This is a genomic window from Humibacter sp. (assembly GCF_051954055.1).
Lineage (GTDB): Bacteria > Actinomycetota > Actinomycetes > Actinomycetales > Microbacteriaceae > Humibacter.
On the sequence record NZ_JBQCIE010000099.1, the window covers coordinates 1 to 44,809 of the forward strand.

43 protein-coding genes, 1 tRNA gene and 1 pseudogene are annotated in these 44,809 nt (G+C 67.6%); 31 read left to right on the plus strand and 14 right to left on the minus strand.

Translation table 11 applies throughout. From position 1 onward, the window contains the following. From ACTHNC_RS12135 to der, 3 genes and pseudogenes are all read left to right on the plus strand, one after another. A pseudogene (locus ACTHNC_RS12135) lies at positions 1–182 on the plus strand (prephenate dehydrogenase); the annotation flags it as partial. Then, positions 179–943 carry a (d)CMP kinase gene (cmk, locus tag ACTHNC_RS12140; RefSeq protein WP_440294863.1) on the plus strand — a complete coding sequence of 255 codons (765 nt, stop codon included), beginning with the start codon at positions 179–181 and terminating at the stop codon, positions 941–943. The pseudogene ACTHNC_RS12135 and the gene cmk, both read left to right, overlap by 4 nt. Further along, entirely contained in the window at positions 936–2,477 is a 1,542-nt protein-coding gene (gene der / locus ACTHNC_RS12145) for a ribosome biogenesis GTPase Der (RefSeq protein ID WP_440294864.1), read from the plus strand. Before cmk ends, der begins: the two co-directional genes overlap by 8 nt. An 89-nt stretch (positions 2,478–2,566) precedes the next feature. Here der and ACTHNC_RS12150 read toward each other — a convergent pair whose 3' ends face one another. From ACTHNC_RS12150 to ACTHNC_RS12165, 4 genes are read right to left on the minus strand one after another with little or no spacing between them, the layout of a single operon-like run. Then, positions 2,567–3,160: a dihydrofolate reductase family protein gene (locus ACTHNC_RS12150; protein WP_440294865.1), complete on the minus strand. Its 594-nt coding sequence runs from the start codon at positions 3,158–3,160 to the stop codon at positions 2,567–2,569. Between the two features lie 2 nt (positions 3,161–3,162). Further along, the gene (locus tag ACTHNC_RS12155; protein WP_440294866.1) at positions 3,163–4,545 is read right to left on the minus strand and encodes a DUF2252 domain-containing protein; all 1,383 of its coding nucleotides are present in this window, start codon (positions 4,543–4,545) and stop codon (positions 3,163–3,165) included. Further along, positions 4,542–5,000: a pyrimidine dimer DNA glycosylase/endonuclease V gene (locus ACTHNC_RS12160; RefSeq protein ID WP_440294867.1), complete on the minus strand. Its 459-nt coding sequence runs from the start codon at positions 4,998–5,000 to the stop codon at positions 4,542–4,544. The genes ACTHNC_RS12155 and ACTHNC_RS12160 overlap by 4 nt, the downstream gene beginning before the upstream one ends. Positions 5,001–5,032: 32 nt before the next feature. After that, positions 5,033–5,641, minus strand: a complete 609-nt coding sequence (locus ACTHNC_RS12165) for a GNAT family N-acetyltransferase (RefSeq protein WP_440294868.1) — start codon at positions 5,639–5,641, stop codon at positions 5,033–5,035. A 301-nt stretch (positions 5,642–5,942) separates the two neighbouring features. On the opposite strand from ACTHNC_RS12165, the gene ACTHNC_RS12170 reads away from it, so the two are divergent. Both ACTHNC_RS12170 and ACTHNC_RS12175 read left to right on the plus strand, forming a co-directional pair. Next, positions 5,943–6,019: transfer RNA gene (locus ACTHNC_RS12170), tRNA-Pro, on the plus strand. A 64-nt stretch (positions 6,020–6,083) separates the two neighbouring features. Further along, the gene (locus ACTHNC_RS12175; protein ID WP_440294869.1) at positions 6,084–7,178 is read left to right on the plus strand and encodes a Gfo/Idh/MocA family protein; all 1,095 of its coding nucleotides are present in this window, start codon (positions 6,084–6,086) and stop codon (positions 7,176–7,178) included. On the opposite strand, the gene ACTHNC_RS12180 is transcribed toward ACTHNC_RS12175, so the two are convergent. After that, on the minus strand, positions 7,175–7,741 hold the full coding sequence (locus ACTHNC_RS12180; protein WP_440294870.1) for a TetR/AcrR family transcriptional regulator: 567 nt from the start codon (positions 7,739–7,741) through the stop codon (positions 7,175–7,177). The two genes, ACTHNC_RS12175 and ACTHNC_RS12180, sit on opposite strands and share 4 nt — an antisense overlap. Before the next feature lie 56 nt (positions 7,742–7,797). Between ACTHNC_RS12180 and ACTHNC_RS12185 the strand changes: the two genes are divergently transcribed. Further along, positions 7,798–8,280 carry a GNAT family N-acetyltransferase gene (locus tag ACTHNC_RS12185; protein WP_440294871.1) on the plus strand — a complete coding sequence of 161 codons (483 nt, stop codon included), beginning with the start codon at positions 7,798–7,800 and terminating at the stop codon, positions 8,278–8,280. A 1-nt stretch (position 8,281) separates the two neighbouring features. Here the strand turns inward: ACTHNC_RS12185 and ACTHNC_RS12190 are convergent, their stop codons facing one another. Beyond that, a complete protein-coding gene (locus tag ACTHNC_RS12190; RefSeq protein ID WP_440294872.1) occupies positions 8,282–8,746 on the minus strand; it encodes a phage tail protein in 465 nt (154 codons plus the stop codon). A gap of 168 nt (positions 8,747–8,914) precedes the next feature. Here ACTHNC_RS12190 and ACTHNC_RS12195 point away from each other — a divergent pair, with 168 nt between their 5' ends. Genes ACTHNC_RS12195 through ACTHNC_RS12225 form a run of 7 tightly spaced genes read left to right on the plus strand, consistent with a single transcriptional unit; the run spans position 8,915 to position 15,694 of the window. Then, positions 8,915–10,078 carry an ABC transporter substrate-binding protein gene (locus tag ACTHNC_RS12195; RefSeq protein WP_440294873.1) on the plus strand — a complete coding sequence of 388 codons (1,164 nt, stop codon included), beginning with the start codon at positions 8,915–8,917 and terminating at the stop codon, positions 10,076–10,078. Between the two features lie 20 nt (positions 10,079–10,098). Then, positions 10,099–11,901, plus strand: coding sequence for an ABC transporter permease (locus ACTHNC_RS12200; RefSeq protein WP_440294874.1), 1,803 nt, complete (start codon positions 10,099–10,101; stop codon positions 11,899–11,901). Then, positions 11,898–12,779, plus strand: coding sequence for an ABC transporter ATP-binding protein (locus ACTHNC_RS12205; RefSeq protein WP_440294875.1), 882 nt, complete (start codon positions 11,898–11,900; stop codon positions 12,777–12,779). Before ACTHNC_RS12200 ends, ACTHNC_RS12205 begins: the two co-directional genes overlap by 4 nt. Continuing rightward, on the plus strand, positions 12,776–13,504 hold the full coding sequence (locus ACTHNC_RS12210; protein WP_440294876.1) for an ABC transporter ATP-binding protein: 729 nt from the start codon (positions 12,776–12,778) through the stop codon (positions 13,502–13,504). The genes ACTHNC_RS12205 and ACTHNC_RS12210 overlap by 4 nt, the downstream gene beginning before the upstream one ends. Further along, a complete protein-coding gene (locus tag ACTHNC_RS12215) occupies positions 13,501–14,496 on the plus strand; it encodes a putative FMN-dependent luciferase-like monooxygenase (protein ID WP_440294877.1) in 996 nt (331 codons plus the stop codon). Before ACTHNC_RS12210 ends, ACTHNC_RS12215 begins: the two co-directional genes overlap by 4 nt. A gap of 8 nt (positions 14,497–14,504) precedes the next feature. After that, positions 14,505–15,089 (plus strand): CMD domain protein, encoded by a 585-nt coding sequence (locus ACTHNC_RS12220; protein WP_440294878.1) that lies wholly within the window; start codon positions 14,505–14,507, stop codon positions 15,087–15,089. Further along, complete coding sequence (locus ACTHNC_RS12225; protein ID WP_440294879.1) at positions 15,089–15,694, plus strand: alkylhydroperoxidase domain protein; 606 nt, start codon at positions 15,089–15,091, stop codon at positions 15,692–15,694. The genes ACTHNC_RS12220 and ACTHNC_RS12225 overlap by 1 nt, the downstream gene beginning before the upstream one ends. A gap of 34 nt (positions 15,695–15,728) precedes the next feature. Here the strand turns inward: ACTHNC_RS12225 and pntB are convergent, their stop codons facing one another. Then, positions 15,729–17,108: a Re/Si-specific NAD(P)(+) transhydrogenase subunit beta gene (pntB, locus tag ACTHNC_RS12230; RefSeq protein WP_440294904.1), complete on the minus strand. Its 1,380-nt coding sequence runs from the start codon at positions 17,106–17,108 to the stop codon at positions 15,729–15,731. 56 nt (positions 17,109–17,164) lie between these two features. Continuing rightward, entirely contained in the window at positions 17,165–18,736 is a 1,572-nt protein-coding gene (locus ACTHNC_RS12235) for a Re/Si-specific NAD(P)(+) transhydrogenase subunit alpha (protein ID WP_440294880.1), read from the minus strand. 214 nt (positions 18,737–18,950) lie between these two features. On the opposite strand from ACTHNC_RS12235, the gene ACTHNC_RS12240 reads away from it, so the two are divergent. Both ACTHNC_RS12240 and ACTHNC_RS12245 read left to right on the plus strand, forming a co-directional pair. Continuing rightward, positions 18,951–20,309: a DUF222 domain-containing protein gene (locus ACTHNC_RS12240; protein ID WP_440294881.1), complete on the plus strand. Its 1,359-nt coding sequence runs from the start codon at positions 18,951–18,953 to the stop codon at positions 20,307–20,309. Between the two features lie 209 nt (positions 20,310–20,518). Beyond that, a complete protein-coding gene (locus ACTHNC_RS12245; protein ID WP_440294882.1) occupies positions 20,519–21,859 on the plus strand; it encodes an alpha/beta hydrolase in 1,341 nt (446 codons plus the stop codon). Positions 21,860–21,934: 75 nt separating this feature from the next. Here the strand turns inward: ACTHNC_RS12245 and ACTHNC_RS12250 are convergent, their stop codons facing one another. Beyond that, the gene (locus ACTHNC_RS12250; RefSeq protein WP_440294883.1) at positions 21,935–22,285 is read right to left on the minus strand and encodes a DUF2200 domain-containing protein; all 351 of its coding nucleotides are present in this window, start codon (positions 22,283–22,285) and stop codon (positions 21,935–21,937) included. Positions 22,286–22,340: 55 nt separating this feature from the next. Between ACTHNC_RS12250 and ACTHNC_RS12255 the strand changes: the two genes are divergently transcribed. The 11 genes from ACTHNC_RS12255 to ACTHNC_RS12305 all read left to right on the plus strand — a co-directional run bounded on the left by ACTHNC_RS12255 (position 22,341) and on the right by ACTHNC_RS12305 (position 33,400). After that, positions 22,341–23,093, plus strand: a complete 753-nt coding sequence (locus ACTHNC_RS12255) for an IclR family transcriptional regulator (RefSeq protein WP_440294884.1) — start codon at positions 22,341–22,343, stop codon at positions 23,091–23,093. Positions 23,094–23,185: 92 nt separating this feature from the next. Further along, entirely contained in the window at positions 23,186–24,358 is a 1,173-nt protein-coding gene (locus ACTHNC_RS12260) for a 4-hydroxybenzoate 3-monooxygenase (RefSeq protein ID WP_440294885.1), read from the plus strand. Positions 24,359–24,381: 23 nt separating this feature from the next. Further along, the gene (gene pcaH / locus ACTHNC_RS12265; RefSeq protein ID WP_440294886.1) at positions 24,382–25,143 is read left to right on the plus strand and encodes a protocatechuate 3,4-dioxygenase subunit beta; all 762 of its coding nucleotides are present in this window, start codon (positions 24,382–24,384) and stop codon (positions 25,141–25,143) included. After that, on the plus strand, positions 25,136–25,696 hold the full coding sequence (pcaG, locus tag ACTHNC_RS12270) for a protocatechuate 3,4-dioxygenase subunit alpha (RefSeq protein WP_440294887.1): 561 nt from the start codon (positions 25,136–25,138) through the stop codon (positions 25,694–25,696). The genes pcaH and pcaG overlap by 8 nt, the downstream gene beginning before the upstream one ends. Beyond that, positions 25,689–26,855, plus strand: a complete 1,167-nt coding sequence (locus ACTHNC_RS12275; RefSeq protein WP_440294888.1) for a lyase family protein — start codon at positions 25,689–25,691, stop codon at positions 26,853–26,855. The genes pcaG and ACTHNC_RS12275 overlap by 8 nt, the downstream gene beginning before the upstream one ends. After that, positions 26,852–28,120, plus strand: coding sequence for a bifunctional 3-oxoadipate enol-lactonase/4-carboxymuconolactone decarboxylase PcaDC (gene pcaDC / locus ACTHNC_RS12280; RefSeq protein WP_440294889.1), 1,269 nt, complete (start codon positions 26,852–26,854; stop codon positions 28,118–28,120). The genes ACTHNC_RS12275 and pcaDC overlap by 4 nt, the downstream gene beginning before the upstream one ends. Continuing rightward, on the plus strand, positions 28,113–28,922 hold the full coding sequence (locus ACTHNC_RS12285; RefSeq protein WP_440294890.1) for a CoA transferase subunit A: 810 nt from the start codon (positions 28,113–28,115) through the stop codon (positions 28,920–28,922). The genes pcaDC and ACTHNC_RS12285 overlap by 8 nt, the downstream gene beginning before the upstream one ends. A 1-nt stretch (position 28,923) precedes the next feature. After that, positions 28,924–29,574: a CoA transferase subunit B gene (locus tag ACTHNC_RS12290; protein WP_440294891.1), complete on the plus strand. Its 651-nt coding sequence runs from the start codon at positions 28,924–28,926 to the stop codon at positions 29,572–29,574. After that, on the plus strand, positions 29,567–30,781 hold the full coding sequence (locus ACTHNC_RS12295) for an acetyl-CoA C-acetyltransferase (RefSeq protein WP_440294892.1): 1,215 nt from the start codon (positions 29,567–29,569) through the stop codon (positions 30,779–30,781). Before ACTHNC_RS12290 ends, ACTHNC_RS12295 begins: the two co-directional genes overlap by 8 nt. A 4-nt stretch (positions 30,782–30,785) precedes the next feature. Next, positions 30,786–31,898 (plus strand): NAD(P)/FAD-dependent oxidoreductase, encoded by a 1,113-nt coding sequence (locus ACTHNC_RS12300; RefSeq protein WP_440294893.1) that lies wholly within the window; start codon positions 30,786–30,788, stop codon positions 31,896–31,898. A gap of 74 nt (positions 31,899–31,972) precedes the next feature. Then, complete coding sequence (locus ACTHNC_RS12305) at positions 31,973–33,400, plus strand: MFS transporter (RefSeq protein ID WP_440294894.1); 1,428 nt, start codon at positions 31,973–31,975, stop codon at positions 33,398–33,400. Positions 33,401–33,411: 11 nt separating this feature from the next. On the opposite strand, the gene ACTHNC_RS12310 is transcribed toward ACTHNC_RS12305, so the two are convergent. Then, positions 33,412–34,596 carry a YncE family protein gene (locus tag ACTHNC_RS12310; RefSeq protein WP_440294895.1) on the minus strand — a complete coding sequence of 395 codons (1,185 nt, stop codon included), beginning with the start codon at positions 34,594–34,596 and terminating at the stop codon, positions 33,412–33,414. Between the two features lie 180 nt (positions 34,597–34,776). Between ACTHNC_RS12310 and ACTHNC_RS12315 the strand changes: the two genes are divergently transcribed. Genes ACTHNC_RS12315 through ACTHNC_RS12325 form a run of 3 tightly spaced genes read left to right on the plus strand, consistent with a single transcriptional unit; the run spans position 34,777 to position 38,635 of the window. After that, positions 34,777–36,255, plus strand: coding sequence for a C-glycoside deglycosidase beta subunit domain-containing protein (locus tag ACTHNC_RS12315; RefSeq protein WP_440294905.1), 1,479 nt, complete (start codon positions 34,777–34,779; stop codon positions 36,253–36,255). Then, positions 36,252–37,160 (plus strand): alpha/beta hydrolase, encoded by a 909-nt coding sequence (locus tag ACTHNC_RS12320; RefSeq protein ID WP_440294896.1) that lies wholly within the window; start codon positions 36,252–36,254, stop codon positions 37,158–37,160. Before ACTHNC_RS12315 ends, ACTHNC_RS12320 begins: the two co-directional genes overlap by 4 nt. Beyond that, complete coding sequence (locus tag ACTHNC_RS12325) at positions 37,157–38,635, plus strand: apiosidase-like domain-containing protein (protein ID WP_440294897.1); 1,479 nt, start codon at positions 37,157–37,159, stop codon at positions 38,633–38,635. Before ACTHNC_RS12320 ends, ACTHNC_RS12325 begins: the two co-directional genes overlap by 4 nt. A 173-nt stretch (positions 38,636–38,808) precedes the next feature. Here ACTHNC_RS12325 and ACTHNC_RS12330 read toward each other — a convergent pair whose 3' ends face one another. From ACTHNC_RS12330 to ACTHNC_RS12340, 3 genes are read right to left on the minus strand one after another with little or no spacing between them, the layout of a single operon-like run. Further along, positions 38,809–40,386 (minus strand): carboxylesterase/lipase family protein, encoded by a 1,578-nt coding sequence (locus ACTHNC_RS12330; protein ID WP_440294898.1) that lies wholly within the window; start codon positions 40,384–40,386, stop codon positions 38,809–38,811. Next, positions 40,352–40,720 carry an AtuA-related protein gene (locus ACTHNC_RS12335; RefSeq protein ID WP_440294899.1) on the minus strand — a complete coding sequence of 123 codons (369 nt, stop codon included), beginning with the start codon at positions 40,718–40,720 and terminating at the stop codon, positions 40,352–40,354. Before ACTHNC_RS12335 ends, ACTHNC_RS12330 begins: the two co-directional genes overlap by 35 nt. Continuing rightward, a complete protein-coding gene (locus ACTHNC_RS12340) occupies positions 40,717–42,135 on the minus strand; it encodes an acyclic terpene utilization AtuA family protein (RefSeq protein ID WP_440294900.1) in 1,419 nt (472 codons plus the stop codon). Before ACTHNC_RS12340 ends, ACTHNC_RS12335 begins: the two co-directional genes overlap by 4 nt. A gap of 12 nt (positions 42,136–42,147) precedes the next feature. Here ACTHNC_RS12340 and ACTHNC_RS12345 point away from each other — a divergent pair, with 12 nt between their 5' ends. Next, positions 42,148–43,050 carry a LysR family transcriptional regulator gene (locus ACTHNC_RS12345; protein ID WP_440294901.1) on the plus strand — a complete coding sequence of 301 codons (903 nt, stop codon included), beginning with the start codon at positions 42,148–42,150 and terminating at the stop codon, positions 43,048–43,050. A gap of 115 nt (positions 43,051–43,165) precedes the next feature. Next, complete coding sequence (locus tag ACTHNC_RS12350; RefSeq protein ID WP_440294902.1) at positions 43,166–44,461, plus strand: ABC transporter substrate-binding protein; 1,296 nt, start codon at positions 43,166–43,168, stop codon at positions 44,459–44,461. Here ACTHNC_RS12350 and ACTHNC_RS12355 read toward each other — a convergent pair. Then, a partial coding sequence (locus ACTHNC_RS12355) for a hypothetical protein (RefSeq protein ID WP_440294903.1) occupies positions 44,422–44,809 on the minus strand: 388 nt, incomplete at its 5' end. The two genes, ACTHNC_RS12350 and ACTHNC_RS12355, sit on opposite strands and share 40 nt — an antisense overlap.

Consider the following 44,809-nt stretch of genomic DNA (forward strand, 5'->3'; position numbering starts at 1 on the left):
GGCCCGGCGAGCTCGGCCGGCTGTTCACGGAGCTCGGCGAGATCGGCGTCAACATCGAAGACCTGCGACTCGAGCACTCCCCGGGCGCGCAGATCGGCTTGGCCGAGATCGCGGTGCTGCCCGAGGTGAAGACCCGCGCGATCGAAGACCTGTCGGCACGCGGATGGAGGACCGCCGGATGAGCGAGCGCACTCCCATCGTCGTCGCCGTTGACGGGCCTGCGGGCAGCGGAAAGTCCAGCGTGAGCAAGGCCGCGGCAGCACGACTCGGCTTCGCCTTCCTCGACACCGGCGCCGCGTACCGCGCGCTGACCTGGTTCGCGATGCGCCGCGGCATCGACGTGGCGGAGGCGGATGCCGTGGTGGGCGCCATCGCCGACTTCGACTATCGCATCGACACCGAGCCCGGCCGCCTGCGCGTCTTCGTCGGCGAGACCGACGTCACCAAGGACATCCGCGACCCGGAGGTGTCGGCGCGGGTGAGTGCTGTGGCGCGCATCCCGGACGTGCGGCTTCGGCTGAACGAGCTGTTTCGCAGACTCTTGGCGAGCACCGATCGCGAGGGAATCGTGGCGGAGGGTCGCGACATCACGACCGTGGTGGCGCCGGACGCACCCGTCCGCATCCTGCTGACGGCTGCGCCGGAGGTGCGTGCAGCACGTCGCGCCGGGGAGCTCGACGGGCACGCCGCCGCGGATGTCGCCGCGCAGCTGCACGCCCGCGACCACGCCGACCTTCAGGTGGTCGACTTCATGACCGCCGCCGAGGGTGTGACCACGGTGGACTCCACCGACCTGAACTTCGATGAGACCGTCGACGCCGTGATCGACGTGATCCAGGCCGCGCGCCCCGCTGGGCCCCCATTGCCGGTTCCGGCGCGCCGTCTACGGCGTGATGGCCGTGCGATAGGGACCGACCCGTCCCGAGGAGGAACGGATGTCTGACTCCCGCCCCGCCGACAGCAACCGGCACGAACACGCCGGCGACGACTTCGAAGCCGGCCCGGACGACCTCGCCGAGCGACTGGCGAACGTCGACGACGACCTGGCACACCAGCGCGCCAACGCGCTGCGCGCAGGACTCGAGGACTACGAGCTCGACGACGCCGACCTCGATGTGCTGGATGCCGTCACCGAGAACCCTGACGAGATCCACTACCTGCCGGCGCTGCCCGTCGTGGCCATCGTCGGCCGGCCGAACGTGGGCAAGTCGGCGCTGGTGAACCGCATCCTCGGCCGCCGCGAAGCCGTCGTCGAAGACGTTCCGGGCGTGACACGCGACCGCGTCTCGTACCAGGCGGAATGGAACGACCGCCGGTTCAGCGTGGTCGACACCGGAGGCTGGGAACCGGATGCCAAGGGCATCGACGCGTCCGTCGCCGCGCAGGCCGAGGTCGCGATCGACCTCGCCGACGTGGCGATGTTCGTCGTCGACGCGAACGTGGGCGCGACATCCACCGACGAGCACGTCGTGCGCCTGCTGCGCAAGTCGAAGAAGCCCGTGTTCCTCGTCGCGAACAAGGTGGATGACGCCCGGCAGGAACCGCAGGCGACCGAGCTGTGGTCGCTGGGACTGGGGGAGCCGCATCCAGTCAGCGCCCTGCACGGCAGGGGAGTGGCCGACCTTCTCGACGAGGTGCTTCAGGTGCTGCCGACGGAGTCCGCCTTCGCCCAGCGCGAGATCGGTGGACCGCGTCGCGTGGCGATCGTTGGACGGCCCAACGTGGGCAAGTCCAGCCTGCTGAACAAGGCGGCGGGGGAGGAACGTGTCGTCGTCAACGACCTCGCCGGCACCACCCGCGACCCCGTGGACGAGCAGATCGAGCTCGGCGGACGCGTGTGGCGCTTCGTCGACACCGCGGGCATCCGTCGGCGCGTCCATCTACAGCAGGGCGCGGACTTCTACGCGTCGTTGCGCACGAGCACCGCGCTGGAGAAGGCGGAGGTCGCCGTCGTCGTGCTCGACGTGAGCGAGCCGATCAGCGAGCAGGATGTTCGCATCATCGACCTCGTGCTGGAGAGCGGTCGCGCGCTGGTGCTGGCGTACAACAAGTGGGACCTGCTCGACGACGACCGGCGCCGGTACCTGGAGCGCGAGATCGAGCAGGACCTCGCGCACGTGTCGTGGGCGCCGCGCGTCAACATCTCGGCGCGGACCGGACGGCACCTGGAGCGGCTCGTCCCGGCGCTCGAGACGGCGCTCGAGTCGTGGGACACGCGCATCCCGACCGGCAAGTTCAACGCGTTCCTGGCCGAGCTGACCGCGGCGCATCCGCACCCGGTGCGCGGAGGCAAGCAGCCGCGCATCCTGTTCGGAACGCAGGCGTCGAGCCGTCCGCCGACGTTCGTGCTGTTCACGACCGGATTCCTGGACTCCGGCTACCGCAGGTACATTCAGCGCCGCCTGCGCGAGCTCTACGGCTTCGAGGGCACCCCCATCGTGCTCAACATGCGCGTGCGGGAAAAGCGGCGGCGGTGACCCTTCGCGAGACTACGCGTACGCGCTGAGACTAGCCGCGACGCACGTAGTGTCGGCGCATACGCGTAGTCTCACGAAAGATGCTCCGCTCAGTTCGCGCCGCGCACGGCGTAGCGGTGCAGCGTGACGCCCTGGTCGTAGGTCTGCTGCTCGAGCAGGTCGAGGTCGACCCGCGGGTGCGGGTCGTTGAACAGGGGTCGGCCGGAGCCGAGGATGGTCGGATGCGTGAACAGCATCAGCTCGTCGAGCAGTCCGGCACGCAGGAGCTGGGTCGCGAGCGTCGCGCCCCCGACGCCGATGTCGCCCTCGGCGCTCTGCCGCAGTGCCGCGAGCTGGTCGATCGCGTCATCCCCGCCGACGATGCGGGTGTTGTGGGATGCCGTCGTGCGGGTGCGCGACACCAGTACCTTCGGCATCGAGGTCCAGATCTCGCCGTACTCGCGAAGGAAGGCGGGAAGCGACTCGTTGGTGCGGGCATCCGGCCAGAACGGGTCCATCATCTCGTAGACGACGCGTCCCTCGACGAACATCGACATCGACTGCGCGCGCCGATTGAACTCGCGATGAAGCGGCTCGCCGATCCGCACCCAATCCGGTCCGTCGAGGTTGGAGTGGTCGTCCGGCCCTCGCTCGATGTACAGGTCGAGCGAGACGTTCATCCAGTACACGAATCTTGCGGTCATGTTCAGATCTCCCCCTTCTTCACTGCCTTGCGCAGAGTCTGGTAGTCCTCGACCGCCTGATCGGCGTACGCGGATGCCCACTCCGCGACCGCGGAATCGAACGGCGTGCCGCCCCCGAGGTATCCCGCGATGAACGGAGCCGCGGGGGACTGGGCGTGGGCGCGGGCGAGAACCGTGCCGCAGGCATCCACGTAGTCGGTGAACGGGCGGAAGTCGAGGGTCTCGGTGTCGATGGAGACGTTCTGGTCGCGGAACTGACGGATGTAGAACGCGCGGCCGTCGTACTTGACCCACCCGAGGAACGGGTCGCTGACGGCCTGCAGCACGTGCTGGTTGGCGACGACCCGGTGACCGTGTTCATCGGGATCGACCCGGTCGCCGTAGACCGGCGCCCTTCCCGCCGTGGCGCCGCCGAACTCGACGGCGACGGATTCGACCGCTTCCTTCACCTGCAGCACGAGCGACTCGCCCGCCGGCCCGGAGAGCACGATGATGTAGCAGCGGGTGCCGACGCTGCCGACGCCGACGACGCGGCGCACGGCATCCGTCGGAACGTACTGCGACAGCAGCACCGCGATGTCGGACGGCACCGTGGCGAGGTACCGCTTGACGATGCCCAGGATGCGTTTCTCGGTGGTCTCCGGCACGTGCGACAACACGGGCGGGTTCTCAACGATCATCGTGGAGCCGTCGTCGGCGCGCTTCGTGATCTTGCGCACCACACGTGCCGAGGTGCGACGGGATGCCGCCTCGATGGCGTGATCGAGCACCTTCTGCGAACTCGAGTGGCGCTGGCCCCTGTGCACGTCCGCTCGGATGTAGTAGCGCTCCAGCACACTCAGCTGGGTGATCTGTCGCATCGCGATGCGGTAGCTCGCTGCAGCCTCGAGCGCGGCAGTCTGCACCTTGGACTCCTTGAATCCGCGCTGCCTGGCGGCGACGACGACGCTGGTGACGAACCGCTTGACGTCCCACTCCCAGGGTCCGTACGCGGATTCGTCGAAGTCGTTGAGGTCGAACACGAGAGAGCGCTCGGGGGATGCGTAGATGCCGAAGTTCGCCAGGTGCGCGTCGCCGCAGATCGTGACGTCGACGCCCGTGCGGGGCGCATCGCGCAGGTCGGCGGCCTGGATTGCGGCCGAGCCGCGGTAGAACGCGAACGGGCTGGCGGTCATCCGCTCCAGCCGCAACGGGATCAGCTCGGGTACGCGGTGCTCCTGCTGAGTACGAAGGATGCCGATCGGGTCGCGGTTCTTGGCCGGCTTGTACTCGGCGTGCCCCGAGCGCGGAAGCTTGCCGCGTGCCGCCTTGCCTGCGTCGAACAGCTCCGCCGCGCTGTGGATCGCTTCGTGCTCGAACCGAAGGCGTCCCTCGTCTGCGCTCATGCTTGCTCCTCGTGGTCGGATTGGGTTGCCGGTTCGACGCGTTCCCAGGGCTCGATGCCGCCCACGACGACGTCGAAGAGCGGGTTCGGGTGGATGCTCCGCTCGGCGAGCAACGCGTTGACGCGTTCCGGTGCGCGCAGCTTGAACTTCGCGGCGAGACGACGGCGCTCGTACTCGAGCTGCCCGGAGGTGATGGTCAGGCGGATACCCGGCTCGGGCACCGCCACGATGCGTGAGCGATTGAAGCGGTAGGTGCGGGCATCCGCTTCGTCGGCGAGGACGCCGAGATACGCGCCGATGGCCGTCGGATGCTCGCGAAATCGATCGAGCTGCGGATGATGTCGGTAGCCGCGCGTCTTGCCGATCAGCACCTTCTGGGCGAGCAGTGATTCGCGCCAGCACGCGACGAGGCCGACTGCGTCGAGGTACCGCGGGTGCAGGCTCCACAGGCGCATGGATCCAGCCTAGGGCCGGAGCGGGCTTCGAGTCAGAGCTGCAGGTTGACGACCGCGCGACCGGGCTGCGGTCTTGAGACGATCTCGAACCCCGCCGCGACGAACCCGGAGAGGACGCCGTGGAACAGTTCGGCCGACGAAGCCTTGCGCTCGGCGGTGTCGACCGGATACGCCTCGACGACTCGCGCACCGGACGCCCGGGCGTGCTCGATCGCCGCCGCGAGCAGAGCGGATGCCACGCCTCGCCTGCGAAACCCGACCCGCACGACGAAGCACGTGATCGACCACACGCTCGGGTCGTCGTGCTGCTGCTCCGCGCGGCCGGTGGCGACGATTCGGCTGGTGCGTAGGCGCGGGTAGGCGGGACGCGGTTCCACCGCGACCCACCCCGCGGGGTCGTCGCCGAGGTAGGCGATCAAGCCAGGACCCGGGTCGTGGCGCACCTGCTCGCAGAGCGCTGACTCGAGTGTCGGGACATCCGTCTCGCGCCACTGTGCGTTGGAGAGCTTGAAGAACTGGCACCAGCACGTCGCCGGATCGCCGCGAGTGCCGAACACAGTGCGCACGTCGTTCCATGGCACGTCGCCGACCGGTACCACCCGGATGTCTGCGGTCGCTTCCTCGAGCACCTTCGCCACCATGCGGCCAAGCTACCGTGCGCGGCCGACGTTCCGAGGTCGTTTGAGCGTTGAGGCTCGCCCGAGTTCGGATCACCGTCCGAGATGGACGTTATCCGCGTCGGAGACGGCAACGGCGGACAGGAACGTCTCGGTGAGGCGAAACTTCCTGTCCGGCGTTGTCGTCATCCCGTGATTCAACGACCACCTGGGACAGGAGTTCGGGGGCGGGCTGGTGTTGCGTCCGACCTTGGGAAGGTCGTTGCTTGGTGCGGGCGTCGCTTCCGCACCCGGTAAACTGTCCAAGGCCGTCCGCGGGCGGTTACGGGCTGTGGCGCAGTTTGGTAGCGCACTTGACTGGGGGTCAAGGGGTCGCAGGTTCAAATCCTGTCAGCCCGACCATGTGAGGTCTCGGAACATCGGGGTCGCGAAGCGCTGATCGGTGCCGATCCGCTATGCATGAAGCATGACGACGAACCCGGATGACACCCCAGCAACGTTCGCGATCGTGGGCGGCGGGTTCCGCGCCGAAGCGTTCCTGCGGGTGGCCGCGGCGCTGCCCGAGCGGTTCCGCGTCACCGCTGTCGTCGCTCGGCGTCCCGAGGCTCGAGAGGCGCTTCGTGATCGGTGGTCGGTCGACACGCTCGACACCGTCGACGAGCTTCGCCGCGACAAGCCGGAGTTCGTGGTGGCCGCGGTCAGCGCCGGGGCATCCACCGAGATCGTCCAAGCGCTGACGGGCGAAGGCCACGCCGTTCTCACGGAGACGCCGGTCGCGCCCGACATCCCGTCCTGCCTCGCGCTGCTCGACGCCGTACGCCGAGGCGCTCGCATCCAGGTGGCGGAGCAATACCACCTGGAGCCGCTGATCTCGGCGCAGCTGGAGCTGGTTCGGCGGGGGACTCTCGGGGAGGTGTCCGAGGCATCCGTCTCGATCGCGCACGACTATCACGGGATGAGCGTGCTCCGGCGGTTGCTCGGTGTCGGGTTCCAGAACGCGCGCATCACCGCGAGAAGGTTCACCGAACGGCTGCAGGACGGGCCGAGCCGTCAGGGCGACCCCGTCGAGGATCGAGTCGTCGACGGTGTTCGTACGTCCGCGTGGCTCGAGTTCGAGGGCGGTATGCAGGGTACATACGAGTTCCACGATCAGCAGTACCGGTCGTGGATCCGCACCCCATCTGTGCTCGCCCGCGGCGCCCGCGGCGAACTGAGAGACGAGACCGTGCGACACCTGGCGGACGCCTTCACACCGGTGACGAGTCGAATCGAACGGGTCGAGGCGGGCGGCGCGGGCAATCACGAGGGCGACTTTCTGCGGTCGTACTCCTTCGAAGGAGACATCCTCTACGAGAACCCGTTCCGGCCCGCGCGGCTGGCGGATGACGAGCTCTCGATCGCCGCGCTCCTCGAGCGGATGTCTGCCTACACTCGCGGCGGACCCGACGTGTACAGCGTGGCCGAGGCGTGCCAGGACCAGTACCTGCAACTCGAGATGCGGCGCGCGATCGAGACGGCTTCCACAGTCACCACGAGGACCCAGGAATGGGCTCGCCCTTAGCTGAGCAGGCGACGAAGCCCGAGCTGGAACGCGGCATCCACTCGGTCGCGTTCCCCGGTGGCCAGCAGGTCGAGCATGCTTCCGCGAAGCAGTGCGAGCACGGCGGTCGCGCGTTCAGGACCCGGGTCGGAAGCCGCATCCGCTGCCTCGAGCATCTCGAGCCAATCGCGCACCGTCTCGGCCGCGAAGCCGGCCAACGGGCCGTCCTGCGTGATCAATGAGCGCCCGTACGCCTCCACCCACAGGTTGAGCAGACGTGTGTGCTCCGGTGCGGCGAGCCAGTCCCATACGTTGCCGGCGACCGTTGCGAGATCGGCATCGGCCGTGGCCTGCCGCACCTCGTCGAGCATCACGAGCTCGTCCGCCCGCGCCTCGGCGAGGATGGCGCGCACCAGCCCGTCCTTGCTGCCGAACAGGAACATCAGCACGCCCGCGCTCGTGCCGATCGTGTCGGCGAGCGGTCGTAGCGAGAGGTCGGCCAGACCGTGCTCGGAGACGTACTCGTACGCGCGGCGAGCGAGTTCGCGACGCCGTGGTGACGCATCCGTTCTGTCTTCGGCCACGCGGCGATAGTATCGCAACTGGAACAACTGTTTCAGTGACTTCAGTGGAGGACGACATGGACGTCACAGTGCGCATCGCGGACCAGCCCGGCGACCTCGGGTGGATCGTCATGGCCAACGCCGAGGTGTACGCGCAGCAGTTCGGATGGAGCACCGACTACGAGACGCTCGTGGCGCGGATCGTCGCCGACTTCGCCGAAGGGTCGGCTTCCGAACGACAGCAGGCCTGGATCGCCGAGCTCGACGGCCGCCGCATCGGCTGCGTGATGTGCGTTGACGCGGGGGAGGACGTCGCCCGCCTCCGCCTTCTTCTCGTGACACCGGACGGGCGCGGCCACGGAGCAGGCAGCGCGCTCGTGGATGCCTGCCTCGACTTCGCACGCCGCTCCGGCTACCGCACGATGGTGCTCTGGACCAACTCCGTGCTCGAGTCCGCGCGGCACATCTACCAGCGCGCCGGCTTCGAGCTCATCGCCGAGAACCCGCACCACAGCTTCGGCGTCGACCTCGTCGGACAGGACTGGGAGCTCGTCCTGTAGCTCAGTACTCGCCCTTGATCACGAAGAACGACCCGCGGATGACCCCGGCGAGTCGTGACTTCTGGCGCGCGAATTTGAACTTCGCAGCAAGCTCCTCTGGCACCTCCATGCCTTCGGACAGCTTGAATCCGACGGCACGCTTGCCGCCATCCTCGAGCGTGTACATCACGTTGATGGACAGCCCGGACTCGTAGAAGACGTACGCGATGCGGATGCCCTCCACCTGGAATTCGGTGACCTCGAGCGGGCGCGATGCGATCACGATGTCGCGCTCCTCAGCGAGGATTCGACTCACCCACTCGAGTATCTCGGGCGCCTCCTCGACGGGCACGACGGTGAAGTCGTGGTCGTACTTGTTCTTGAAGTAGCGCGCGTCGTTCGCGCGGAGACCCGCGAGCGCGTCCGCTACCGGCGAGGACTCGAGCCCGACGGTGGACACGTTCACGAAGTCGACGGTGTAGCCCACGAGACCTCCAAGCGGTGACGGTACGCGAGCAACCGTATCCGATCGATCTCCATTCCTTTCGTGACGCCGTGTTGCGTTCGGTTCCCCTCTGTTACCGGGCAGTCCGGGAGCGAAGACCCTCGCCCATAGTGTGGCGCTACCCCTACCCGACACGAAGAGGAAGTCCCCATGAAGAAGCTCCTTCAACGCGCAGCCGTCGTCTCCGTCGCCGGGTTCATGGCGCTCGGCCTCGCCGCGTGCAGCGGTGCGGCGGATGCGTCGTCCACGAGTGGCTCCGGCAAGAAGAGCACCGTCTACTTCGGCGTCTCAGCCGCAGAGACGGGTCAGTACGCGCAGTACGGGCAGCAGTTCAAGGAGGCGTTCGATCTCGCCGTCGAGCAGGCGAACGCGAAGGGCGGCATCAACGGTCACCCGGTAGCGCTCAAGTACGAGGACTCGCAGTCCGACCCCAAGCAGTCCGTGCCGGTCGCGCAGAAGTTCGTGGGCGACAGCAGCGTGGTGCTGGTGTTCGGCGACTACTCGTCGGCGGCATCCATTCCCGCCTCGCCGATCTACACGGCCGGAAAGCTGCTGCAGTACGGCTTCAACAACTCGAACCCGGACTTCACCGCGAAGGGGTCCGAGTACCAGTGGTCCACCTCGATCACGACGAGCGACACGTACAAGTGGACGGCCGACTACATCAAGAAGCGCGGTATCAAGTCGGTCGGCGTGACGTACCTGAACACCGCCGACTGGGGCATCCCCGCCTTCCAGGCGTTCAAGTCCGAGGCCGACAAGATCGGGCTGAAGATCACCGACGCCGAGGCCGTTCTCGACACCGCTGACGATTACAAGCCGTCGCTCATCAAGGCGGTGAAGAGCAACCCGCAGGCCTTCGTGCACGTCGGATACGGGCCGGATGCTTCCAAGATCGTCACGCAGCTGCGTGCGATCGGCTACAAGGGCACGTTCTTCGGTGGCCAGGACGAGGAGTCCTTCGACGGCACGCCGGACGCCACGGGCGCCATCAACGGGGCCCAGTTCGTGGAGACCAGCACGGATCCCGCCGTCAAGAGCTTCGTGGCGGCGTTCAAGAAGAAGTACCCGAACGAGACGGATGTGACGAGCTTCGAGGCCGGCGCGTACGACGCGCTCAACGTGGCGGTGGCCGCGGCCAAGAAGGGCGGCATCACGCGGGAGGGCATCCTCAAGGGCTTCAAAGAGGTGAAGGATGTTCCGAGCGTTGTCTACGGGAAGATCACGTTCGACCCGACCACGCGTCGTGTGCAGTCGCCGCAGCTCACGCCCACAGTTCTCAAGGGCGGCAAATGGGTCGTCTACAACGGCTGAGCCGTTAGACCCGCGCACCCATGCTTGACACACTGATCGCCGGCCTGCTCCGAGGAAACGTCTACGCCCTCGGAGCGGTCGGCATCTCCCTCGTCTTCGGCGTCATGAACGTCGTCAACTTCGCCCAGTTCTCGTTCTTCGGGCTGGGAGCCATGCTCACCTGGTTCTTCGTCGCCCGCCTCGGGCTGTCGTTCTGGCTGGCGCTCCCGCTCGTGCTGGTCGTGTGCGCGGCGCTCGGGCTGATCATCAACGCCGCGGTCGTGCGTCCGCTGGCGAAGTTCCTGCCGCTGGCGGCGATGCTCTCGACGTACGCGGTGTCGCTCATCCTCGACAACACGTCGCAGGCCGCGTTCGGCGCGAACTCGCGCGTGTTCCCGCAGGTGCTGCAGACATCCAACCTGCACGTCGGCAACATGCGGTTCGGCACCGCCGACGTGGTGATGCTCGGCATCACGGCCGGCGTCATGATCGTGATGTCGCTGTTCCTCAAGTACGGCAAGGTCGGCAGGGCCATCCGTGCGACCGCGCAGGACCAGGAGGCGGCGCTGCAGATGGGCATTCCCGTCGCCCTGGTGCAGAACCTCTCGTTCGTGATCGCCTCCGCTCTCGGCGGACTCGCCGGCATCTTCATCGCGCTCTACGTCGGAGTCGCGGATCCGACGTCCGGGCTGGAAACCGGCATGACGGCGTTCGTCGCCGCGACCCTCGGCGGCCTCGGATCACTCGTCGGCGCCGTGATCGGCGGCTTCGTGCTGGGCATCCTCGAGTCGTTCGGCATCTACTTCTTCGGTGGCAGCGCCGACCAGATCATCGTGTTCGTCATTCTGATCGCGGTGCTGATCATCCGGCCAGGCGGGCTTCTCGGCAAGGTGCCGCTGATCTCCAGCGAACCGCTGACCGGCACATTCCTCGGCAAGGGCAGGCCGTTCACGATCCCGCGCTGGGTGTGGCCCGCTGCGCTTGCCGTGGCGGCGGTGGTCGTTCCGCTGGTCGGGAACGACTACGTGCTCAGCACAGGCACCCAGGTGCTGGTCTACGCGATCATCGCCTCCGGTTTCACGATCACCGCAGGGCAGGCCGGCGTGATGGCGCTCGGTCAGGCGGGACCGATCGCGATCGGCGCCTACACGTCGGCGTTGATCACGCTCTACCTGCACGTGTCGTTCTGGGTGGCGCTGCCGCTGGCGGGTCTCGCCGCCGCGATCATCGCATCGATCCTCGCCTCGCCCATCTGGGGCGTGAAAGGGCACTACATCTCGATCGCAACGCTCGGCATCGGCATCGTGATCGTTGCGGTCATCCAGCTGATCGTGCCGCTCGGCGTACAAGGCATCCCGTGGCCGAAGATCGGCGACACGGTGCTGTTCACGGCGCAGGACTTCTACTTCATCGACCTCGGCGTGCTCGTGCTGACGCTGCTGGTGATGTGGCGCATCCGTCGCTCGCACCTCGGGCGGGTCATCTCGTCGGTCGGAGCGGACGAGGTCGCGGCGCTGGCCTCCGGCGTGCGGGTGCGCGACTACAAGGCGCTGGCGTTCGCGGTCTCCGCGTTCTTCGCCGGGATCGGCGGCTCGCTGCTGGCGCACCAGTACACGTACATCGACACGTCGATCTTCTCGATGCTGATGTCGCTCGTCGTGGTCACGATCGTGATCCTCGGCGGCGTGAACCTGCCATACGGCGCGGTGATCGGCTCACTCATCCTGATCGGCGGACTCGAGGCGCTGCGCTTCACGGATGAGCTGCGCATCGTCGTGTACGGGCTGGTGCTGATCCTCGTCGTGAGGTTTCGGCCCGGTGGAATCCTGGTGAGGAACTCGTGAGCGCCGAAAGAGTGAGCACAGCGGTGGATGCTCTGCTGCAGGTGGTCGACCTGGAGCGACACTTCGACGGGTTGAAGGCGGTCGACGGCGTCTCGTTCACGGTCGCGCCGCACGAGGTGGTGTCGATCATCGGTCCGAACGGGTCGGGCAAGACCACCACGCTCAACCTCGTGACGGGGACGATTCCGGCGAACGGGGGCACGATCATCCTGGATGGCCGCGACATCGGTCACGCGGACACCGCGCGGATCGCGGAAGACGGCATCGGGCGCACGTTCCAGAACGGCCGGGTGTTCGCGACGCTGTCGGTCGCGGACAACATCGAGGTGGGCATCCACTCGACGCTGATCGCGAGCCGTCCGTTCCGGAGGCTCTCGCACGTGTTCCTGCTGCGGTGGATCCCGCTGCTGGCCGAGCTGTTCATCGCGATCGTGGGAACACCGGCGTCGCGCAGGGAGCGCAAGGCGATCGAGAAGACGATCGAGGAGGAGATCCAGCGGTTCCAGGCCCGGCTGGGGACGCGCCGAAACGATCCGGCATACACGCTCAGCTACGCCAACCGGCGCCGCACCGAGATCGCGCGTGCCCTGGCGCTGAAGCCGAAGCTGCTCGTGCTCGACGAGCCGACCGCCGGCATGAACCAGTCGGAGACAGCGGAGGTGCTGGAGCAGTTGCTGGAGCTGAAGGCATCCGGTCAGGCCATCCTGCTCGTGGAGCACAAGCTCGACCTCGTGATGACCGTCTCCGACCGCATCATCGTGATGGATGGCGGCCGCATCATCGCACAGGGGCGTCCGGAGGAGGTGCGCAGCGATCCGGCGGTGATCGAGGCCTACCTCGGACGGCGGCGCGGACTCGGCGGGGAGGTGCTGGCATGACCGCTCTGCTCGAACTCGACGACGTGCACGTCTACTACGGCCCGTTCCACGCGTTGCGCGGCAACACGATCACGGTGGGGGAGGGCGAGATCGTCTCGCTGCTCGGCGGCAACGCGAGCGGCAAGTCCACGACGATGAAGACGATTCTCGGGCTCACACCGGTGAAGAAGGGATCCGTGCACTTCGCCGGGCGCGACATCACGCGTTCCTCCACCAGGCAGCGCATCAAGGCGGGAATCGCCTCGGTTCCCGAGGCACGGCGCGTCTTCCCGCAGCTCACCGTGGACGAGAACCTCCTCACCGGCGCCTACACGCGATCCGACAGGGCGGGAGTGGCCGAGGACCTCGAACGGATGCGCGAGCACTTCCCGCGCCTCGCCGAACGTCGCAGACAGGAGGCCGGCACCCTCTCCGGCGGCGAACAGCAGATGCTCGCGTTCGCTCGCGCCCTGATGAGCAGGCCAAGGCTGATCTGCATGGACGAGCCCACCATGGGGCTCTCGCCCAAGCTTGTCGACCAGGTGCTCGACGAGATCGCCCGCATCAACCGGGAACTCGGCGTGGCCGTTCTCTTCGTCGAGCAGCAGGCGGAGCTGGCGCTCTCGATCGCCTCGCGCGGCTACGTTCTGGCCACCGGTGCCATCGTGCTGGAGGGCGAGGCGCGCGATCTGCTCGATGACCCGCAGATCCAAGAGGCCTACCTCGGAAAGGGACGACAGTCATGACCACAAGCCGACTCGGCTACTTCACCCGGCTTCTCGACGACGTGGAACCGCTGGAGCGCTACCGCAACGCTCTGGCGCAGATCGTGCGCGCCGAAGAGCTCGGGTTCGACACGGCGTGGGTGGCTCAACACCACTTCCACCGCGACGAAGGCGGGCTCCCGTCGCCGTTCGTGCTGCTCGCGCAAGCCGCGGCGCAGACCTCCCGCATCGTGCTCGCGACCGGCATCGTGACGCTTCCGCTGGAGGCGCCGCTGCGCGTGGCGGAGGATGCCGCGGTGCTGTGGCTGCTCTCGGACGGCCGGTTCGAACTGGGCATCGGTTCCGGCGGCACGGCGTCGTCGTTCCCGCCGTTCGGGCACGCTCCCGAGGACCGTCCGGCGATCTACGCCGACCACAAGCAGACACTGCTGCGCGCGGTGTCCGGGGAGGTGCTGACCAGCGACGGCGGTGCTCTGTACCCGCCGGCGCCGCAGCTCGCCGACGCGCTGTGGGAAGCGACGTTCTCCGCGGGCGGCGCTGAACGGATCGGTGGGGCCGGGCACGGGCTCATGCTGTCGCGCACCCAGCCGCGGCGGGAGTACACGGGCCGCGGGTCGGCATCCGACCAGGTCGAGATCGTGGATCGCTACGTCGCAGCACTGCCAGGCGGTGTCGCGCCGCGCGTGATGGCATCCCGCTCGGTGCTCGTCGTCGACAGCGAGGAGGATGCCCGTCGCTGGCGCGCCGAGGGCATCGCTCGCTCGCTGCCCGCACTGCGGGCTCAGGGCGTCGCCATCCCGGAGGCGGACGACGCCGAGCTCGCCGCCTACCTCGACCTGCACATCGGGACGCCGGAGCAGGTTCTGGCAACGCTGAAGGACGACCCGATCCTTCCGCGCGCGACCGACATCGTCGTGCAGGCGCATCCGGTCGATCCGCCGCACGAGGTGGTGCTGCGCTCGCTCGAGCTCATCGCCGAGCAGGTCGCACCGGAACTCGGCTGGGAACACTAGGAGGAAGCATGGCCACCGACGTCATCGACGAGCTCGTCGGCATCCGCGAGGGCGACGAGCTCTTCGACCTGCGCCTGCAGCGGCCGGACGCGAAGCGAAACGCCCAGGCGAGCTACGACGCCCTGTTCGCCTCTGACGAGCTCGAACACGTCTCGCAGCTCGAACGACTCGCGATCGCCTACTGGGCGGTGGCGCTCGCGCAGAGCGACACGGCCTCGCACTACCGCGAGCTGCTCGCTGCCGTCTCGCCGGAGACGCTCGCCGCCATCGATGCAGCCTTGCCTGACGCGATCACCACCGGTCCGTACGGCGACTACCCGGACGGACCGCTCACCGCGGAGAACGTCGCCGGGCCGCACTGGGAGCCCTCGTCCGAGCTGGCGGCTGCGCTCGGCCCGCGGCTCGCGGCCGCGCTGGCGCACACCCACCTGCTCACGTATCGGCCGCGCGACGCATCCGCCGACGCACTCCAGTCGCTGCTGGATGCCGGCTGGTCGACCGCCGGCATCGTGACTCTCTCGCAGCTGGTGTCGTTCCTGAACTTCCAGCTCCGCGTCGTCGCGGGCCTCACCGTCTTGAAGGGAGAGCTGTGATGCCCGAGCAGGTCACCCGTCACTCGTTCGAACGCCCCAACGTGTTCACGCAGGCTCAGCTCGGGTGGGAGGCATGGCTCGAGCCGCTGCCCATCGACGACCTCACCGAGCGTCACTACGCCGGCCTCGTCGACAAGGGACGCGCGAACAGCCCGTACTTCCGTCTGCTCGTGCGCGATCCGGACATCCTCGGCGCCCGCACCCGCACCGACAACGACATCTTCTACAACGAGAAGGGCGGGCTCACCCGCGCCCAGCGCGAGCTCTCCGCCGCGGCGGCGTCGCGCACGAACGGATGCCTGTTCTGCGCATCCGTGCACTCCCGGTTCGCGTCACAGAAGTCGAAGCGGCCCGACGACGTGCAGCGGCTGCTGGATGACGGCACCTCCGCGCAGCAGGACGACCCGCAGTGGCGCGCCACGATCGACGCATCCGTTGCGCTCACCAGGACGCCGAGCGAGTTCACCGCCGAGAACGTGCGGCAGCTGCGCGACGCCGGGCTGGACGATCTCGCGATAGCGGACGTCATCCACGGCGCGGCGTTCTTCAACTGGGCGAACCGGCTCATGCTGTCGCTCGGGGAGCCGACGCCGCCGGCCGAGTGAAGCGGGCGCAGCGCGGCCGACGCACTGAGGCCTCTCACCTCGCCTGGCGTTCGGATGCCTCGGACTGGCTGGTCAGAACCTTGAGGATGTCTTCGACCCGCTCCTTCGCGTCCCCGAACAGCATCTGCGCGTTGTCCCGATAGAACAGCGGGTTGTCGACGCCGGCGTATCCGGCGGCCATCGATCGCTTGAACACGATGACGTTCTCCGCCTCCCAGACCCGCAGAACGGGCATCCCCGCGATCGGGCTGCCCGGGTCTTCAGCGGCCGCAGGGTTCACGGTGTCGTTCGCGCCGATCACCAGCACGACCGAGGTCGACGCGAAGTCGTCGTTGATCTCATCCATCTCGAGCACGATGTCGTACGGCACCCGCGCCTCGGCCAGCAGAACGTTCATGTGGCCTGGCAGGCGCCCGGCGACCGGGTGGATGCCGAACCGCACGTCGATACCTTGCTCGCGCAGGCGGCGGGCGAGTTCGGCGACCGGGTACTGCGCCTGGGCGACGGCCATGCCGTACCCGGGCGTGATGATCACGCTCGACGCGCCTTCGAGCATCGCCGCTGCACCTGCGGCGTCGATCTCGCGGTGCTCGCCGCCGGCGGCATCCGCCTTCGAGGGCGCCTCGATCCCGAAACCACCGGCGATGACCGAGAGGAACGACCGGTTCATCGCCTTGCACATGATGTAGGAGAGGTAGGCGCCGGAGGATCCGACGAGCGCGCCGGTGACGATGAGCAGATCGTTGTTCAGCAGGAAGCCGGCCGCGGCCGCCGCCCACCCGGAATAGCTGTTCAGCATCGAGATGACGACCGGCATGTCGCCGCCGCCGATCGAGGCGACCAGGTGCCAGCCCAGCGCGAGGGCGAGCGCCGTCACCACGATCAGGAGCCACAGCTGCGGCGCGGCGATGTACCAGATCGTGAGACCGACGAAGACGACGAGGGCGCCGATGTTCAGGGCGTTCTTGCCGGGCAGCATGAGCGGCTTCGACGAGATACGGGCAGAGAGCTTGAGGAACGCGACGACCGATCCGGTCAGGGTGACGCCGCCGATGAAGACCCCGATGAACACCTCGCCGTGGTGCACGCCGAGCAGATCCGCGGGGATGCCCGTGGTGTCAATTGCGCCGTTCCAGCCGACGAGCACCGCCGCGGCACCGACGAAGCTGTGGAACAGCGCGATGAGCTGGGGCATCCCCGTCATCTCCACGGTCCGCGCTCGCCAGAGGCCGATGAGCGCGCCGATGATGATCGCGATGACGAGAAGCGTGACGCCGAGCGGTAGGGACGACGAGCCCCACGCGTGAGTGAGCACGACGATGACGGTAGCCACGAGGGCGATCGTCATGCCGATGATCCCGTACACGACGCCCCGACGTGACGTCTGGTGCTTGCTGAGCCCGGCGAGGCTCATGATGAAGAGAAGCGCGGCGACGATGTACGCCGCGTCGGCGACGGCGGTGGCGACGCTCACCGGTCGTTCGCCTTCGTGAACATGGCGAGCATGCGGCGCGTGACGGCGAACCCGCCGAACACGTTGATGGATGCCACGAGCACGGCGACCGCGGCGATCACCTGAACGACGGGGGAGGGGGCCATGATCTGCACCATCGCGCCCACGATGATGATGCCGGAGATGGCGTTCGTGACGCTCATCAGCGGAGTGTGCAGCGCGTGCGCGACGTGCCCGATGACGTAGAAGCCGACGACCACGGCGAGCACCAGCACGAGGAAGTGCTGCGGCAGGGGCGGTGGTGCGAACGCGCAGACCGCGAAGAGAGCGGCGATTCCCAGCGCGATGAGTCCCGTCACCGCGCCCGGCGACATCCGCCGCTTGGGCTCCGGCTTTTCTGTCTCGGTCTTGGGCGCAGCGCTTGGAGCCGCCGCTACCGACACGGGCGGGGGCGGCCAGGTGATCGAGCCGTGACGCACGACGGTGACCGCGCGCTGGACGACATCGTCGAAGTCGATGACGAGCCGGCCGTCCTTGCCAGGCGTGAGGAGCTTCACCAGGTTGAGCAGGTTGGTGCCGTACAACTGGGATGCCTGGGTGGGCAGCCGCCCGGCGAGATCGGTGTAGCCGAGGACGATCACGCCGCCAGGCGTCACGATCCGTTCGCCGGGAACCGAACCCTCGACGTTCCCGCCCTGCGCCGCAGCCATGTCGACGATGACGCTGCCCGGCTTCATACCGGCGACATCCTCAGCGGTGATGAGCCGGGGCGCGGGGCGACCGGGGATGAGCGCGGTGGTGATGATGACATCCACGTCCGCGGCCTGCTCCGAGTAGATCTCGGCGGCGCGACGGTCGTATGCCTCGCTGGTCGCCTTGGCGTACCCGTCGGCCGATTGTTCGACTGCCACGTCGACGGGCAGATACTCGCCGCCGATGGAGCGCACCTGATCGGCGACCTCGGGCCGCGGGTCGGTCGCCCGCACGATGGCGCCCAGGCTGGATGCCGCGCCGATCGCCGCGAGACCCGCGACCCCGGCTCCCGCCACGAGCACCTTCGCCGGCGGCACCTTGCCGGCCGCGGTCACCTGCCCGGTGAAGAAGCGGCCGAACTCGTGCGCAGCCTCGACCACCGCCCGATAGCCGGCGATGTTGGCCATCGAGCTGAGCACATCCATCGACTGCGCACGGGAGATGCGGGGGACGGCATCCATCGCGATGGCGGTGAGGTCGCGGACGGCGAGCGACTCGAGCAGTTCGGGCCGGAGCGAGGGGCTCAGCATGCCGACGATGGTGGCGCCGTCCTTCAACCGGGCGATGTCGTCGGGGCTCGGCGGGTTGATCCGCAGCACGACGTCGCAGTTCCAGGCGTCGGCACGGTCCACGATGGTGGCGCCGGAGTTGACGTACGCGGCATTGGGAAAGGATGCCCGTGCTCCCGCTCCGCTCTCGACGACGACCGTGTAGCCGAGGGCGGCGAGTCTCGCCACGGTGTCGGGGGTCGCGGCGACGCGCGTCTCGCCGTCGGGTTCTCTGACGATTCCCATGCGGAGTGGGCCGATGCTCCGCTCCGATGCGGTGCTTTCCATGATTTGACCATAGGGGAACTTCCCCTGGCGGCCTCGGAGGGCCGAGCACAGGCTCCGGGTGCCGCGGCTTGCGAGAACGTCGCGGCAGCTGTGCTCGTCTTTTCCCGCGCGTCTTGTCCTCCCCAGTGACGACTTCATCGGGTTATCAACAGGGCTGGTCAGGGCTGGTTTCCGTGTCCGGGGAATGTCGGTGGTATGGCCTAGCTTCGAAGGTATGAACGACGTGGATCTGGCACCCGCAGTGCAGGGTGATGCTGCGTTCTGGGCGGAGTTGGCGGATGCGTCGTTGTTCGACGAGTCCGCGGAACTGGCGTTCCTGGACCGGCCGGCCCGCTCCGCGACGGACGGGTTGGTGTCGTGGGCGCGGACGGACTCGGGTGCGGCGTTGATGCGGTCCGTCATTGACGACGCGGTCTCCTCGCAGACGATGGTGAACCTGGAAGCAGCACGGCAACTGTTCGCCATCGGTCGGGCGTTCGAGTACGCCCGCACGGACCCGAGTATCTATGTTCCGGTGGGGGCGACCGAGCGGGATCCGCGGGCGGAGGAGGTGGACTTCGCGGTGCGGGCGGTCGCGTTCGACCTGGCGCAGTGGTTGCACCTGAGTGAGAACACGGTCCGGTCCATGGCCTGGCAGGCCGAGGTGCTGAACACGTCGTTGCCGCGGTTGAAGGAGTTGTTCGTCTCGGGTCGGATCAGCCCGCAGCACGTGCGTGCCGCGGTGGAGTCCTGTACTGGGCTGCCGGATGCTGCCGCGTATGCGATGTTTGACGAGCGGATGGCGGGGATCGTCGAGAAGCTGAACCCTGGTGTGTTTGCCCGTCGGTGTCGCCTGTTGCGGGAACGGTTGTGTGCCGACACTCTGCCGGAGCGGCATGAGGACGCCCACACGAAACGACGGGTGGTGGTGGAGGCGGCCGCGGATGCGATGGCCTGGTTGAACCTCCACGCCTCCGTAATGGATGTGGCGCAGATCGAGGTCGCGTTGACCGCGGAAGCGAGACGCCTGCGCACCCTGCCGGGCGAGACCCGCACTCTGGATCAGGTGCGTGCCGACCTGGCGGTGCAGTGGCTGAAAGGCGACACCACGGGTGCCGGTACACACCGTCGTGGTGGTGCGGGGGTGCGCCCGTTCGTGCTGATCGACGACGCCGGCCGGTTCGCTGAACTCCTCGGCTACGGGCCGATCCCCCCGAAGCAGGCGGCGGCCGCGTTACGCGACGCACCCGCGTTTCGGAAAGTCCTCGCCAGCCCGATCCGTCCGGCGGTGTTGAACCTGGACACCACCCGGTACCGTCCCACCCCGGATCAGAAGACCTGGTTGACGGTGAAGTTCGGGCTGGATGAGGCCGCGGCCCCGTTTCTGCCGGTGGGGATCGTCACCGGGGCCGAAGTGGATCACGTGATCGAGCGCCAGCACGGCGGACCCACGAACGTGGACAACCTGGCACCGTTCAAACCCCGGCTGCACCGGATGAAGACCGTGACCAGAATCCGACTGGACCCGAAACCCGACGGCGGCATCCGCGTGAGAACACCCACCGGATACGACAGCGACCCACCACCCTTCTAACCGAAGCCATTGCTCAGACGGCTGAAACGCGGGGGATCTTGTCCACCGGGTTGCGCTTGGCCAGTTCTGAGAGCGCGCAGCGGGTCAGTGCTGGTGTCGAGTCGGGAGGCGTGGGTAACGTGAACCGCGTGAGCACCGGGGAACGTCCCACGGCGGTGGCCTTCGTCCCCGGCAGTGTGCTCGGACGCGCGATCGGGTAGCCGGTTCGAATGCCGTCCTGGCTCCTGGACCTGCGGATCGATCACGCCGGATTCCTCTTCCCGTTGTACGGGCTCACCCTGGCCACGGCCACCTGTCTGCTGATTGGTCTTCGCATCGGTGCGCGTGGCCGGCTGGCTCGTGGGGCGATCGCGATCGCGCTCGGCGCCGGATGCGGTGCTGTTGCGGCGCTGATGCTGGCCATAACAGGGCTGCAAGTTGACCCGGTCGTCTGCCTTTGGTGCTCTGTCGGTGGAGCGGGGCTCACCCTCGCAGCAGTCGCGCTACGGCGCGCCCAGTGGTGGCGAAGGGTTGCCGCCACGGCGTTCGTGCCGCTCGTGCTGCTCAGCTTCGCCGCTGGTGTAAACGCCGAATACGGGGCCTACCCGTACTTCGGTGAGGCGATCCAGTACATGCCCTTCCCGGCGCTGCCGTCGGCTCTACTGACCCGGCATGTCGGCACGATGGATGCTCGGCTCGGGAACGACTGGCGCGCGTCTTCCGGTATGCCCGGCCACGGGATCGTGGGCGCCGTCGACATCCCGGCCGTGCGCTCGCACTTTCCCGCCAGGGAGGCAGTCGTCTACCTGCCGCCGGCGGCTTTGGTCCGGGAGCCGCCGGCGCTGCCGGTCGTGCTGCTGTTCCCGGGGCAGCCCGGGTCGCCCTCGACCGTGTTCACGTCGGGCCGCGTGGCACAGGTATTCGATGAGTATGCTCGGTCGCACCACGGGCTCGCCCCGATCGTCGTGGCACCCGATCAGCTCGGCTTTCCCGGGCACAACCCGATGTGTGTCGACTCGCCACTCGGCAATGCGGCGACGTACCTGACCGAGGACGTCCCGGCTTGGATCAAAGCTCATCTGCCGGTGGCTACGGATGCGAGCCACTGGGCCGTCGGCGGCTACTCGGAGGGCGGAACCTGCGCGGCCCAGCTCGGGGCCGGGCATCCCGAACTGTTCTCGGCGTTCGTCCCCGTGCTCTCGGAGCTGCAGCCGACTGCGGGCGCGGACACCGTCAACCGGGCCTTCGGCGGTTCACGGCAGCGCTATCGTGCTGCGACACCGCTCGCGTTATTGAGCGCGCATCCGCAAGGCGGACACGACCTCGTGATCTTCGGCACTGGCGCACGCGATCGTCGATACACCTCCTACGCGAAGACTTTGGCGAGCGCGAGTGCCGCAGCGGGCATTCCGACACGGCTGATCGTCGCGCCCGATTCGGGACACAGCTGGACGACGGTGCGCTATGTCTGGCGCCGCGCCCTCCCGGCCATCGCCGACCAGATCGGCCTGGATGATCACAGGAGCCGCGTTGACCGGGGAGGCCCGATGGCTACGGCAGCAGCCGGGTGAGACCCGGGGCCCTGGACCGTATGCACACCCTCCTGGTACGACAGCGACCCACCACCTTCTAGCTGATGCCACCGCTCAGGCGGCGGTAACGCGCAGGATCTTCTCCATCGGCTTGCCCTTCGCCAGCTCGTCGACGAGCTTGTCGAGGTAGCGGATCTTCTGCATCAGCGGATCGTCGATGGTCTCGACCCGTACGCCGCAGATCGAGCCGGTGATCAGGGGTGCGTTCTCGTTGAGGCGGGCATCCGCGAAGAAGTCCTCGAACGTGGCGCCGGACTGCAACCGCGTCTCGAGGGCGGCCTCGTCGTATCCGGTCAGCCAGCCGATCACCTCGTCGAGCTCCGCCTTCGTGCGACCTTTGCGCTCGACCTTGGCGAGGTAGAGCGGATACACCGAGGCGACGGCGGTGGTGAAGATCCTGCTCATGGCTCGAGCCTAACGAGCGGGATGCGGAGAACGCGGCGTCCGTTATGGTGCGTTCATGGTGCACCCGACGGATGACCGAGGCGTCGCACAACGGGTGTTCGCCGTCGCCGACGCGTTCGAGCGCGGCGACGCGCTGACGCTGAGCGACGTCGCGCGCAGGGCCGGCCTGCCGGTCTCCACCACCCATCGCCTGCTGAAGGAGTGGGTCGACTGGGGTGGGCTCGTGCGCGGCGACGACGGGCGGTATCGGGTCGGGCTGAAGCTGTGGCGGCTCGGGGTGCGACAGCCCACGGCCCGCCGGCTGCGGGAACTGGCGCTGCCGTACCTGGAAGACCTGCTCGAGGCGACCGGCGAGCACGTGCACCTGGCCGTGCGCGACGGGCTCGGCGTGATCTACCTAGAACGGCTCTCCGGCCCGGGCGCGATCTCGGTGATCAGCGATGTCGGTGCACGGTTACCGTTGCACGCGACAGGCGTGGGCCTCGTACTGCTCGCGCACGCCTCCCCGGAGGTGCTCGAGGAGGTGCTGGCGGCTCAGCCGCGCAAATTCCTGCCGAACACGCTGACCGGCGAGCGGGAACTTCGGTCGAGACTGGCGAACATCCGCGCCACGGGCATCTCCGTCTCGATCGAGGAGTTGACCCGCGGCGCCTTCTCTGTGGCGGCTCCGGTGCGGGATGCCGGTGGCGAAGTGGTCGCGGCGGTCTCGATCATCGCGCACGCCGAACGGAGGGACGAGCCGCAGTTCGCGCTCGGTGTACGGATGGCCGCCCGTGGCATCTCCGGAGCGCTCGGCGCGCACCCGTAATTGTCTTCCACCCCGTGGAAACCCCTGCTGCACGGGTCACGCCTCCCGGCACGATGAACGTGACCATCCCATCGACGTGAGAGGCATAGCCGGTGCGAACGCAAGTCGCCATCATCGGAGCCGGCCCCGCGGGCCTGCTGCTCGGCCACATCCTGCATCGGGTCGGCATCCAGTTCGTCATCCTCGAGCAGAAGAGCCGGGAGTACATCCTGGGGCGCATCCGCGCCGGGGTGCTCGAGCAGGGCTCGGTCGACATCCTGCACGAGCTCGGACTCGACAGCGATCTGGCCGAGCGGGGGCTCACACACCACGGCATCTACCTGCAGTACGAGGGTCAGCGTCACCACATCGACTTCCTCGACCTGGTCGGACGCACCGTGACCATCTACGGCCAACAGGCGCTCGTGAAGCACCTGCTCGCCGAGCACGATCGCATCGGATCCGACGTGCGGTTCGAGGTCGACGACGTGCAGCCGCACGAGGTCGAGGGTGACGCGCCGTTCGTGACAGCGGTGCACGACGGCGAGGAGTTGCGGATCGACTGCGACTTCGTGATCGGATCCGACGGATACCACGGCGTGTGCCGACCGGCGATTCCGGGCATCCGCGCGCTGGAGCGCAGCTACCCGTACGCATGGCTGGGCATCCTCTCGCACGTGCCGCCGTCCACCGACGACCTCATCTACGCGCTGCACCCTTCAGGGTTTGCGATGCACTCGATGCGATCGCTGGAGGTGTCGCGGCTATACCTGCAGGTCGACCCGGACGAGTCGATCGACGACTGGCCGGATGACCGCATCTGGGAGCAGCTGCAGCTGCGGCTGGGCACACCGGGCTGGACGCTGCACGAGGGCGCGATCAGCGAGAAGTCGATCACCCCGATGCGCAGCTTCGTCGCCTCGACGCTCGAGCACGGCCGGCTGTTCCTGGCAGGCGACGCCGGCCACATCGTGCCGCCGACAGGCGCCAAGGGCCTCAACTCGGCGATCGCCGACGTCGCCCTACTCGGTCGTTCTCTGGTCGCGCGGTACGGCGGAGACGAGGGTCCGCTGAAGAGCTACAGCCGATCCGCGCTGGCCAGGCAGTGGAAGGTGCAGCAGTTCTCGCAGTGGATGACCGAGATGCTGCACGTGCACCGCGAGAGCCCCGACGAGGCGACGAGGGCGTTCCGGTACCGAACGCAGGTCGGCCAGCTTGAATACACCACAGGTTCGCGTCACGCTCAGGCGGCACTCGCCGAGCAGTACGCGGGCCTCCCGTTCTGAGTGCGATTTTTCGAGGTGGATGCATGACAGAGCTCAGTCAGGAACAGATCAGCGCCGAGATCGCCGCGGTGCACGCCGCCGCGGGAACCGGGCCGCTGCCGCCGCACCCACTGCGGGACTTCCGCCCGTACCGCAGCTCGACGCTGAGACATCCGACGCACGAACTCGTGCGTGCCGACCCGGAGGAGATCGAGCTGGTCTCCCCGGCGTTCGGGCACTCCGACGTGGCTCCGGAGGAGAGCGACCTCACAATCCAGCACAGCGGTGAGCCGCTCGGCGAGCGGATCATCGTCGCAGGGCGCGTGCTCGACGGAGACGGCCGCCCGGTGCGGAATCAGCTCATCGAGGTGTGGCAGGCGAACTCCGCCGGCAGGTACGTGCACAAGCGGGACCAGCATCCGGCACCGCTCGATCCGAACTTCACCGGTGTGGGCCGGGCGATCACGGGCGACGACGGGTCGTACCGCTTCGTCACGATCAAGCCGGGCCCGTACCCGTGGAAGAACCACCGCAACGCGTGGCGGCCGGCGCACATCCACTTCTCCCTGTTCGGCTCGGCGTTCACGCAGCGGCTCGTGACGCAGATGTACTTTCCCAACGACCCGCTGTTCGCGCTCGACCCGATCTACCAGTCGATCGTCGACCCGGCAGCGCGGGAGCGGCTGAAGTCGGTGTACGACCACGACCTGAGCGTTCCGGAGTGGGCGATGGGCTACCGGTGGGACATCGTGCTCACCGGCGGCAAGGCCACCTGGATGGAGCCGGAGGAGGGCGACCATGCCTGAGCATGCCGAGTACCTGCAGACGCCGTCGCAGACCGTCGGCCCGTTCTTCGGGTACGCGCTGCCGTACGACGACGGACCGGATGTCGCCTCCCGGGCCGATCCTGACTCGATCCGGCTGCACGGCACGGTGTACGACGGGGCGGGAGAGCCGGTGCCCGACGCGATCCTCGAGATCTGGGGACCCGACGCCTCCGGTGCACCGATCCACGAGCGCGGCAGCCTGCACCGCGACGGCTACACCGTGACCGGCTTCGGACGTGCATCCGTCGACCGCGCGGGGCATTACTCCTTCACCACGGTGCGGCCCGGGGCGACGTCCGAGGGCCGCGCGCCGTACATCCTCGTCACAGTGTTCGCGCGCGGGCTCCTACACCATCTCTTCACTCGCGCCTACTTCTCCGACGACGATCCGTTCCTGCAGACGGTTCCGGCCGAGCGCCGGGGCACGCTGCTGGTCGAGCAGGACGGCGAGCGCAGCTACCGGTTCGACATTCGGCTGCAGGGCGAGGGCGAGACGGTATTCCTCGACTTCAAGGGCGACGGGCGTGGCTGACGCGTTCGACTGGGGCCTGCTCGAGCCCGCAGCGGAGGCGGGTCTCGCGGTATCCGACGACCGCGTACTCGCCGCGATGGTGGAGGTGGAGCGGGCCTATCTCGCCGCGTGGAGCGAACTGCTCGGCGTCGACTCGAGCGCCGAGCTGACTTCGGAGACGATCGACAAGGATGCCCTCCTGCGCTCGTCGAGGCAGGCGGGCGTGCCCGTGGTCGGACTGGTTGATGCGCTCCGCCGGCAGGGCGGCGAGCGGGTGCACCAGGGCATGACGAGCCAGGACGTGCTCGACACCGCGCTGATGATCGTGTCGAGGGATGCCCTGATTCAGGCACGCACGCAGTTGGCGTCAGCGGGTCGTCGGCTCTGCGACCTCGCATTAGAGCATCGGGCGACGACAATCATTGCGCGCACCCTCACCCAGGAGGCCGAGCCGACCACGCTGGGTGCCGCGATCTCCGTCTGGCTGGATGCCGTGACATCCGCTCTCGAGGTGCTCGACGCGGTCACGTACCCGGTGCAGCTCGGCGGAGCGGTAGGCGACGGGAACGCGATGGTGCGCCGCAGCGGAGCTCCTGACGCGGTCACCACGCTGCGCCATCGCGTCGCGGAGGAGCTCGGCCTGACAGACCCGGACCGCTCGTGGCACACCGAACGATCGCCGGTGCAGGCGGTGACGCAGGCGGCCGCGAGCGTGTGCTCTGCGGGTGGACGCATCGGGCGCGACCTCGGCCTGCTCGCTCGTGACGGCCTCATCACACCGAGCCACGGCGGAGGTTCGTCATCCATGCCGCACAAGCACAACCCGGTGGACGCGGTGCTGTTGGTGGCGAACGGCCTGCGCGTGGGAGGAGCGCTGGCGGTGCTGCGGTCCGCAGCCCTCAGCTACGACGCCCGCCCCGCCGGGGAGTGGCACGCGGAGTGGCAGGCGTGGCGGGAGACGCTGCGGCTCGCCGCGGAGAGCGCGAGTCTGCTCGACCACGTCTCCGGCGACCTGGTCGTGCACGCCGAGGGTGCCGTCGCGCAAGCACGCCCGGAGACCGGACCTCGCGCGGCGGATGACAGCGACCTGATCGCGACCGGGCACGTCGTGGATTCCGTGGTGAGCCGGTTCAGCCGAGTCGTGCGGGCGGATCGGGCGACGGGCGGAGGAACGCGATGACGGATGTCCGCCTGCGCGGCTCCATGGTGCCTGCGGAACCGACTGCGACCGGTGCGCCGCTCCTTGTGCTTCTGCCGTCGCTCGGCACGACCGCCGAGCTCTGGGACGGCGTCGTCGCCGAGTTCGCGAGCAGCCCGGACCGGCCGCGCATCCTCAGGGTCGACCTGCCCGGCCACGGCGCATCGCCGGCAGCCAACCAACCATTCACCGTCGGTGATCTCGCCGCCGCCGTGCTGCACGTCGTCGACGAGGTCGGCGGGGGAGCGTTCCACGTCGCTGGCGACTCCCTGGGCGGCACGGTCGCGCTGGAGCTGGCGACGACGGTGCCCGAACGGGTGCTGAGCCTGACCATGTTCTGCTCAGGAGCGGCCATCGGCACCCCGGATGGCTGGGCCGAGCGAGCGGCGCAGGTGCGAGCATCCGGAACCGCATCCGTCGTCGCGGGCAGCGCCCAGCGCTGGTTCGCCCCCGGTTACCTGGACCGGAACCCCGACGGCCCCGGCGGACACGCACTGCGCACGCTCATCGACATCGACGACGAGTCGTATGCGCTGTGCTGCGAGGCGCTCGCGTCGTTCGACCGGCGCGACGCGCTCGCCGGCGTACAAGCGCACGCCGTGATCGTCGCCGGCCTTCACGACGCCGTCACGACGCCGGAGCTCATGCGCGAGCTGGCGGACGCCCTCCCCGTCTCCCGATTCGTGGAGCTCGACGCCGGCCACCTCATCCCGCTCGAGTGCCCGCAGGAGGCGGCGGCGCTGATCGACTCGCAGCTGCACAGAGAGTCGTCGAGCGGCACCGCTGACGAGATCCGGTCAGCGGGCATGCGCGTGAGGCGCGAGGTGCTGGGCGACGCACACGTCGACCGGGCCACCGCGGCGATCACGCCGGAGACGGCGGACTTCCAGGACTTCATCACCCGCTACGCGTGGGGCGAGGTCTGGGCGCGCTCGCAGTTGACCAGGGGAGAGCGATCGATCGCCACGCTCGCCAGCCTCGTGACCGGCGGCCACGAGAACGAACTGCGGATGCACGTGCGCGCCGCCCTCCACAACGGCCTGACCCGGGCGCAGATCGCCGAGGTCATCCAGCACACCGCCCTGTACGCCGGGCTGCCGGCGGCGAACAGCGCACTCGCCGCGATGCGCGAGGTCTTCGCCGAGGAACCAGACGTCGCCGAGGCATCCGACGCATACGACCCGGCCGAGCGCTCCAACGGCGAGCGAGCCGAGCCATCCGAACACACCCAGGAGAACGATGGATAAGACGTACGCCTCCGCCGCCGACGCGGTCGCCGACATTCCCGAAGGAGCATCACTCGCCGTCGGCGGGTTCGGGCTCTCCGGCGTGCCTATCGTGACGATCCGTGCGCTGCTCGCTCGTGGGATCGGCAGGCTGACGGTCGTCTCCAACAACTGCGGGGTCGACGGCTGGGGGCTCGGCGAGCTGCTCGCCGCCGGACGTATCGACCGCGTCATCGCCAGCTACATCGGCGAGAACAAGGAGTTCGCCAGGCAGTATCTCGGCGGCGAGGTCGAGGTGGAGCTGACGCCGCAGGGCACGCTCGCCGAGCGGCTGCGCGCGGGCGGTGCAGGCATCCCCGCGTTCTACACGGCGACGGGAGCGGGCACCGCGGTCTCCGACGGAGGGATGCCCATCCGGTACGCCGCTGACGGCACCGTGGCCGTGGCGAGTGGGCCCAAGGAGCTGCGCCCATTCGACGTGTTCGGGACGCCCCGGGAGTACGTGCTCGAGACCGCGATCCGCACCGACTACGGGCTCGTGCGCGCGGCCGTCGGCGACCGGCACGGCAACCTGCGCTTCGAGAAGTCCACCCGTAACTTCAATCCGCTTGCGGGTATGGCCGGCCGCATCACGATCGCCGAGGTGGACGAGTTGGTCGAACCGGGCGAGCTCGGGCCCGACGACATCCACCTGCCGGGAATCTACGTCGACCGCATCGTCGCACTGACGCCCGAGCAGGCCGCCGACCTGCCGATCGAGAAGGTCACCGAGCGCAAGCGCCCGGGATCAGGTGACGAGTCGCCCGTGCGAGAGGGGAACTGACATGCCACGGAGCCGCGACGAGATGGCCGCTCGTGCCGCGCTCGAGCTCGAGGACGGATCGTACGTGAACCTCGGGATCGGACTGCCCACCCTCATCCCGAACCACCTGCCAGAAGGGGTGCACGTCGTATTGCATTCCGAGAACGGCATATTGGGCGTGGGGCCGTACCCGTGGGAGGGAGAGGCGGATCCGAAGCTCATCAACGCGGGCAAGGAGACCGTGACCGTGCTGCCCGGTGCGAGCTACTTCGACTCGTCCACCAGCTTCGGCATGATCAGGGGCGGCCGCATCGCGACCGCCGTGCTCGGCGCCATGCAGGTCTCCGCGTCGGGCGACATCGCCAACTGGGCCGTACCGGGCAAGATGGTGAAGGGCATGGGAGGCGCGATGGATCTGGTGAACGGAGCCGAGCGGGTCATCGTGGTCATGGAGCACGTCGCCAAGGACGGCTCGCCCAAGCTCGTCGAGCAGTGCACGCTTCCGCTCACCGGCCGCGGATGCGTCGATCGGGTCATCACGGACCTCGCCGTGATCGACATCACCGATGCTGGCCTCGTGCTGCGCGAACTCGCGCCGGGAGTCACCGAGGACAACGTCAAGCGGGCGACCGGTGCCGCACTCGCCGTCGAGTTGGAGAAGACGGATGCCTGAACTCCGCGAGGTCGTGATCTGCTCGCCGCTGCGCACCCCGGTCGGTCGCATGGGCGGAGCGCTCGCACCGGTGTCGGCGCTCTCCCTGGCCGAGACGGTGTTGCGCGCGCTGCTCGAGCGGACCGGAATCGACCCTGCCGCAGTGGAGGGCGTGATCGGCTCCCAGGGGTACCCGACGATGGAGGCGCCCGCGTTCGGCCGGGTCGCCGCGCTGAATGCGGGGTTCCCGGTCACGACCACCGGATATCAGCTGGACCGCCGCTGCGGTTCCGGCCTGCAGGCCGTGATCAACGCCGCGATGGAGGTGCAGACCGGCGCCAGTGACGTGCTCATCGCGCTCGGCGCGGAGTCGATGTCGAACGCGCCGCTGTACACGGAGCAGGGCCGACGTGGCATCCCTGCCGGCGGCCTTATGCTGCACGACGCGCTCGCTCGCGGACGCGAGACCGCCGGCGGTCGATCGTTCCCCACCCCGGAGGGCAACGTCGGCTCCGCCGAACAGCTGCGACGCGATTACGGGATCCCGCGACAGGCGCAGGACGAGCTCGCGTTGCGCTCGCACCAGCGCGCCGTCGCGGCGCAGGCGTCGGGCGCGTTCGACGACGAGCTGGTACCGGTGACCGTGCCGGGAAGACGCGGGGAGAGCGTCGTCGACCGGGACGAGCATCCACGAGCCGACACGTCGCTGGAGGCGCTGGCGGCGCTACGTCCGATCCTCGGTCGCGACGACCCGGACGCCACCGTCACGGCAGGCAACTCGAGCGGACAGAACGACGCGGCAGCGGCTGCGATCGTGACGACCCCCGAGCGTGCCGCCGACCTCGGGCTCACGCCGTTGTTGCGGCTGCGCTCCTGGGCGATCGCCGGCAACGACCCGCGAATCTTCGGGGTTGCGCCCGTGCCGGCGGCGAATCGGGCCCTGGAACGCGCGGGCATCAGGTGGGCCGACCTGGACGTGATCGAGCTCAACGAGGCGTTCGCCGTGCAGGTGCTCGCGTGCCTGGCCGACTGGGGGATCGACGCCGAAGATCCGAGGCTGAACCCGCGCGGCAGCGGCATCTCCATCGGGCATCCGATCGGGGCGACCGGACAGCGGATGCTCGCCACGCTCGCGCACGAACTCCCCGCTCTCGACGGCACGCTGGCGATCGAGACGATGTGCATCGGCGGGGGGCAGGCGCTCGCCGCGGTCTTCGAGCGTGCGTAACTGCATGGCATCCTCGTTCATCGTCATCGGTTCCGGGATCGCCGGCGCATCCGTGTTCTTCGCGCTCGCCCGCCGCAGTGCCGGTGTGACGCTCGTCGACGACGGCGCGGCCGGTCAGGCGACCGCGGCGAGCGCCGGGATCATCCAGCCATGGTCATCCTCGGTCGACGGCCCGTTCTACGAGGTCTACGCGGCGGGCGCCGCGTACTACCCGGAGCTGCTGTCGCATCTGGCTGAGACCGGCGTCACGCGAACCGACTACCGGCGATCGGGATCGCTGCTCGTCAACGCGGATGCCTCGGCCCTGGACGCCGTGCAGGAGCGTCTTGAGACGCGCCGCGCCGGAGCGGGCGAGGCGATGGGCCGCGTCGAACGGATCGACAATGAGCGCGCCCGCGAGCTGTTTCCGCCGCTCGCTGATGGCCTGGACGCCGTCTTCATCGAGGGAGGCGGCCGAGTCGATGGGCGCACCCTGCGAGATGCGCTGCTCGAGGCGGGCACGCGGTGTGGCGGGACGGTGGTCTCGGGCCACGCCACCATCGAAAGGCCGACGACCGTCACCGTCGACGGACGGCGCTTGGCCGCCGACGCGATCGTCGTCGCTGGCGGGGCATGGAGCGCTGGACTGCTCGGAGCGCTCGGCGTGGCCGTGCCCGTGGTGCCGCAACGCGGCCAGATCACGCAGCTGCGCGTCGCCGGTCACGACACCTCGGGCTGGCCAAGCGTGCACCCGCTGTCGCACCATTACCTCGTCGCGTTCGACCGGGGCCGTGTCGCCGTCGGCGCGACCCGCGAGGACGGCACCGGCTTCGACCCTCGGGTGACGGCAGCCGGGCAGCTGCAGGTGCTGAACGATGCGATGAGCGTGGCTCCTGGTCTGGCGGATGCCACGCTCATCGAGACCCGCGTCGGCCTGCGCCCGCTCGCCGACGCGATGCCGCTCGTCGGTGCCGTGCCCGGGCATCCGGGACTGTTCGTCGCCACCGGCTACGGTGCGGCGGGGCTGACGATGGGTCCGCTGCTCGGCGACGCGCTTGCACGGACCATGCTCGGCGAGCACGTCGCGGTACTGGATGCGCTCGCCCCAAGAGACTGGCCGGAGGCGATGGCCCCGTAGCGAGTGCGGTGGTAAGTTTTCGCTCGCCTCGCACAGCGAGGCGGTCCTCACACAACGAAGTGGAAGGAGCGGAGATGAATGGCGAACCCATCCCGGAGGAGTCGCGTCGCATCATGGCGCGGCTGGACCGGATCAGAACCTGGTCGCTGTCGCCGGCGTTTCTGGCGATCATCGGCCTCGGCTTCCTGTTCACCTTCTACGACATCTTTGACATCAACGTGTCGTTCGTGCAGACCTGCACGCAGCTGGTGCACGGATGCACGCCGGAGACGGCGCTGACCTACCTGCCGCTGCCGACGTTGCTGAACCTGCTCGGGTACGTGGTCGGCACGCTGGTGCTCTCGCCGCTGTCGGACCGGATCGGCCGCCGTAACATGCTGCTGATCACGATGCTGATCACCGGTCTCGGCTCGCTGTACACCGCGCTGTCGACCGATTACGTGAACTTCACGATCTCCCGCATCGTCACCGGCATCGGCATCGGCGCGGACCTGGCGATCGTGAACACGTACATCGGCGAGGTCTCGCCCAAGCAGTCGCGGGCGAAGTTCACCACGGTCATCTTCATCATGTCCGCACTCGGCGCCTTCTTCGGCGTCTGGCTCGGCCTGCTTCTGACCACGGCACCCGCGCCATGGCCGACGGGCCTGCCGTTCGCGATGGGCCTGGCGTCCGGATGGCGCTGGATGTATGCGATCGGCGCGATCCTCGCCGTGATCGCGATTCTGCTGCGGTTCCAGTTGCCCGAGTCGCCACGGTGGCTGCTGCAGCGAGGGCGCGTGGCCGACGCGGAGAAGATCGCGGATGACATGGAGGCACGGGCCGCACGCCGTGGCGCACTGGCCGCACCCGTCATGGACGACGTGCCCACGCACTGGCCGCCGGCACGGACCGTGCCGTACGCGGACATCTTCTTGAACCCCATCTACCTCAAGCGGGTCATCCTGCTGTTCCTGCTCTGGTTCTTCGGTTACATCACCGTCTACGCGTACGCCGCCGGATTCACCTCTGTGCTCACCTCGCTGAAGTTCTCGCCGCCGGAGGCCGGCGTGATCGCCGCGGTCGGGACGATCGGCTTCGTCATCGAGGCCATCGTGATGTCGTTCATCGTGGAGAAGCTCGAGCGACGATACTGGCTGCCCGTGGGCACGATCGTGACCTTCATCGGCGCGATCCTCATCGCCGTCGCCGGCAAGTCTCTCGCGGTCGACTTCATCGGCGCGATGCTCATCTTCGCCGGATTCAACCTCTGGGTGTCGCCCACCTACGCGCTGACGGCGGAGAACTTCCCGACCAGGGCGCGCTCGACCGGCTTCGCCATCGTCGACGGCGTCGGGCACGTGGGCGGCGGAATCGGCATCCTGGTGCTCGCACCGCTCATCCCTCAGCTGTCGGTGTTCTGGGCGCTGATGCTGATCTCGTGCTTCCTCATCATCGCGTCGATCATCGCCCAGTTCACGGTGCACACCCGCAACCGGGTGTTCGAGGATGTCTCGCCGTAGGGACCGTGCGCTCAGTGCTCTTCGGCATCCGTGAAGACGTGGAGTCCGTCGCTCTCTGGCACGAAGACGCGTGCGGGATCACCGATCGCGGTCACTTGGTGGAAACCCAATGCCGAGTCGCCGAGGGGGATGTCGCTGAGGAACCGGTCGCTCCTCCCATCGATCACCATCACCGTCGGCGGGTACAGCTGCGGAAGCGGTGGGGGACCCGCCGCGCCCGCTTCCGCGGCGTAGAACCGGCCATCCGCGGTGTTGTACCAGACCTCGTCGGCGCCGCCCGCATCGTGACCCGAGTAGTTCGCGAGAACCCGCCCGGTGGCGGAATCGATCAGCACGGGAGCACCATCGTTGCAGCCGAGGAGCAGTTGACCGCGTTGGCCGACGGCGAGACCGCCCGGGTGGCAGGTCTCGTCGATCGGGAACAGCGCCTGAAGGCGCACGTGCACCGGGTCGATCCGTGCGACCGCACCGGACGGTAGATCGTTGGTCGCACGAATGGACTCGACGAACGAGCGTGTCGACGGATCCCACTGCGGTTGCTCGATGGAGTCTGCTCCGGCTCCCGGGATCACGACGTGCCCGAGTACCCGATGCGTTCCCGCTGCGTCCGGACGAGCGTCGATGAGCGTCACCCACGGGGTGGCAGCGCCGGAGGCGGATGTCGCGTCCGGACTGGTCACCGCGATGATCTGGTCGACGGGGTCGTACCCGATCTCGTCGGCGGTGGGCGCACCGACGGGTATCGAATCGATGATCCGGTAGGGCGCGGTCGCCGAGACGACCTTGACCGCGCCGGATCCGTCACCGGCCCAGATCTGCCCGTTGTCGTCGGCGACCACGCCGGCGGGTCCGCCGTTGAACCCCGGTACTTGCGCGACCAGCTTCAGGCTCCGGCCGTCGATGATGTCGAGCGAAGAGTTCGCCAGGTCGCTGAGGTAAACGCGGCCGGTGCGCTGGTCGCCGAACTCGATGTCGGCGAACAGCGGGCTGCCCGACGGAGTCGGTATCGGGATGACCGACGTCTGCGTGTACGTCGTCCCGCTCCTTCCGGCGTGGATCGCCGCGGCAGAGGCGGCACCACCGGATACCGGAAGGGCAAGGGCCGCGACGCAAGCCAGCACACACGCAGCCCCGAGCGCGGATCGGCGCCCCAGCGCCCGGCCGACTCGCTGTCGGATCCGTTCGTGATCGATCATCGTTGGCCCTCCTTCTCGCCGGCTGTGGCGCGGCCGGTGCCTCACCGTACCGAAACCCGGTGCCCGTCAGTGCGAAGATTTGCGAACATTGTGCGAACTTTCATAGAAAAGAAACATAAGATGGATCCCGACCACTTCAGCTCACCCACCAGCCGTGAGCGACGACGAGACGGAGCGACGATGCCCAACGGACTGATCGATGACGCGAGCCTCCGCGTGCACCCGGAGGGCTTCGCCATCGCCCTCACCATTCCCTGGTACCGCAGCCTGTGGCTGTCGTCGGTCACGACGCTGAGCGTGACGTTCGACGGCGAGGAGGTGCCGCAAGGCGACCTCGCGTTCGAGCTGGACGGCATCCGCTATTCGATCGCGGAGCTGCCGGAGAAGAGCGACGTGATCTGGTATCTGCAGGCGCATCCGCGGCTCATCGCGCGCCGCGACACCCCGATCGGACTCGGCGAGACGCACGACGTCGTCATTCACGGCGAGCTGCGGCTTCCGTACATGCAGATCGCACCAGGACAGGACGGCGGCCCGGGGCTGTACGTTCCGAACATCGTGCATCAAGCGTTGACGCTGACCGCCACGGACCGCGATGCGCCACCGCCTGCCATGGAGACCGGCGTCGCCGCTCCGCCGACGGCCAGCGAGGCCGACCCCTTGCGGCTCGGCCTCACGCTCTACTCGGCGAGCGCCGAGTTCCGTGCCGGATGGTTCGACTTCGACGCACTGCTCGACCGAGTGGCCGAGCTCGGCATCGGTCCTGGCATCGAGATCGTCGCCTCGCAGATGGTCCCGACCTATCCCGTCGTGTCCGACGACTTCGTGCGAACCTGGCGTGCGGCGTTCGATCGGCACGGCTTCGACGCCAGCGCCTTCGGGGCGAACCTCGACATGGGCAGGCGCCGAGACCGCGACATGACACCGGACGAGGAGTTCGAGTTCAGCGAGCTGATGTTCCAGGGCGCCAAGAAGCTGGGATTCCCACTGGTGCGCATCCAGTCGGCGAAGCCGGAGCTTCTGCGCCGCCTGCTGCCCATCGCTGAACGCCTCGAGCTGAAGCTGGCCTACGAGATCCACGCGCCGATGGGCCCGAACGCCGAGCCGATCCAGAGGGTGCGGGAGACCTACGCGGAACTCGACTCGCCTCTGCTCGGCTTCGTCGCCGACTTCTCCGCCACGATGCACTCGATGTCGCCGACGCTCCTGCGTGCTGTGCGTCGAGCAGGGTTGGACGATGAGGCGGTGCAGCGTCTGCAAGACGTCTGGGCGACGGATGCCTCCATGCGAGAACGCCAGGACGAGTTCATCGGCTACCTGCGCGCTCGCGACTTCGATCCCGGCCGCCTCGGATCGTTCGCCCACCTCGCGTTCAACATGCATGGGCACGTCGATCCGCACGAGTGGTCCGAGATCATGCCGCAGATCCTCCACGTGCACGCGAAGTTCTACGATATCGACGAGAACGGGCAGGAGCCGGCGATCGACTATCCCGAACTCGTGCGAGTGTTCGTGGACGGCGGTTACCGCGGGTACTGGTCGAGCGAGTGGGAGGGTCACGCGTTCGCCGAACTCGGCGAGGTCGATCCGCTCGTGCTCGTGCGTCGGCAGCACGACCTCATCCGCCGTTCGATGCGTGCGCTGCAGCCGGCCTCATGAGCGCCCAGGGGTTCGACATCCGTTCGCTGCCGCTGCCGGATGCTTTGCGTTGGCTGCGCGAGAACGGCGAGCCGATGGACCCGCGCGACGACGTCGACACCGAATCGCTGCGGCGGCGCTTTCCGCGTCTGGCGCGCGTGCACGCGACCGACCTCGTGATCGAGACGCCGCACGGAGCCCAGCCGGCGCGCGTATACCGGGACGACACGGTTACCGCTACCGGGCGAGGCCTCGTGTGGGTGCACGGCGGCGCTTTCATCGGTGGATACCTCGACATGCCCGAGTCGAACTGGGTCGCCCTCGAACTCGCCTCGCGAGGCATCCCGGTGCTCGCACTCGACTACACGAAGTGCCTCGGCGACGTGCACTTCCCGGTTCCCTCCGACGACGTTCTGGCCGGCTGGCGGTTCGCCAGGGAGAACTCGACGGCGCTGCTCGGCGTCGATGCCGGTGCCCTTCTGCTCGGTGGAGCGAGCGCCGGTGGAAACCTGGCCGCTGGGGTGGTGGCGCGGCTGCGGGATGCCGGCGAGGACGTCCCGGCGGGGCTCGTGCTCGTCTACCCGGCGCTTCATCCGGATGGCGCACATCCCCAGGCGATACCCGATCCACGTGCACCCCACGAGCAGCTGTCGCTGAACTATGCAGGCTCCGCCGAGGCGCTCGGCGACCCGCACGCCTTCCCCGGGCTCGGCACAGCGGACCGCTTTCCGTCGACGCTGATCGTCGCGTGCGAACTCGACGGACTCCGGCCGTCGGCAGAGGCGTTCGCGCAGCTGCTTGACGCATCCGGAACTGATGTTCGGCTCCACGTGGAGCCCGGGGCGGATCACGCGCACATCAACGAGCCCGCCGACCCGGCCGCACATCGCACGCTCGAAGAGATCGCAGAGTGGGTGTGCCGATGACGCACGAGCCATTGGAACGACTGCGTGTGTCGCGTGACGGTCGTCGGCTGGAGACCGCGTCCGGACGTCCCTTCTTCTACCTCGCCGACACCGCGTGGACCCTCCCGCAACGCCTGAAATGGGATGACGCCGACTACTTCATGCAGCGCCGGCGCGAGCAGGGCTTCACCGTGCTGCAGATCGTCGCCCTCGACCCCGAACGCGACGAGCAGATGCGCGATCCCGCCGGCCATCCTGCCTTGATCGACGGAGACCTGAGCCGCCCGAATGAGCTGTACTTCAGGTACCTGGATCGCGTTCTCGACCGGGCAGAGGAGCTGGGCTTCTACGTGCTTCTGCTTCCCGTGTGGGGACAGCTCGTCGTCGGCGAGAGCTGGGGCGGGAAGACCTTCCCGCGCACGGTCACGAAGGAGAATGCATACGCGTTCGGCGAGTGGATCGGCGAACGCTACCGCGGTCGCACGAACCTCATCTGGTGCCTGGGCGGCGACCGGCAGCCGATCCACAACGGCACCGACTACTGCGACGTGTGGCGGCGGCTCGCGGAGGGGATCGGGCATGGCGTGACCGGTGAGGACTGTCGGTGGAACGTGCCGTCCGCCGCCTGGGATCGCCTTCTCCTGACGTACCACACATGCTTCGAGGTCGAGACGGGTGAGTTCTCGACGATGTCCTACTGGACCGACGAAGAGGCATGGATCAGCTTCATCGCGCTGCAGTCCGGGCACGGCCGCGAAACCCGCAGCTACGCGGTCGTCCGAAAGGAATACGAGCGCGAGCGCATCCTGCCCGTCCTCGACGCCGAGCCCGCCTACGAGCGCATGCCCATGAACTGGCCGCAGCTGTTCCCGCTCCACGACGACTGGATCGTGCGGATGCGGGCCTACTGGAACCTGCTCGCCGGCGCGTTCGGCCACACCTACGGTCATGCCTCCGTGTGGTGCATGATCTCGGAGAAGGAGCGCAACGAGGTGCTCAGCACCAGCTGGTTCGAAGCGCTGTCTCATCCGGGTGCCGGGCAGATGGCGATCCTCCGTGGCTTCGTCGAAGCGATGGATGTCTCCGATTGGGTTCCTGCCCAGGGCGTCCTGGCGCACGATACGACCTGCGCGGAGGACTGCGTCGATCATCACCGTCAGGCGGCGATCGGGCGGGACGGGCAGTTCCTCATCGTGTATTTCACCGACGGTGGCAGCGAAACGGTCGACCTGGCGGCGCTGGCGCCCGGCATCGAGTATCGCGGGGCGTGGTTCGACCCGCGCACCGGGCAGCTCGACGGGGAGCCGTTCCCGGTTTCGGTCCGCACGAGCCCTGAGGCCAGCGGCACCGTGTTCACGGCACCGACCACCGGGCCCGCGTGTGACTGGCTCCTCGTGATCACCTCCCGTGCGGAGCAGCTCGGCCGGCTCGGGCGTCCGCGAACCTGGGGCGAGACAGCGGAGGTTCCGGCCATGTCGATGATCTGGGCCGAATAAGCACCCATCGCGGCATGCCCGACGACGGTGAGGTACGAGCACGAGCCTAGGAATACCCTGTACGGTCGCGATCGGGAGGCATGACGCCGCGGGATGGTGCGCGGTAGGGTCGTCCCCGAATCGCCTTTCTCGCCCGGGCGGCGATGCCATTGCCCGTGCTTGTCGGCTTCCGCCTAATCAAGCGCTACGGGCCAGGCAGTTGCCAGTTCATCGGCGGGTGGTTCCGTGACAAAGGGCGGTTCCGCCCCGAACTGTCTGGTGAGCCCCGGAGTGTTCGGGACGTATCTCGCCCAACCCGGCTCGCCGTATCGCGCGAAGGACGACCAGGCTTCGATCAGCTCGTCTCGAACCGCGATGTTCTCGGCGCTGTCGAGCGCGAGCATCGCGAGGGCATCGAACACATAGATCTGGTCCAGGCCATGCGATGCGCCGACCTCATCACCGATCGGGGTGGCGCTGAACAGATACGACCAGGCGTTACCCCCTGCGTTCGCCTGAGCGGTCGCGAGGTCGGACGCCGGACGACGATAGATGGCATCGGTGAGAAACTCCGACCGGAGTGCTACGAGGTCGGCCGGCTTCTTGTCCCGTTCGGCCTTGCGACGATATGCGTCGAGTACTGTGCCCGGGTCGATGCCGGGGATCTTGGCCATTTCGGTGCGAAGGTCCGAAGCGCCGGTTGGACGGAAAGGACGGCCTGATGGCGGGCGGAATGCTCGCGTCTCGTCGCGATTCGCTCCGATGAGGAGCGGAATATGCGAGACCCGTCCGCTCCGGACCGCTGCAAGTGGATCCTCTGCAAGGATCAGGCCATCCAGAACAACGCCCCAGGCGCGGCCGCCAGGAAGGTTCCGGTCACCGATATCACCCGCAATCACAGTGCGTTGTGCGGTGACGATTGCTTCAGCATCCTGCTCCAGAAAATCTGCGATCGTCGTGACGCCGAGATGGTCGAGGAGGTCGCATGCGATGGCATGTGCTGTCTCTACCGGGTACACGCGCCCAGCGCTTCCGCTGTGCAGGATCGCACGGTCGAAGCAGGATACTCCTGGCGGCATCGCGAGGAGTGAGCCAATCGAAAAGGCACCAGCCGATTCGCCCGCCACTGTGATGTTGTCGGGAGCACCGCCGAAGCCTCCGATGTTCTCGCGCACCCAGCGGAGCGCTGCAAGCTGATCCTGCAGGCCGAGGTTGCTGGAGGCGAGCCACTCCTCACCGCCGATCCCGGCCCAGTAACCGAATCCAAGGGCGCCGACGCGATACGGAATGCTGACGACGACGCAATCGGTGAGGCGGGAAAGCGCGGCACCATCCGTTCCCGGAGGTGTTGCTGTGCCACCTTCGAATCCGCCACCGTAGATCCAAACGATGACCGGTCGGCGCCCATGGAGCGAGGGCGTCCACACGTTCAGGTACAGGCAGTCCTCGCTCGTCGCCAGGGGCAGATGGTGAAGCGCGGCCAAGAGCTCCGGCATTGTCGTCGGTGGAGTGACGAGGCGGCCCTTCTCATCGAAGACGGATGCCGGTGTTTCGGCGAGCTGAGGGGGCCCGGCCTGCATCGGCGCTGCCCGGAACTCCAGCGCTTCGACAGTCTCATCTGACGGGTGGAGCGGTTCGGGTGGACGGAGTCGGCGCGCACCGATCGGCGGCTTCGCGAACGGAATGCCCGCGAATTCCGCCACGTCGTCCTCGTTGCGCCGCCCGATATAGCGAACGTCACCCACGTTGACGGAGATGGAACCGGTGTTCATGATCGTGGGTCCTCGTTATGTCGGAGATCGGGTCAGGCAGTTCGACTTCGAGTAGCGATGAACTCAGACACTTCCCGTGAGGGTCGAGATTCAGCGTGCGAGTGACGCCGCCACCGAGGGCACGGGTCATGACAAACTTCACGGCCCCCAGGCTCGGGACAACGTAGCGGACGACGTCGCCTTGTACGACTTCTCCGAAGTGGGCTCGGACGCGTTCAACCGTGAGCTCGTTCACAATGTGCCCGTAATCACGCAGGTCGTAAGCGATCACCGTGATATCCGATGTGTCGCCCTTGTCGCCTGCCCGCGCATGCGCGATCTGGTGAAGTTTCACGGAACCCGCAACACCTCGACGTGCGATTCTGGCTTGTCGCGCGGAATCAGAACGGACACGATTCCGATGTCTTCCTCTGCCGAGCGCCATGCGCCTCCTCCGCCGGCCGGCCCATTCAGCCAGAGAGCCGTCACTTCCCTCCCGGCTCGTCGGGCGTCTTCAAGGGTCGCCGTGCGCACGGCCAGCCGAACGCGTACCTCGGCAGGCTCGGCGAAGTGCTGGTCGGTTGGGCCGCGTCGCACCGAATCGATACCCATCAGGTCGTACGTGGCCTCGTTATCGGCGAGCCCGATGACATCCATGCGGTGCCGCAGAATATCGATCGCCTTTCGGGCCCGCGCGAGGGCGTTCAGGCCGGAATAGGAGATCTGCCCTTCGCCGATATAGCTGTCTCGATACCCGACCGAGACCTTCAGAGACGTAGGGCGCGCGGTACCCTTTATCCCCTCGACCTGGACTCGATCAGGAGCCGTCTGAGTGAGTGTGGCGTCCGAGAAGTCGGCGACTACGTCCGGTGTCACGTAGCGGGAAGGGTCATGAACCTCATAGAGGAGCTGCTCGGCAACCGTTTGAGTGCTGACCATGCCACCCGTCCCAGGCAGCTTCGTGATGGTGAGAGACCCATCGGAGCCGACCTCTGCGATCGGGAAGCCGAGCGCCTCGAGCCGGGGCACATCTTTTCGGCCAGGGTCAGCGAAATACCCGCCGGTGACCTGTGCTGCACATTCCAGTAGGTGGCCAGCGGCCGTCCCCCTTGCCAGCAGGTCCCACTCGTCGTGCCGCCACTCGAATTCCTGCAAGATCGGTGCGAGGAAGAGGGATGGGTCAGCGACGCGGCCGGTGATGACGACGTCCGCTCCTTCCTTGAGTGCGTCGCATATCCCTTCCGCTCCCAGATAGGCGTTCGCGGACAGGATGCTGTCTCCCAGCTCCGACGCTCTGCCCGGACGCTCGAGCAGCTCGTAGTCGTCGGAGCGAACATGGTGCAGAACGTCATCGCCCGTCACTACCGCGACAGTGAGCCCGTGCAGGCCGAGTTCATGCGCGATCCGCACCGTATGATGTGCTGCCTCCTCCGGGTTCGCTGCTCCCATGTTCGTGACGATGCGCGTGCCGTTTCGTCGTGCAGGCTCAAGAACGGCTCGCATGCGTTCCTCGAGCCATTCGTTATAGCCCGCCCGCGGATCTTGGAGCCGATCACGTTGGGCGACGGCGATGGAACGTTCGGCAAGACACTCGAAGACCAGGTAGTCGAGGCGCCCACGCTCCGCCAAGTCGACGGCCGGGTCGATCCGGTCGTCCGCGAAGCCGGCGCCGGCACCGATTCGAAGTGTTCTCATCGGCTCTCCTTCCGAACATCGACAATGCTGCCGGACGGCGACATGCGTTTCAAGAAACAAAAACTCATGCGGCAATAATCGATGGTTATGGAACCTACAATCTCGCAGTTGAGGCTTGTCGCTCTAGTCGGCCGCACGCACTCCTTCACGGAGGCTGCGCGTCAGGCGAACCTCAGCCAGCCCGCGTTGAGCAAGGCGATTCGTGATCTCGAGCGGCGGCTGGGACTGCCGCTCTTCGATCGCGAGTCCCGACCTGTGATGCCGACGCCCGATGGGTCGCAGTTCCTCAGCGTGGCGGAGGGCATCGTTGCCGAGTTCGACAAAAGTCTCGGGCGGTTCGCCGGATACAGGGCCGGGCTCTCGGGTTCGTTCATCGTCGCGGCGCTCCCGTCGGTGACCGCCGGCCCGTTGCCTGGACTGCTTGGTGAGTTCCTGGACTCCCGCCCAGAGGCGCGCATAGATGTCATCGATCGCAACGCAGCCCAGGTGTCTGAGCTGGTCATGAATGGTGACGTCGAAGTCGGTCTGACCGAAATGCCAAAGGACGAGGCGAGCCTTCGAGTCCTGCCGTTCGGTGCGGATGAGATGGTTGCGGTCGTACCGACCCGGCACCGGCTCGCTCGCCGAACCGAGATCGAGTGGGCGGAGCTCGCGGAGGATGTCGTTCTTCAGTTGCCGGAAGGCAGCAGCCTCCGGCGCATCAGCGACGCGGCCTTCGCGTCGTCCGGAACGGGAATAGACCGGAGCCGTCAGGTAGGATCCGTCGCCGCGGCAGCTGCGATGGTGGCTGCGGACCTCGGAGTGGCTGCTCTCTCGCGCACCGCGCTGTCGCTCGCGCGCGCGGAGGTGGCCACTGTCCCGTTGGCCAACCCGAGCGTCGCCCGGCAACTTGCGATTATCACCCGACAAGTGCCCGCACTTTCACCCGTCGCCGCGGAGTTCGTGGCTTTCGCCTCATCGTCGCTGCGAGCCTCGAACCGATCGACATAACCAGAGGTTATCCAAAGATGAAACAATTTACCTTGAGCGTATGGAACGGAGGGTGCAAGGCTTCCCGCGAATGCTCGGCGCAGAACCGCGCCGGTAACAGGCAGAAGGGAAGCATATGAATCGCCACAGCAAGTCGCGCGCTCGGCTCGTGTCGTCGACGGCTCCGTTCGTCATCGCGGTGCTAGCGCTGACCGGGTGCTCGGAATCCAGCGCGTCATCGAAAGGCAGTGAACCGCAGACGATCTCCTTCGCCTTCGGCGCAGCAAGCAACCAGGACAAGGCGATTTACACGGGCCTCGCCCGCTCGTACACGGAGACGCACAAGGGCACCACCATCGACCCGCTGAACCTGCCTGCGGAGAGCTATGCTTCTGCGCTCGTGACTCGGCTGCAGGGGGGGACTGCGCCGGACGCCTTCTACATCAACGGCGGGTCTGGCATGTCAGATTCTGTTGTCCCGTTGGCAAAGGCGGGTCTGCTACTGAGACTGACCGACCCTGAAGTTTCGTCGCACATACCCAGCGCGCAGAAGGATCTCTGGACATACAACGGCAGCGTGTACGGAGTACCGATGACCACGGGAGTCGACGGGGTGATCTACAACCAGGACCTGGCAAAGTCGATAGGCGTGAACATCGATGCGTCTACGAGCCTGGACGGCGTCATCAAGCAATGCGCGATTGCGAGAGCCCACGGGAAGACCGTCTACGGCCTTGCCGGCTCGACGTATCAGAACAATGGCTTTCTGGCAGTCGGCATCGCCACGTCCACCGTCTATGGTTCCGACAAGAACTGGAACGAGCAGCGAACACAAGGGAAGGTGACATTCGCTGGGACGAAAGGCTGGGTGGAGGCGCTCACGTACATCAAGAAGATGTACGACGCAGGGTGCTTCCAAGACGGCGCGGCGAGTGCAGGCTTCGATGCGCTCACCAACGGTGCCACGTCGGGGACGATTCTCGGGTTCTTCGCACCCAGCGGATCTGCGAAGGAGATCATGGATGCCGCAGGCGGGCATGTCAAGCTCAACATCCTGCCGATCGCGGGGCCGGCAGACACTAGGACGTACCTGTCCCTCAGTGCGGACTTGGGCATTTCGGCCAGCGCCAAGACGAAGAGCCCGAAGCTGACGGAGGACTTTCTCAAGTACGTTGTCTCGGACAAGGGCCAGAAGTACCTTGCGGATGCTTCGGGCACCATCCCCGTCTCAACTTCGCTGTCTACCTCTTTGCTTCCGCAGTATTCAGGCGTGAAAGGACTCATCAGCGCGGGTCGTGTTCGGGGAAATGGGTCGGATGCCTGGTCGAACCCGAAGGTGTACACCGACTTGGGCACGGGGGTCCAGGGCATGCTAACGGGCCAGATGACCCCTCAGCAGGTGTTGAAGCAGATGGATGCCGACTGGGGCTGACCCGTACCGCATCGCTCATCCGCCACGACCATGCTCGACACGACTCGGGTCACCCTGGCGCAGAAGGCCTCGAACGTCTCGGGTTCGTCCGACCAGAACCCGGCTCCGTACATCGTGCGGAACGCACACGACTCGTAGACGACGCGAGCCGCGGACAGCGCAGCGGCGTCGTCATCTGAGGGCAACGCTTCGGCGATGCGTGTCTGCAGACGACGCGAGGTCTCGGCACCGCGCTCGAGCAGCCAAGGGTCTTCGACCGCCTGCCGGATCACGGCACGGAGCAAGGGGGCGTGCCGGTCGAAGACCGTCGGGGGGGGGCAAAAACCCCCCGCGCCAACACCCCCCAAA

What these genes read in the sequence shown, in the direction of transcription:
- cmk (WP_440294863.1), top strand. Translation starts at nt 179, where the DNA reads ATGAGCGAGCGCACTCCCATCGTCGTCGCCGTTGACGGGCCTGCGGGC.
- der (WP_440294864.1), top strand. Translation starts at nt 936, where the DNA reads ATGTCTGACTCCCGCCCCGCCGACAGCAACCGGCACGAACACGCCGGC.
- ACTHNC_RS12150 (WP_440294865.1), bottom strand. Translation starts at nt 3,160, where the DNA reads ATGACCGCAAGATTCGTGTACTGGATGAACGTCTCGCTCGACCTGTAC.
- ACTHNC_RS12155 (WP_440294866.1), bottom strand. Translation starts at nt 4,545, where the DNA reads ATGAGCGCAGACGAGGGACGCCTTCGGTTCGAGCACGAAGCGATCCAC.
- ACTHNC_RS12160 (WP_440294867.1), bottom strand. Translation starts at nt 5,000, where the DNA reads ATGCGCCTGTGGAGCCTGCACCCGCGGTACCTCGACGCAGTCGGCCTC.
- ACTHNC_RS12165 (WP_440294868.1), bottom strand. Translation starts at nt 5,641, where the DNA reads ATGGTGGCGAAGGTGCTCGAGGAAGCGACCGCAGACATCCGGGTGGTA.
- ACTHNC_RS12175 (WP_440294869.1), top strand. Translation starts at nt 6,084, where the DNA reads ATGACGACGAACCCGGATGACACCCCAGCAACGTTCGCGATCGTGGGC.
- ACTHNC_RS12185 (WP_440294871.1), top strand. Translation starts at nt 7,798, where the DNA reads ATGGACGTCACAGTGCGCATCGCGGACCAGCCCGGCGACCTCGGGTGG.
- ACTHNC_RS12195 (WP_440294873.1), top strand. Translation starts at nt 8,915, where the DNA reads ATGAAGAAGCTCCTTCAACGCGCAGCCGTCGTCTCCGTCGCCGGGTTC.
- ACTHNC_RS12200 (WP_440294874.1), top strand. Translation starts at nt 10,099, where the DNA reads ATGCTTGACACACTGATCGCCGGCCTGCTCCGAGGAAACGTCTACGCC.
- ACTHNC_RS12210 (WP_440294876.1), top strand. Translation starts at nt 12,776, where the DNA reads ATGACCGCTCTGCTCGAACTCGACGACGTGCACGTCTACTACGGCCCG.
- ACTHNC_RS12215 (WP_440294877.1), top strand. Translation starts at nt 13,501, where the DNA reads ATGACCACAAGCCGACTCGGCTACTTCACCCGGCTTCTCGACGACGTG.
- ACTHNC_RS12220 (WP_440294878.1), top strand. Translation starts at nt 14,505, where the DNA reads ATGGCCACCGACGTCATCGACGAGCTCGTCGGCATCCGCGAGGGCGAC.
- ACTHNC_RS12225 (WP_440294879.1), top strand. Translation starts at nt 15,089, where the DNA reads ATGCCCGAGCAGGTCACCCGTCACTCGTTCGAACGCCCCAACGTGTTC.
- pntB (WP_440294904.1), bottom strand. Translation starts at nt 17,108, where the DNA reads ATGAGCCTCGCCGGGCTCAGCAAGCACCAGACGTCACGTCGGGGCGTC.
- ACTHNC_RS12235 (WP_440294880.1), bottom strand. Translation starts at nt 18,736, where the DNA reads ATGGAAAGCACCGCATCGGAGCGGAGCATCGGCCCACTCCGCATGGGA.
- ACTHNC_RS12240 (WP_440294881.1), top strand. Translation starts at nt 18,951, where the DNA reads ATGAACGACGTGGATCTGGCACCCGCAGTGCAGGGTGATGCTGCGTTC.
- ACTHNC_RS12245 (WP_440294882.1), top strand. Translation starts at nt 20,519, where the DNA reads ATGCCGTCCTGGCTCCTGGACCTGCGGATCGATCACGCCGGATTCCTC.
- ACTHNC_RS12250 (WP_440294883.1), bottom strand. Translation starts at nt 22,285, where the DNA reads ATGAGCAGGATCTTCACCACCGCCGTCGCCTCGGTGTATCCGCTCTAC.
- ACTHNC_RS12255 (WP_440294884.1), top strand. Translation starts at nt 22,341, where the DNA reads ATGGTGCACCCGACGGATGACCGAGGCGTCGCACAACGGGTGTTCGCC.
- pcaH (WP_440294886.1), top strand. Translation starts at nt 24,382, where the DNA reads ATGACAGAGCTCAGTCAGGAACAGATCAGCGCCGAGATCGCCGCGGTG.
- pcaG (WP_440294887.1), top strand. Translation starts at nt 25,136, where the DNA reads ATGCCTGAGCATGCCGAGTACCTGCAGACGCCGTCGCAGACCGTCGGC.
- pcaDC (WP_440294889.1), top strand. Translation starts at nt 26,852, where the DNA reads ATGACGGATGTCCGCCTGCGCGGCTCCATGGTGCCTGCGGAACCGACT.
- ACTHNC_RS12285 (WP_440294890.1), top strand. Translation starts at nt 28,113, where the DNA reads ATGGATAAGACGTACGCCTCCGCCGCCGACGCGGTCGCCGACATTCCC.
- ACTHNC_RS12290 (WP_440294891.1), top strand. Translation starts at nt 28,924, where the DNA reads ATGCCACGGAGCCGCGACGAGATGGCCGCTCGTGCCGCGCTCGAGCTC.
- ACTHNC_RS12295 (WP_440294892.1), top strand. Translation starts at nt 29,567, where the DNA reads ATGCCTGAACTCCGCGAGGTCGTGATCTGCTCGCCGCTGCGCACCCCG.
- ACTHNC_RS12300 (WP_440294893.1), top strand. Translation starts at nt 30,786, where the DNA reads ATGGCATCCTCGTTCATCGTCATCGGTTCCGGGATCGCCGGCGCATCC.
- ACTHNC_RS12305 (WP_440294894.1), top strand. Translation starts at nt 31,973, where the DNA reads ATGAATGGCGAACCCATCCCGGAGGAGTCGCGTCGCATCATGGCGCGG.
- ACTHNC_RS12310 (WP_440294895.1), bottom strand. Translation starts at nt 34,596, where the DNA reads ATGATCGATCACGAACGGATCCGACAGCGAGTCGGCCGGGCGCTGGGG.
- ACTHNC_RS12315 (WP_440294905.1), top strand. Translation starts at nt 34,777, where the DNA reads ATGCCCAACGGACTGATCGATGACGCGAGCCTCCGCGTGCACCCGGAG.
- ACTHNC_RS12320 (WP_440294896.1), top strand. Translation starts at nt 36,252, where the DNA reads ATGAGCGCCCAGGGGTTCGACATCCGTTCGCTGCCGCTGCCGGATGCT.
- ACTHNC_RS12325 (WP_440294897.1), top strand. Translation starts at nt 37,157, where the DNA reads ATGACGCACGAGCCATTGGAACGACTGCGTGTGTCGCGTGACGGTCGT.
- ACTHNC_RS12330 (WP_440294898.1), bottom strand. Translation starts at nt 40,386, where the DNA reads ATGAACACCGGTTCCATCTCCGTCAACGTGGGTGACGTTCGCTATATC.
- ACTHNC_RS12345 (WP_440294901.1), top strand. Translation starts at nt 42,148, where the DNA reads ATGGAACCTACAATCTCGCAGTTGAGGCTTGTCGCTCTAGTCGGCCGC.
- ACTHNC_RS12350 (WP_440294902.1), top strand. Translation starts at nt 43,166, where the DNA reads ATGAATCGCCACAGCAAGTCGCGCGCTCGGCTCGTGTCGTCGACGGCT.